This window comes from Celeribacter neptunius, from assembly GCF_900113955.1.
GTDB lineage: Bacteria > Pseudomonadota > Alphaproteobacteria > Rhodobacterales > Rhodobacteraceae > Celeribacter > Celeribacter neptunius.
Map to the genome: position 1 here is coordinate 1,190,610 of NZ_FORH01000001.1, position 57,671 is coordinate 1,248,280.

Genomic DNA, 57,671 nt, shown 5'->3' on the forward strand with positions numbered 1-57,671 from the left:
CAACACCGCCTTTGACGCCTACAAGGAAGAAACCCTGCGTCGCCTCGAAGAGGAACAGGACCAGTTCGAGAGCTTCCTCGAGCGTCTGCGCGCCGCCAAGGACAAGGCCGAATTCGACCAGTTCATGGACGACCGCGCCAAACGCGCCGCCGAGGCCCGCAACGAAGACAGCGGTGAAGACGCGGACGACGCCGACAAGGCCGAAAAAGAAGAGGCCTGAGGTCCGGCCCGATACCGCCCTGAAAACGAGGCAAGCCCGACATGGGCTTGCCCTGCCCCCTTGGAGAGATGACAATGCATAGCATGATGTATGATGATGACCGCCATTGGGGCCTTCCGGACCCCGAGCGCCAACCCGAATTCTACGACTCGGTGCCCACGAAACGTGCGCTGGCCTTTCTGGTCGACCTGATCGTGAGCGTGGTGATTGCCGCGCTGATCGTGCCGTTCACCGCCTTCACCGGGATCTTCTTTTTCCCCTTCCTCGTGGCCGTGGTGAGTTTCGCCTATCGGGTGATCACCATCGCCAATGGTTCCGCCACCTGGGGCATGCGGCTGATGGGGATCGAGTTCCGCGACCGCAAGGGGCAGCGTTTCGATCTCGGCATGGCGCTGTTGCACACCACGCTGTTCACCGTCTGGTGCTCGATGGGCCTGCCGCAGGTGGTCTCGGTCGTGCTGATGGCCACAACCGCGCGCGCTCAGGGGCTCTCCGACATGATCCTCGGCTCGGCCGCGATCAACCGACCCTCGACATTCTGAGCCCGCAAAACAGCCTCGGAAAACTGCAATCAGGGCGCCGCGCGGCGCCCCTTTTTCGCGTTCCGCAGAATTCGGAACCCCAAGGGCTTGGCGAATGCCGCAGAAGTTGCTAGATTTTTCACAACTCCTGAACCTGCTCTTTACGTTTTCGGTCTAAGCCGCCCCTATGCGTCATTCCCTCCCTCTCGCGCCGCAATTCTACGTGACGGCACCGCAACCCTGCCCCTATCTCGAGGGGAAGATGGAGCGGAAGCTTTTCACCTCCCTGCAGGGCGAGAATGCCGATCAGCTCAACGACAGCCTGTCACGACAGGGCTTCCGGCGCTCGCAGAATGTGCTCTACCGGCCGACCTGTGCCGATTGCAACGCCTGCCTGTCGGCGCGCATCCGGGTGGCGGATTTCAAAGCCTCGAAATCGCAACGCCGGGCGCTGAACAAGAACAAATACCTGAAACGCGCCGCCACCAGCCCCTGGGCCACCGAGGCGCAATACGAGCTGTTCCGCGAATATCTCGAGACCCGGCATTCCGATGGCGGCATGGCCGATATGGACGTGTTCGAATTCGCCGCGATGATCGAGGAAACTCCGATCCGCACCCGCGTCATCGAATATTACATCCCGGGCGAGAATGGCCAGCCGCGCGAGCTGGCCGCGACCTGCCTGACGGACCTGTTGGATGACGGGTTGTCGATGGTCTACAGCTTCTACAAGCCGGACCTGATCAAGGATTCCCTGGGCACCTATATCATTCTCGATCATATCGAGATCGCCCGCGAGGCCGGCCTGCCCTATGTCTACCTAGGCTATTGGGTGCCGGGATCTCCGAAAATGGGCTATAAGGCGCGGTTTTCGGCGCTCGAGGTCTATCAGGGCGGGCAATGGCTCGAGCTCGAGAACCCGGATGATTTCCTGCCGGACAGTCACCCGCTGGAAGCCGAGCCGATCGCCCAGCAAGTGGCCAAGATCGACCTGCCCGACACGCATCAGGTGCCAAAACCGACGGCGCCCCCCAAGCCAGAGTTTTGAGCGCGGCGGATTGGGGTCTCTCTCCCAAATACAGCCGATGGCGGTTTAGTCAGACGGAGCGAACGTTCGTCTCAATCCCGATCCTAGCCGCGACAAGCCTGCCCGTGGGATGGCGCCATGACAGTGGCGGTCTGCGCTTTATCCCGACCAAATCCGTGAAAGCTCAATCTCTTGCACGGGGATGACAATGCGCCAGCCCGCCGGGACGGGCAGGCGCAGGCGCGGCGGCTTCGCCTCGTCCCGCGCCTGAAGTTCCAATGCCCACGTCGGGCTCATAGCCCCGCATCAATGCACCTGCCCCGTCGCCATCATCGCCCGTGGATCGGTGCGCAGGGTGGCATCGATCAACAGGCCCAATTGTTCGGCGAGAGACACGGCCAGAGGCGCGACATCGGCACGGATCAGCAGCATGGCCATGAGACAGGCATCCTCGCGCTGTCCCTTGGCGGCGAGGCGCACGAATTGCGCCAGCACCGCCTCATCGGCTCCGAGACAGTCGCAGGACATGGCATGGGGGCAAAGCGGCCGACGGGCATGGCGGTCGAAAACCATGATCATCTGGGCGAAGATCTTGCCCATGTCGCTGCCCCGGCGCAGCGCATCGGAGCCGCGAAACAGGGTGACGACCATGCGCCCCTGTTCCCCGAGCTGCGCCAGCTGGCCCACGGGATAGGCCCCTTCGCGGGCCTCCTCGGCATTCAGGTCGTCGATGGCGCGGGCAGACTGAAAAGACATGGTCGGTTCCTCATGGGGGGTGCGTCAGGAAATGGATGTCGGGCCCCAACGATAGGGTGATGCTAATACTTGATTATTTTTATAAGACTTTTGTGGGAAAGCAAGAGATTCCTCCGGACAAAGAAAAACCCCGCCGACTTGGGCGGGGTTTTCTTGCTTTCGCTGGCGCGGGATCACTTCGCCAGAAGGTTCGGCACGATGGTGACGATTTCCGGGAAGGTCCAAAGGATACCAAGCCCGATCACCTGAATGAGCACGAAGGGAATGATGCCCTTGTAGATGTGCCCTGTGGTCACCGAGGGCGGCGCCACGCCGCGCAGGTAGAACAGCGCAAAGCCGAAGGGCGGGGTCAGGAACGAGGTCTGAAGGTTGACCGCGATCATGATTGTCACCCATTTCGGGTCCATCGTGCCGCCGTAGATCACCGGGCCGACAATCGGCACCACGATGTAGATGATCTCCAGGAAGTCGAGGACAAAGCCCAGCACGAAGAGCACCAGCATGACCAGCAGGAAGACGGTGAACTCATTGTCGAAACTGCGCAGGAAGCTCTGGATGTAATGTTCACCGCCAAAGGAGATCACCACCAGGTTCAGAAGCTGCGAACCGATCAGGATGGTGAAGACCATCGAGGTCACTTTTGCGGTCTCGCGCACCACGATGCCCAGCGTCCCGTCGGAGAACAGCACCCAGCAGGCGTAGAGAATGCCGAACATGGCGTAGTAATAGGCACCGAGCGAGACCAGATAGGCCACCCAATCCTCGAACGGCACATTGCCCCGGCCCAGACGCAGGTCGAAATTCGACCCGATCAGGATCATCACGACCACGGCGAACGCCGCGCCGAGGATGATCTTGCCGGATTTATGATGATCCGCCAGTTTGCGATAGGCGGCCAGCAGCAGCGCACCACCGGCGCCGAGACCGGCGGCCGGCGTCGGGTTGGTCACACCGCCCAGGATGGAGCCCAACACGGCGACGATCAGCACCAGCGGCGGGAAGACCACGCGGAACAGCTCGTTCTTGGCCAGACGTCCGGCAGCGGCTTTGAGCCCGTAGCCAAGCGCCAGGAAGGGGATCAGATAGATCACGAAGGCGGTGCCGGAGCTGGTCAGCGGGCCGACGAACAGCGCGTCCAATGCCAGAACGCCGACAAGCCCGGCCACGCCGATCAGCAGCGGACGCGGATCGGCCGAGGGGGAGACGCCGCGCCCGAAGGCCAGCACCAGCGACAACAGCACCATGATGGACAAGAGCCCGCCACCGAGTTTCGGCGCATTGATCACGGCCTCTTTGGTCAGGGCTTCGATCTCTTCCGGGGTGCGCTGCACGCTTTGCTGCGCGCCGCCCGAAGCCTCGATCGCGGCCTGCTCGGAGACGGCCTGATCCCAGGCCCCCTGCCCGTGCAGCTCGATCATCGCCACCTGACATTGCTCGGACACATTGGTGCGCAAAGAGGCCTGTGCGCCGGATTCGGTATATTCGGACACGAGGATGGTCTGCGACCCGGAGATCCCGACCTGACCGGACAGGATCGCCCCGCCGATCAGCAGCACCGGCACGGCGAGGAACCACAAAAGACCTTCGCGACGGGTGATGCTCTCGTGGCTGGTGTGCTCGAGATGCACCGGCGGTGCCTTGTGCGGGTTGAACATGGCAAAGCCGAAGGCGTAGAGCGCATAGAGCCCGGCGAGGAAGATCCCCGGCACCATGGCCGCCTGGAACAGCGTGCCGACCGAGACCACGGCGGGCTCGCCGAGATAGGTCAGCGCATCGGTACAGCCAACGGCCTGCGCCCGGGCTTCCTGTGCCGCGGAATAGAGATCGCCCGCGAGCGTGCCCAGAAGCACGATGACGATCGACGGCGGGATGATCTGCCCCAGCGTACCGGAGGCGGCGATGACACCGGTGGCGAGCTGCGGCGAATAGCCATGCCGCAGCATGGTCGGCAGGGACAGCAGGCCCATGGTGACCACGGTGGCGCCCACGATGCCGGTGGAGGCGGCGAGGAAGGCGCCGACGATGACCACGGAGACCGCCAGACCGCCGGGCAGCGGCCCGAAGACCCGCGCCATGGTGGTCAGAAGGTCATTGGCGATCTTCGAACGCTCGAGCACGATCCCCATCATCACGAACATCAGAACCGCCAGGAGCGTCTCGATCGAGGCGCCGGCAAAGACGCGTTCGTTCATCCGGTTGACGATGAAGGACAGGTTGCGATCGACCGCCTGTTCCCAACCGCCCGGGAACAGGGACTCGGTATAGGTTGGCAGATCCGGATATCTGAAATGCGAGATCGTCACCGGATTGATGCCGTTGCTGACGAGGTCGCGATAGGCCTGCGAGCCGGTATCGATCGCCTCATGGACAAGAATCCCTGCGCCGTCCAGAGCGGCGATGATCCCAAAGGACATGAGCCCGGCCCCGCCGATGGCGAAGGCCACCGGAAAGCCGGTGAGAATTCCGCTGAACAGGCAGAGGAATACGATGATGAGGCCGATTTCTACGCCATCAAGTCCGAATAACATCTCTATCTGCCCTTATCTTAATGTGTGCCTTCGAAGGCTTCTTCGCCTTCACCGAGCGTATCCTTGTCGAGATATTTCCCGGCGCTCTCCTCGCCCTCGAGGAATTCGAGATAGGAGCGGTAGAAGAAGCCCAGGGCCTGCAGGATCACCAGGGTGAGGAAGCAGAGCATCAGGATCTTGAACAGGAAATAACCGTTGAAACCGTTGGCCGAGAAAGACACGGTCTCGACGTTCCATTTGACGATGCGCGATTTCATCAGCATGCGCTCGAGCGCATCCGAGGCCGAGACTTTCGGCGTGATCAGGTGCCGCCAGAGAAAGAACCAGGCGTACATCCAAGTCAGAAGCGCCACCGGCAGCATGAAGAACAGCGACCCGAACATGTCGATGGCGCGTTTGGTGCGGTGTTTGACCCCGGCATAGATCAGATCGACGCGGACATGGCTGCCCTGCACGAAAGCGTAGGAGACACAGAGCGCCACGACCAGCGCATTCTCGAACTTGAGGCTTTCGGAGAACCAGCCCACCGACTGGGTGAAACCGCCGCCGAAGGGCGACACCGTGATCTCGCCCTGACGGAAGATCGACTGCAGGAACACCACCATGATCTGTTGCAACACCATCAGAAGACCGGCCCAGGCGGCGAAGCGGCCGGTGGTGTTGGAGATTTTTTCGATCCCGCGCACCACGGCCCAGAGAAACGGACGATGCAGAAACCCGATGATCGAGATCACGATCACCAGGTCGAGAAACACGAACAACAGCTCTTTCGAGCCGCCGTAATACACGAAGCGCAACAGGCTTTCCTTGTTCGACCAGTCGAGCCAGAGGCCCGGATGCAGGATCGCCTGAATGATATGCCAAAACCCGAGCCCGAGATTGACGACGAGGCTCACCACCGCGTCCGCCACCAGGCCCAGAAAAGACGTGCCGGCTTGTTCTTCCATGTCGTCTGCCCCCTTCCCGAACCGCAAACGCGGAACGTTCGAACGTTCTTTTGCTGTGTCTTTACGTGAATTTTATGCTGTCGCGCTGCCTTACGCCTCTCGACCGGGGAGGACAACGCGAAAAGGGCGAAAATGCGCGCGAGACCCGCGCGCATTTCGCGTTTTTTACCGATCTTTCAAAAGATCACTCCGCCTGAGCCGCCATCACACGGTCACGTTGCGGGGTGTAGTTGCCGTCGGAGCGGCCGATCCAGGCCGAGGTCTGCGCCATGGAGGCCTCGTAATGGGTACGGATTTCCGCGAAGATCTCGTCATCCATATAGCCGTCGAGCACTTCTTTCGCGGCGTTGCCGAAGGCGGTCCAGATGTCGTCGGAGAATTCCTTGAGCTGGGTGCCGCCCTGGATCAGGCGCTGCAAGGCCGGGCCGTTGTTCGAGACGAACAGCGCGTAATTGTGCTGGTGGCACTCGTTCGAGGCGATCTCGATGGCCTTCTGCTGCATCGGGCTCAGGCTCTCGAACACTTCGAGGTTCGAGGTCACGCAGAGCGCCGCGCCCGGCTCGTGGAAACCGGCCGGATAGTAGAAGTCACAGACTTCCTGCAGGCCGAGTTTCTCATCCGACCACGGGCCGATCCATTCGGTGCCGTCGAGCGCGCCGGAGGACAGGGCCTGATAGATCTCGCCGCCCGGCAGAACCTGCACGGAAGCACCGAGTTTCGACACGGTTTCACCGCCGAGGCCCGGCATGCGGAATTTGAGACCCTGGAAGTCGGAGGGAGAGGTGATTTCCTTGCGGAACCAGCCGCCACCCTGCCCCCCGGTCTGACCGGCGATGAAGCCTTTGAGACCGAAGATCTCGCCGAGCTTGTGGTGCAGTTCCATACCGCCCATGGAATAGTACCAGACCATCATCTCGGGCGCGGTCATGCCGAAGGGCACGGTGGTGAAATAGGCGAGTGCCGGGTGCTGGCCGGTGAAGTAATATTCACAGCCATGATACATGTCGGCCTGACCGGCGGTCACGGCATCGAACACCTCGAGCCCGCCGACGAGTTCGCCCGCGGCCTTGGCATCGATGGTGAGCTGACCATCGGTGAGCGCGTCAACATTGGCAGCGAAACGCTCGACCGAGTCCCAGACGCCGGCGAGGCCGCGCGGCCAGGTGGTGACCATGGTCAGGGTGCGTTTGCCCTGCGCATACATCGGGGCTGCCAGTGTCGAGGCAGCAGCGGCAGACGCGCCGCCCAGAGCGGACGTTTTCAGAAAAGAACGACGATCCATAGATGGTTTCCTCCCAAGATTGTCTATGGCGATTTTTGGCTCCTCCAGCCCTGCCCCCGCCGATCCGATCCTGTCCGGGAATTTCCGCGCTCTCGGGATACCTCCGGCAAAACCGGCCCCTTCCCCGAAATCTTTCCCCTCGGACATGGCATCGCACCGGCCAAAGCCGGACCAAATTCGTGTGTTAACGTTATCGGCAGGCGGGCGCAGATCAAATACCCAACATTACGCAGAGCGAGGTATTTTATGACGCAGGGGGTGCGAAAATGGCAATATTCATGCCAGGACACCCCACATTCGCGCACGATTGACGGGTTGGCCGGGGACGCTATTCTACGATTCGTCTGAGTTTCCGCCCCGAAACGCGTCCGGAACGCGCCTTTGGCCGTGGTGTTCGGGTGCCCTCCAAGGCCCTGCGGGGTCATGTCGACCTTCGAGTAAATCCCTTGCGAGCCCCCGGACCCGGATGACACGCCTGCTGCCCAGCTTCATCAGTGACATGACCTATGCGCGCAAGCTCTTCGTCTTGGCGACACTGCCGCTCGTGCTCTCGGTCCTGGCGATCGCCGTCGTCGTGGCGCATCAGTCGAAAGCCATGGCCGAACGCGAGATCGCCGATCTCGAAGCCCAGCTGATCACCGCCAAGAAACAGGAACTGCAGAACTATCTGCAGCTGGCCCGCGCCTCGATCACAGCCGAATACAACCCGGCCCCGCCCGACGACGAAGAGGCCAAGACCAAGGTGACACAGATCCTCGCAGCGATGACCTATGGCAGCGAAGGCTATTTCTTCGTCTATACCTATGACGGGGTGAATCTCGTGGCGCCGCGCCAGACCCGGCTCATCACCCACAACTGGTCAGGTCTGAGCGACAGCCAGGGCACGCCCGTGGTCGATGAGCTGATCCGGCAGGCGCGGCGCGGCGGCGGCTTCCACAGCTATCTCTGGCCCAAGCCCTCGACCGGCGAGGAGGCACAGATGATGACCTATGTGATCGGCTTGCAGGACTGGCAATGGGCGATCGGCACCGGCGTGTTCATCGACGATGTGCTGACCTCGGTGGCGGCGGCCCGGGCCGAGGTCAAGGCACGGGTGCGCCGCACCTTCGGCTATATCGGTGCGATCACCATGGCCGCGGTGCTTCTGGTCTTCATGTCTGGGGTGACGATCACCATTCACGAACGCCGTCTGGCCGATGCCAAGCTCAAGGAACTGACCCAGCGCATCTTTGACACCCAGGAAGAGGAACGCGGCCGGGTGGCGCGCGAGTTGCATGACGGGATCAGCCAGATCCTCGTCGGCGTGCGCTATGCGCTGGAACTGGCGCGACGGCAGCTCAAGAGCGGTGATCCCAAGGGCCCCGCCAGTCTCGACCGCAGTTTCGACATGCTCGGCGGCGCGATTTCCGAAGTGCGGCGGATCTCGCGCGATTTGCGGCCCGGCGTGCTGGACGATCTCGGCCTCGGCCCGGCGCTCAAGGCGCTGGCGGAAGAGTTCGAGAAACGCACCGGCATCCGGACCGAGCTCGAGACTGTGGTGTTCCGCAACCGGCTCGACGAAGAGGCGCGGATCGCGCTGTTTCGCATCGCCCAGGAGGCGTTGACCAATATCGAACGCCATGCCGGCGCCACCGAGGTCTCGATCAAGCTCGCCGGGCATCGCACCGGCGCGACGCTGCTGATCTGCGACAACGGCCGCGGTTTCACCCCGAGCGAGACCAACGGTCACGGCATCGGGCTCAGAAACATGGCGGAACGGATGGAACAGCTCGACGGCCACCTGACGATCACGCCCCGTCACCCCGGCACCTCCATTGACGCAACCGTGCCGTTGAAGCATATCCTTCCGCCCGCGACCTCCGGTCGTCCCCCTGCCCCGATAGGAAGCGCCAGATGAGTGAGCAATCGATCCCTGTCCAGCCAACCCGTGTCCTCATTGTCGACGACCACCCGATGGTGGCTGAAGGCATCCGCGCATTGCTCGAGACCTTCGAGGATATCGAGGTCGTCGGCACGCTGTGCAACGGGCGCGAGGCTGTCGATCGGGTCGAGGCGCTCACCCCCGATGTGGTGCTCATGGATCTGAACATGCCGCAGATGGGCGGGCTGACCGCAACGGAGCTCCTGCTCGAACGCCTCCCGGACACCCGCATCCTGATCCTGTCGATGCATGACAGCCCGGAATATATCGGCGCGGCGCTGTCGCATGGCGCCATGGGCTATGTGCTCAAGGATGTGCCGACCGAAGACGTCAAGGATGCGATCGACGCGGTGATGCGTGGCGAGCAATATCTTTGCGATGGCGCACAGGCCGCCATGAAACCGGCAAAGATCCGCGACGGGCGTGAACCTCTGACCGACCGGGAGACAACGATCCTACTGGAGCTCGCCCAGGGCAAGTCGAACAAGGAAGTCGCCTGTGCCCTGGAGATTTCCGTGCGCACGGTGGAGACCCATCGCAAGAACCTCAAACGCAAGCTGGGGATTTCCTCGACAGCAGGTCTGACCCGCTACGCCATGGAACACGGGGTGTTGCAGGGCACGGGCCGGTTCTAGGCACTCGCGGACCCGGCTCAGGCCGGGCTGGCCGGCATCTCAGGGCCCGGCGAAAAAGCCGGCTGTGGCGACGGCAATCCCGCAGCGTTTTTCCGGAACAGCGCGAACACCTCACGGCGCGGCACCACCGGCCTCGCGCGCGACCCCAGAACCGAGGCGACGGGCGCATGGCGCAGCGCCGGCAGGACCGCAAACAGACTGTCGCGCAATTCCGGCGCCAGCATGATCAGCGCCTGCGGCCCCGGGTAGAAGCTCTCACTGGCGACACCATTGGCAAAAAGCACCTCGTGGCGGGCACAGAGCAGATGGATATAGGTGACCTCGCGGCGCCCCTGGGCCACCCGCGCCAGCGGCGTCTCGGCCAGATGGCGGGCGCGGAGAAAGCGTTCTTTCCCGTCATTGTCCCGGCGCATCACGCAATGCTGCGGCGAGACCAGAAGCGGGCGATCCGCCCCCAGCGCCCCGGCGCGGATCAGCACCGGGCGGAGTTTCGGCCGGGCCAAAAGTGCCGCGCGATCAAGATGTGACGCGCCAATCCACAGCACCGGCTGGGCGCCATGATCGGCGGTGATCACCATATCCCCGGGGCGCAGCGTCTCCACCGGGCGTTCGCCCTCCGGCGTCAGGATGCCGGTGCCCTCGGTGAAACAGGTCACGCCGGTGTTCTCGGTGGTGAAGAACGCGCTGTTGGCCGAGGCGCCTGAGAAGGTGAGCGAGCCGGTGCCGAACTGCAGATTGTCGGAATAATCGACATCGCCGACCCCGTCATTCGACTGGTTCAGAATGCCGTCGTCGGCCTGGTCGGCATAGAGCTCCCAGATGTCGTCGTAGAAGCCCGACAGGTCGATGAAATCATTGTTCGTGCTGTCGCCATCCGCGAGCGTGCCGGTGTTGCCGCTGTTGAAATCGGTGATGATGTCGGAGCCGTCGCCGACATTGTAGATGAACGTGTCATTGCCGAGCCCGCCGGTCAGCGTGTCATTGCCGGTGCCGCCGACGATGGTGTCGTCGCCCGAGCCCGCGGTGATGTCGTCATTGCCGGCGCCACCGTCGAGATAGAGCCCGGAATTGTCGGCCGAAGCATCGATCGTGTCGCCGCCGCTGCCGGTGATGATCGCCTCGATATTGTCGAAGGTGACGGTGTTGGTACCGTCGCTGACCGTGCCGTCCTCCGGCGCGGTGAAGGTGACGGTGAGCGGCGCCGAGACGGCGGAGAAATCGAGCGTATCCGTGCCGGTGCCAGTGCCGTCCCAGTCATCGCCATAGACGATGTCATTGCCCCAACCGTCGTCGAAATAGAAGGTGTCGTCGCCCTCGCCGCCGGCGATCTCATCATTGCCGCCACCACCAGTGATTGAATCATTCCCGGCATCCCCGAAAATGTAATCATCCCCACTGGTGATCTGATCCCCCTCGGCATCGGTATAGCCGACCCCCATCGTGTCATCGCCAGCCGTGCCGTCGACCACAGACGCATATTGAGCCGTATAGCGATCCGCTGTGAGCACATTGTTCGAAGAACTGACACTGTCGAAGGTCAGGGACTGGATCGGCTTGGCTTCGAGGGCAGCATCGTAGGCGCCGTAGCTCGACGAGGGCGCGAGATAGAGATTGCCAGCCGTATCCTGAAACACGATGGCCTGCACACCGGCAGTGGTCCCGTCCACATAGGTGATGGTCGCATTGTAGATGACGACCGTATCCATGGTGTGATCCGGTCCGCCATTGATGCGGAACGTATCGTTGGAGGAGAAGTTGTCGGTGTCATAGGCCCAGTTGCGCGCGCCGCCGGAATAGCCGGTGGACCCGGGCGAGAAGCTCTCGACATTGTCGTAAAGCGGGGTGCCGCTGCTGCCGACTGTGGTGCCGACGAGCGCGGCGGCGTTTTCCGCACTCTCGTTGCCCTCGGTCGGATCGAGCGCCGGCCCGGTGCCGAGATAGAGAACGTCGAATGTCGTCGACATCAGCGCGCCCCCTCGATGTCAGATCGGAGAGCCGCAACATCAGCGGCGACGTCGATCAGCGCGACATGAAACACACCCCCATCCCCCGGTACAGCACAGGCTGTACCGACCGGCCCGCCGCCACACCAAACGGGGCTGCCAATGAGAACCCTTGTCGTCATCCTTTCACCCGAGGTCAGGGACACGCCCCTCACTGCTATCCAGTTATCTTTGACGAGCGGTTAAGCTTAACGGCGCACCGCCGATTTTTTACCGCGGGCATGTCCTTGGGCACCGCCGACTTCGGTTCGGTGTGGGCTCGGTCTGGCCTCGGTCTGGCCTCGGTGTGGCCGCCCCTCCCGTGCCAGGTTCTCGCAAACCCGCCCCGGGGGGGCATAATCCGATTGCATATGGCTGCAGACCTGTTACTGCCGCGCCTCCCACGTTTATTGCCTTATTGCCTCCCCCAAGCTCCGCATGTCGCCCGGCATGCCTCCGCACGGGTGTCTTTGAAGAAGGATTTTGAGCATGCACAGGATGAGTTCACCGGAAGGGTTTCGGCGCCGTGCCACTCTTTTCGCGCTGATGATCGCCTTTCTGGACAGTATCGGCGTCGGCCTCATCATTCCCGTCGTCCCCCGGCTGATCGAAGAGATCGGGCATATCGGCCTCGGCGATGCGGCGCGGATCGGCGGCCTGCTCTTTGCGCTTTACAGCATCGTGCTGTTCCTCTCCGCACCGCTGCTCGGTGCCCTGTCCGACCGTGTCGGACGCCGCCCGCTGTTGCTGATCGCGGTGGGCGGGCTGGCCATCGATTACCTGCTCCAGGCCTGGGCGCCGACCCTTGCCTGGCTGTTTCTCGGCCGATTGATCGCCGGGCTGTGCGGCGCCTCCATCGTCGTGGCCAATGCCTGTCTCGCGGATGTCAGCACGGCAGAGACCCGGGCGCGATCCTTCGGCTATATGAGCGCCGCCTTCGGCCTCGGATTCGTGCTCGGGCCCGCCATCGGCGGCATCCTCGGCGATCTCGGCACACGGGTGCCGTTCTGGGCCGCAGCCGGTCTCGCCGGGGTCAATTTTCTCTTCGCTCTGGCGTTTCTGCCCGAGCCCCTGCCCGTCGCGGCCCGGCGCCGCTTTCAATGGCGCGAGGCCAATCCTTTCGGGGTCTTTCGCATCTTCCTGCGCAGCCCCGGTGTGCTGCCCCTTGCCGGCATCTTGGCGCTCTATTTTCTGGGCTCATCGGTCTATGTCGGCATCTGGGCCTTTTGGGGCTTTGCCAAGTTCGACTGGTCCGGCACCCAGGTCGGGCTGAGCCTGGCGATGGCGGGTTTGACCATGGCACTGCTTCAGGGCCTTGGCACCGGCCCCGCCGTGGCGCGCTGGGGCGAACGCCGTCTGGCGCTCGCCGGTCTCGCCGTCGCCGCGCTGTCCTGCCTCGCCTTCGGGCTGGTCACCTCGACCGCGCTGGTTTTCGTGCTTCTGTGCCTCCATGCGATAGAGGGCTTTGTTCATCCCAGCATCGCCGCCCTGATGTCAAAAGATCTGCCGGCAGATTCTCAGGGCAGCCTGCAGGGCGGGATCGCGGCCATCCAAAGCCTCTCGGCGCTCATCGGCACACTCGTGTTCACACAGGTTTTCAGCGCCTTCATGGCGCCCGGCGCCCGCATTCAGAGCCCGGATGTCGCGTTCTTTCTGGCGGGCGGGGTCCTGGCATTGGCGTTCCTCGGATTGGCGCTGCAACGCAAACGCCGCCCCGGATCATCCTGACCGGATCGACCGCACCACCGGGACAGAGAAAACGCGCGGGATCTCTCCCGCGCGTTTCTGTTTCTTCCCGATTGTCAGAGGCTTGTGCCCCCGCCCGGATCAGTCTCCCTGCATCGCCAAGACGCGGTTGCGCTGGCTGGTGTAGAAATTGTCGGACTGGCCCATCCAGGCGGAGGTGGCTTTCATTGCGTCTTCGACCGATTTGCGGACCTCGACGAAGAGCTCGTCGTCCATGTACTGATCGAGAACCTCTTTCGAGGCGCGGCCGAAAGCCTCCCAGACATCGTCGGGGAATTGCTTGATCTGGGTGCCACCATTGATCAGACGCTGCAGCGCCGGACCGTTGTTGGCGAGGAACAGCGCGTAGTCGAACTGGTTCGACTCGGCGGCGGCATTGTCGATGATGCGCTGTTGCGCCGGGGTCAGCCCCTCGAAAACCTCGAGATTGGTGTTGACCGAGAGCGCGGAGCCCGGCTCGTGGAACCCTGCCGGGTAGAAATACGGGCAGACTTCCTGAAGACCGAGACGCTCGTCCGACCAGGGACCGACCCATTCGGTGCCATCCAGAGCCCCCGAGGAAAGCGCCTGATAGATATCGCCCGCCGGCATCACCTGCACCGAGGCGCCGAGCTTGCCGACAACCTCGCCGCCAAGACCCGGCATGCGCAGTTTCAGACCCTGGAAATCATTGACCGAGGTGATCTCATTGCGATACCAGCCGCCACCCTGGGCGCCGGTCTGACCGCCGATATTGGTGTGCAGGCCAAAGATCTCGCCGAGGTTGCGGTGCAGTTGCTGCCCGCCCATGCCATAGTACCAGACCATCATCTCCGGCGCGGTCATGCCCATCGGCGAGGTGGTGAAGAACGCCATCGCCGGGTGCTGACCCATGAAATAATATTCCGCCGAGTGGTAGATGTCGGCCTGACCGGAGGTCACGGCGTCGAACACTTCGAGCCCGCCGACGAGCTCGCCCGCGGCTTTCGCCTCAATGGTGAGCTGGCCGTCGGACATGGTGTTGACGCTGTCGACGAAACGCTCGACCGCGTCCCAGACACCGGCGAGACCGCGCGGCCAGGAACAGACCATGGTCAGGGTGCGTTTGCCCTGGGCGTACATCGGCGCGGCCAGCGTCGAGGCGGCAGCGGCAGAGGCGCCACCGAGGGCGGATGTTTTCAGAAAAGAGCGGCGATCCATCGAGATATCCTCCAATAGGCGCGCGAGGGGGAGCCCCGCGCCAAATCGCGCGCACCATAGAGAGGCCTCCGGCGAGATTGAAGAGGCCCAGGCGCGACATTTCGCGCGAAAATTGCGCGCAGATGCAGAGGGCACGCAACATTTATGCTCAGCACGGGGCGCTTTCGACAGAAACACAAACCTCCTGAGAGAACCTGCGGAAAATATGAGACCACTCTGCGCAAGATCGCACAGATGGCGGTAACGGATTGGTAGGACGGTTTTGAAATTTATCGGCCACACGTCAACCAATCAGGCCTGCGCCGCGGCGCGCCGAAAGCAAGAAAAGCAATATAATGAGCTTCTTAAGCCGAATAAGTTCACATACGAGTAAATCTGTCCAAGCAAATGACAGTGTTGACGAAGCCCCCCCACAGCCCGACGCAAGCGTTTTCAACTTCATCAGCAATCCGGTGATGGTGGCCGACAAGGACTATACCATCACCTTTGCCAATGACGCCGCGATCCGGATGCTCCGGACCGTGGAAACCGAGATGCGAAAAAACGTCCCGGGATTTCGCGCCGATGAAATCGTCGGCAAGAATATCGACACGTTCCACCAGCACCCCGGCCATCAGCGCCGCATCCTGGACAATCTGAAGACGCCTTATCATGGCAAGATCCGGCTCGGCCGGCATCATCTGCAATTTCTGGCCTCGCCGAAATTCGACGCGGACGGTGCGCTCGAGAGGATCTATGTCGAATGGTCCGATGTCACCGAACTGCGCCACAGCCAGGACCAGATCGCCATGCTGATGCAGCGCGCCAGCGCCATGGCACGCGCGCATGGCGACGGATTCATCAACGAGGTGATCGACGAGGCCGGACTCGAGGGTGAATACCGGGATCTCGGCCGCGCCATCAACGCCATGGTGGCAGGCCATATTGCGACGACAAAGAAGATCCTCACCTGTGCAGAGGCCTATTCGAACGGTGATTTCGGCTATCGGCTCGAACATTTCTCCGGCGACCGCAGCGTCCTGAATGAGGCGATGGACGGTATTCGCGACAGTTTCAACTTTGTGATCACCGAGATCGATGACATGGCGAATTCGGTCATCGCCGGCAAGCTCAACCGCGCGGTGGCGCTCGACGCTTTCCCGGGCGATTTCCGCAAGATCGCCGAGAGTTTCGATCATACGTTCAGCTATCTGCGCAGCACCGTCACCACGATCATGCGGCAGGTCTCGGAAATGGACGCGGCGATCAATATGATCTCCGACGATGCCTCGGCCATGGCCGACCGGCGCACCCGCGAAACCGCGATGGTCGAAGAGATCTCGGCGGCAACCACCACGGCGTCCTCCTCCACCCGGATCAGCCGCGACTCGGCGGCGACGCTGGTGGCCTCGACACAAACCGCACGGAGGTCCGGACGAGAGGGCTCCGAAGTGGCCAATTACCTGCTGGAAGCGGCCTCACAGATGATCCGCACCGCCAATCAGACCAATTCGGTGATCGAGGAGATTCAGGACATCGCCACGAAAACCCGTCTTCTGGCGTTGAACGCCTCGGTCGAGGCGGCCCGCGCCGGGGATCATGGCCGCGGCTTTGCCGTGGTCGCCGAAGAGGTACGTGCGCTCGCCAACCAGTCCGAGGAAGCCGCCAAACGCACCAACGATCTGATTGCCGAGACCAAGGTGACGATGGACAAGACCACGGAGAAATCCAGAGAGAGCTTCGACGCTTTCGCGACGATCTCCGAGATTATCGACGCCATCGCGCTTGAATCCGATAGCGTCAGCACGGCCTCGAGCGAACAGGCGATGAATATCGGCGCGATCGAAGAGGGCATGCGCCAGATCTCCAGCATGAGCATGGAGGCGGCGGCGATGTCCGATAATCTGGCCAGCGCCACGGAAGAGCTGCGCGCAGCGACCGCGAGCGTCTACAGCCAGCTGCAGAAATTCGAGATCTGAGGGAGCATCCCCGATCTCGGCTTGCACCGGGGCGCAGTACCTCTGCGCCCCGGGTTTTGTTTTGGCTTTCGCTCTGGCTTGGGCTTTGCCAGGGCAGGAAGACGAGATGAATAAAGGGGCGCGGTTGCCCGCCCCCCTTCGCCTGATAAAAAGCTCTGCTGAAAAGCCTTAGCCGATCAGCGCACCGTCTTCGCGCCACACGGCGATCACCGAAGACCGCGGCTTGCCGGCGCCGTCCGGCCAGGAGCCGCCCGGATGCTGGATGCCGACGAAGGCCACTTTCTTGTCCGCCGACCAGCACAGGCCGGTGACCTCGGACTTGTTCGGCGCCGTGAGGAAACGGGCGATCTCGCCGGTGTCCGTATTGCCGATCAGCATCTGGTTGTTGCCGTGGCCTTCGAACTCGCCTTCGTTGCTGTAATCGCCGTCGGTCTGGATCCAGAGATAGCCATCCGAAGAGAAAGCCATGCCATCGGGCGAGTTGAACATATTGCCTTCGTTGACATTCTCGGAACCGGCATAGGCATTGTCATAGACCGTCGGGTTGCCGGCCATGACGTAGAGATCCCAGGCAAACTCGGTCGCCCCGTGATCCTCGCCTGCGGGTTTCCAGCGCACGATCTGACCGTAGTTGTTGGTCTCGCGCGGGTTCGGCCCCGTCGCCGGGGTGGCGTCGCCACCGGCGTTCGGCTTGACGCCGCGGTTCTTGTTGTTGGTCAGGGCACAATAGGCTTCGCATTTGAGCGGGTTGGCCGCGATCCATTCCGGACGATCCATGGTGGTCGCGCCCACTTTCGAGCCGGCCATACGGGAGAAGACCAGCAGCTCTTCCATCGACATGCCGGTGCTCTCCGGCGTCAACGGCAGCCACTCGCCGGTCATGTCGTCATTGAACTTGGCGACATAGAGCGTGCCGTCGGACAAGAGACCCTCGGTGGAACCACCTTCGGTGTACACACCGTTGGAGACGAATTTATACATGAATTCGCCGCGCTCATCGTCGCCCATGTAGACCACGACACGACCGTCCTTGGCCTGCACCATCTCGGCGTTCTCGTGCTTGAACCGGCCCAGAGCGGTGTGTTTCACCGGGGTGCTGCTCGGATCGAGCGGGTTGATCTCGGTGACCCAGCCGTGACGATGCGGCTCGTTCGGCTCTTTCGAGAGATCGTAGCGCGGATCGAATTTTTCGTAGGCGTAGCGGCCTTCGCCGCCGATGCCGTAGCGCTTGAGACCATCGGTGGCCTCGTATTCGCCGGTGGCGCCGAAATAGCCGTTGAAGTTCTCTTCGCAGGTCAGATAGGTGCCCCAGAGCGTCTTGCCGGAGCCACAGTTGTTCATCGTGCCCTTAGGCGACATGCCTTCCGGGTCGGCATTGGTCTTCACCAGATCGGCCCCGGCGGCCGGGCCGTCCATGGTCATCTGGGTCTCATGGGTGATGCGGCGGTTGTAGGGGCTGTCGACGACAACCTCGTAGCCGTTGCCCTTGTCCGCGACTTCCATCACGGTCACACCCTGCATGTTTTTCAGAAGCGTCACTTCGTCGGCCGTCTGCGGCATGCCTTCGGAGGCTTCGGGCAGGTTGATCTTCGGGTTCACATATTCGGAGTTCACCGTGATGATCTGTTTGTCACCATCGGTGAACAGCTCCATGCCGTCGGTGTTCTCGCCGAAGACGCGGTCGGATTTGGCCACATCGACGCCGGCCACCGGCGAATAGGCCGAAGCGGCATCGGAGAACAGCGGATCACCCCAGCGCACCAGCACTTTCCACTGGTAGCCTTCCGGCACATGGATGTCGAAATCGGTGGCGATGCCGATCGGTTTGAAGGCAAAGCCAGAGGTCTCGGCACGGGCCGCGGTGGTCGAGGACATCAGACCGGCCGCACCGGCGCCCATGGCCAGAGCGCCGGAGCCAAAGGCCAGCGCGCCACCAAGAAAACCACGGCGCGAGATCGCGCGTTCGACAACCGCGTCGAACCCGTTGGCATCCGGGCGCGGGTCGCGCAACTCGTCAAAATCGTCCCAAGACAGATCGGTGATATCCTGATCTTTCATCATTAGCTCCATCGCTATGTGCGTTTCTGAATTCCGGAAGAAGCACACCCGCATGCGGGGCGCCGTCTTTCGCGGCAGAAGTGCCAAGGTCAGGCAACAATTCCATGACTGGAATATGACAGAATGGTAAAACCGCCCCCGATCCGCCGGTTTCCGCGCAGGCGCCTGTGCACCCATGTCGAGCTTCCCCGAGGGCAGCCCGGGCGGCTTAGCCGTTCATGCACATCTTGCGTCATCCGAGCGTCGTCACCGCCCCCTTGCCCCCCCTGCACAGCCGCTGCACAGCCCAGCCCCCCTTCCCCCGGGCAACGGGACGACACAGTGTTTGCCTTTCTCGGGATTTCCCCTTGCCCCGGGTCCCCGCCCCGGCCCAAAGTGCCCCCGGAAACACGCGCCCCATATGGCCAGCCCTTTTGGGCCAGAAAGGATACGACCCGATGAAATTCTCACTGCTGCAGTCTTTGATGCTCTCCGCAACGCTCTCCACCGGCCTCGGCCTTGCCGCCCTGCCCGCCTCCGCCGGCACCGAGATCGTCACCTTTGACGATCTGGAGACCTTCGAAGAGCTGCTCGGCGGCTTTGGCTCGGTCGAATTCGACACCGATGGCGAGGGCGACCCGATGTTTCGTGGCCGGATGAGCGGCATCCGCTATGCGCTGTATTTCTACGGCTGCGAGGATCACGCCAATTGCAACAACGGCACGTTCGTCGCCTATTTCGATGGCGAGGATTATTCGACCGATGCGGATGTGATCAACGAGTACAACAACACCTATCGCTTCGGCAAAGCCTCGGTCGATCAGGACGGAGATCTCGAAATCAATTTCTCCTTCGCCTTCAAGGGCGGCGTAAGCCGTGAGGCGCTCGACGACACGTTCGACTGGTGGCAGGTGATCATGGAACAGGCCGAGGCGCATTTCGAGTAAGCTGCGCCACGCGCCGGAATGCAGCCCTGAGCGGGCCTGGCGACAAATGCTCGCTCTAAAATCCCTTCCCCTATCGGCGCTTTCCGCGTCTAATACCGCTGTTTGAGGCCAAGGGGGACGGGATGAGTTTGCTGACGCTGGAAACCCCGGTCTTTCGGGCTTACGCCATCGCTGCCGCGCTGATGGTGCTAAAAATCATGTTGCAGGGCTGGATGACGGTGTACCGGATGCTGAAAAGCAAGTCCGGGCTGGCCTCGCCCGAGGATGTGCAAAAAGGCCTGATCAACAAGGCGCCCGATCCGGCACAGCTCGAGATCAACGATTACGTCGATCGCGCACGCCGGATGCATCGCAACGATCTCGAGAACATCCCCGCCTTTCTCGCTGCGGGCCTGGTGTTCGTGACCACCGCCCCGTCGCTTTTGCTGGCGCAACTGCTTTTCTATGGTTTCGTCGCCGCACGGGCCTGTCACTTTCTGGCCTATGCCAGCAAACAGAGCCACGAGGTCCGCGCGACCTTCTACACCATCGGCTCGCTGATCGTGATCTACATGGCGCTGCATGTGCTCTGGCACATGATCAGCGGCTGAGCAGAACGCGGTGGCGCGGGCCGGAAAGCCTGAAAGTAAGCCATAAAGAACGTAAAAGACCGGGCGCCGCAGCACGGCCTCCCGGTCTTGCCCGTCAGACCAGGCGATAGGGGCGAGCCAGCCGGTCGAAACGGGCCGCTCTCGGAGGACAAGCGCGAAAACGCCGGGCTCAGTCCTGCGTCGCGATGACGAAGCCTTCTGCCTCCAGAGCCGCACGAGCGGTGTCGCCATCGAGATAGGTCATGAAGGCCCTGGCCGCCTCCGTGTCATGCTCCGCCAGCATCGCGACCGGATAGACGATGGGCGGATGGCTCTCTTCGGGGAAGGTCGCCACCACGCTTACCCGCTCTTCGGCGGCGGCATCCGTGGCGTAGACGATGCCGAACGGCGCCTCGCCCAGAGCCACGAGCGCCAGCGCGGCACGCACATTGTCGGCCTGGGCGACATGCGGCGCGAGACTGTCCCAAAGGCCGAGGCTCTCGAGCGAGGCCTTGCCATAGATGCCCGCGGGGACGGCATCGACCAGCGCCATGGCGAGACGGTCCTCGCCCAGAGCCTCGGGCAGACTGTCGATCTCCATCGGTGCCGCCTCCTGACCATGTTGGACCAGTACGATGGCATTGGTCACCAGATCGCGACGTGTGGCTTCGGCCAAAAGCCCCTCCTCTTCGAGCGTGTCCATCCAACCGGGATTGGCGGAGATGAAGACATCGGCCGGGGCGCCCTGTTGGATCTGACGGGCAAGCGCCGAAGAGCCCGCCAGCGAGATCGCCAGATCATGACCGGTCTCGGCCTCGAACCCCGCTTCGATCGCGGCCAGCGCATTGGTCATGCTGGCGGCGGCAAAGACCGTGACCTGATCGGCGTGAAGGGCGGCGGGAAGAGCAAACGTGGCGACGAGTGTGGCGGCAAGGTGCAGCGGGGCGACGCAGCGGGTCGCAAGGGGGGGCATCAAGCAAGACAGCATGAGATCTCCATTCGATATGTTTCGAAAAACATATTGCAAGGCAAAGCCATTCAGGCAAGCGTTATTTTCCCTCGGAAATATCGAAAACCCGCAGCGCGGGCTTATGGCGCCAGCAGAGCCTCGATGGCCGCGATCTCGTCCTGACCGGTTTGCAGGGTGATCGCTTCGAGCCGGCGATAATGCGCCAGGACCGCCTCGCCCGTCTCGGTCAGGGACGCCCCGCCGCCGTGCGCGCCACCCCGGCTGGAGTGCACCAAAGGCAGGCGAAACGCCGTGTTCATCTCTTCGACCAGAGACCAGGCGCGTTTGTAACTCATCGACATGCCCCGCCCGGCGGCAGCGATGGAGCCGGTGTCGCGGATGCCCTCCAGCAGATCGGCCTTGCCGGGCCCGAGCATCAAAAGATCGCCAAAATGCAGCCGCAGACGCATACGGATCGGTACGGCGTTTCCGGGCGTGTCTTGAGACGTCGCATCGGGCGTCTTTTGGGCGGGCGGGTTTTGGTTATCCTGCATAGGCGAACTCTGCCCCGCCGCGACGTCTTGCACAAGCGGGATGATCGCAGCGGGCATCACAGACCGGCCTCTCGCCATGCGCAAAACCCTGCTTAGCCCAGCGGCCCTAAGATTGACGTCCGCACCACGCCCCCCTAGGGTTCGCGCGATTTTCATAGCCTAACGCAATGCTTGGAAACATTTTTTTCATTTCACGAACAAACTCGTCAAGGACCACCATGTTAAAGCCCCTCTCTCTCACCATCTCCTTTTGCCTCTGCCTTGCCCAGCCCGTTTTAGCGCAAGATGACATCAAAGGCGCCCAGGACCACCCGTTGATTTCGCGTATGCCCGGCACCGATATTGTCGGCTACCACACGTCTGAGTATCAGGAATTCATGATCGCCACCGGGCCGCTCACCCCGGGGGAAGACCTCCCGCCGGTCGAGCGGTTCGAGGGGACATCGACCACCCTGACCTATCGTGCACAAGAGAAGTCTCTCTCTGCGCTCGCGATCTACCGCAATTTCGAGAAAGCCTTTGAGCAAGCCGGGTTCGAACCGGAGTTCACCTGCAAATCCGACGCAGAATGTGGCGACCGCTTCGTACGCCAACTCTACTGGTATGGCGATCCGCAACGTCACGGACAAAATCCCTATCTGGGTGCACCGAACCGGCATGGTGACGACGAAACCTATTTCTACTGGTCCGGCACCGGCGAGGCCGAGGACGGCACCTATATCATCTCGCTTTTGGTGGCGCAGCACACGGCGATGAATTTCCCGGCCAGCATCGTGCTCGACATCAGCCAGACCGAGGCGTTGAATGACAAACGGATCAGCATCAACCTCGAAGGCCTGACCGACGATATGGAAAAAGACGGGCATGTGGTGCTCGACGGGCTGTTTTTCGACTTCGACAAATCGACCCTGACCGAAGCCTCCGCGCCTGCACTTGAGGTCATCGCCGAATATCTCGGCAACCATACCGACAAGAGCTTTTACGTCGTGGGCCACACGGATAGCCAAGGCGCTCTGGCCTACAATCGCGATCTGAGCGAGGCGCGCGCCGAGGCGGTCAGCGCCGCCCTCTCTGGCCAATATGGCATCGACAGTGCCCGCCTGACGCCCTACGGCGCGGGGCCCGTGGCGCCGGTGACCAGCAACGCGACCGACGCCGGACGCGCCAAGAACCGGCGGGTGGAGCTTGTGCTTCAGGAGTGACCGGGGCGCGGCGTTGGAGCTTTGAAGGGCTGGCCGATAAAAAGGTCAGCCCTTTTAACATTATTTCGCGAGCCTGCCTGCCCGCGACATTTTATTCACGCGTTCGGGCGTTTTGCGGTTGACGCTTTCTGCGGGCGCACATAATGTCGCCGCACCAACAAAGGATCTAACGCCATGATGGGCATTCTTGTACTTGTAGGGACGACGCGCATGGGCCGGTGACGGTTGACCATAATGGATCCCATGCGCCCCCGATTAAACACCGGGGGCTTTTTTGTAGCCAAAGCTCAAGAGCCGAAGCGCCCCCGAAGACAAGACCCGACAGGCAGATCCCGAGATGCCACGGCCCATAATGGCCACAACGAATTGACGCGTGAGACGGAGAGTAAAATGACACGTCAGATGACCGGAGCAAAAATGGTGGTCCAGGCCCTGAAAGATCAGGGTGTGGACACGGTATTTGGCTACCCGGGGGGCGCTGTCCTTCCGATTTATGACGAGATTTTCCAGCAAAATGACATCCGTCATATTCTGGTCCGTCACGAACAGGCCGCGCTCCATGCCGCCGAGGGCTATGCCCGCTCCACCGGCAAGCCGGGCGTGGCGCTGGTGACCTCGGGTCCCGGCGCGACCAATGCGGTCACCGGTCTCACGGATGCTCTGCTCGACTCGATCCCGCTGGTGGTCTTCTCCGGTCAGGTTCCGACCTTCATGATCGGCACCGACGGGTTCCAGGAGGCCGACACCGTCGGCATCACCCGGCCCTGCACCAAGCACAACTGGCTGGTCAAGGACACCGATCAGCTGGCGGATACGATCCATCAGGCCTTTCATGTCGCCACCTCCGGCCGTCCCGGCCCGGTGCTGATCGACCTGCCGAAGGACGTGCAATTCGCCGATGGCGAATACACCCCGCCGGCCAAGGCCAAGATCAGCCATTACCAGCCGAAGGTGAAAGCCTCGATCGAAGAGATCACCGATATCGTGGCTCTGATCGAGAAGGCCGAGCGCCCGGTGTTCTACACCGGTGGCGGCGTGATCAACTCCGGCCCCGGTGCCGCGATGCTGTTGCGCGAACTGGTCGATGCCACAGGCTTCCCGATCACCTCGACCCTGATGGGTCTGGGCGCCTATCCGGCCTCGGGCAAACAGTGGCTCGGCATGCTCGGCATGCATGGTCTCTACGAGGCCAACATGGCGATGCATGGCTGCGACCTGATGATCAACATCGGCGCCCGCTTCGATGACCGGATCACCGGGCGGATTCAGGATTTCTCTCCGAATTCCAAGAAGATCCACATCGATATCGACCCGTCTTCGATCAACAAGATCATCCGCGTCGACCTGCCGGTGATCGGCGATGTCGGCCATGTGCTCGAAGACATTCTCAAGGTCTGGAAATCCCGCGGCCGCAAGACCGCCGATGTTTCCGCCTGGCAAAAACAGATCGACGAGTGGCGCGCGGTGCGTTGCCTGACCTACAAGAATTCCGGCAGCGTGATCAAACCGCAATATGCGTTGCAGCGCTTCGAGGAACTGACCAAGGGCATGGATCGCTACATTACCACGGAAGTGGGCCAGCACCAGATGTGGGCGGCGCAATTTCTGGGCTTCGAAGATCCGAACCGCTGGATGACCTCCGGCGGCCTGGGCACCATGGGCTATGGTTTCCCCGCCTCGATCGGCGTGCAGCTGGCGCATCCGGAAAGCCTCGTGGTGAACATCGCCGGTGAGGCCTCCTGGCTGATGAATATGCAGGAAATGGGCACCGCGATTCAATATCGCCTGCCGGTGAAACAGTTCATCCTGAACAACGAACGTTTGGGCATGGTGCGCCAGTGGCAACAGCTCCTGCACGGTGAGCGGTATAGCTCGTCCTGGTCCGAGGCGCTGCCTGACTTTGTCAAATTGGCCGAAGCTTTCGGCGCGAAAGGCATCCAGTGTTCCGATCCGAAGGATTTGGATGACGCCATCATGGAGATGATCAACTATGACGGTCCGGTGATCTTCGATTGCCTCGTCGAGAAACATGAGAACTGTTTCCCGATGATCCCCTCGGGCAAGCCGCACAATGAGATGCTCTTGGGCGACGCCTCGACCGACGGCGCGATCAAATCCGACGGCGCGGTGCTGGTCTGATGAAACGCATCGGGAAATTCATCCGCCGGGCTCTGGCCGCGCTCGTCGCGACCTGGGGTCTGGCCGGGTGAGCCCAGAAAATACTGAGATATTCGCCACGCCGAGCGTGGAATAAGGGAGAAAAACATGTCCGCCCTACGTATCGAACAAGGCTCCACGAGCCATTCCGCCTATGACCTTCGCGACTACCATGCCGAAGTGATCGAGAAACACACGCTGGCCGTTCTGGTCGACAACGAGGCCGGTGTTCTGGCCCGGGTGATCGGGCTGTTTTCCGGCCGCGGTTTCAATATCGAAAGCCTGACGGTGGCCGAGGTGAACCATGAGAACCACCTGTCGCGGATCACTATCGTCACCACCGGCACCCGCGACGTGATCGAACAGATCAAGGCGCAGGTCGGCCGCATCGTTCCCGTGCATGATGTGCATGACCTGACCGTCGAGGGCCCGTCGATCGAGCGCGAACTGGCGCTATTCAAGGTCGAAGGCACCGGCAACAACCGCATCGAGGCGCTGCGTCTGGCCGAGATCTTCCGCGCCAATGTGGTCGACTCGACCCTGGAGAGCTTCGTCTTCGAGATGACCGGCACCTCGGAAAAGATCGACGCTTTCGCCGATCTGATGCGGCCTCTGGGGCTGGTCGAAACCGCGCGCACCGGCGTCGCGGCGCTGGCCCGCGGCAGTGCGATCTGATCACAGCCCCCTGCCCGAGACCCAATCACAGCCCTCGCGTGAACATCGCGGGGGCTTTTTTTGTACGCTCCGTTCCTTTGCGCCCCACTCCTTTGCGGTTCGTTCCGGCGTGCCTCGGCGCGTTCCCCGGTCAGCTCAGCGGCGCATATCGGTCGAAATAGCCCCGCAGAAGCGGCGACAGCTCCGCACGCTCATGCATTCCGAGCGCGCACCGCGCCGCCATCACCGCCGCGCAATCGGGCTCCAGCCGCTCCAGCAGGATCGGCGATGGGATCAACACATCCTGGGTCGACAGGGAGGTCCCGAAATAGAATTTCGGATTGCCGAGATACCTGGATTCGAACCCGCCCAGGACCATGATCGAGGTTTGCTCCATCGAGATCACGAAGGAAAAGCCGAGCAATTGCCGGAACACCAGGCCGCGGAAACGGCGCTTTCCGGGTTTGCGCCCGAGACCGATGCGGGTGCTGGCATCGACCGGCGTATAGCCGCGGATGCGGGCGACATCGAGCTCATCCCGGCTCAGCGCGAACATCGAACAATGGATCGCCCCGGGATTGAAAGAGGACACCCGCCGATACAGATAGACCCCGCTGGGCAAGATGTCCTCGGGCACCTCCAATGCCCCGACCCCCGACAGGAGCGACGTCAGTTCGCGCAGCGCGCCGGTCTGTCGGCAGGGCTCGCGCAATGCGTCGAGCGGCTCGAGCAGGATACGGGCATCCACATCGAAATAGCTGCAAATCCGGTCGAGCACATCGGGGCGCGGAAAGGCCTCGGCATGAAGATATCTGTTGAATTGGGTGCGATTGACCCCCAGCTCTCGACAGAGCTGCGAGACAGATTGCGCATCCGCCGCGAGACGGCGCAAATTTTCGCCAAACACCTGGCGCAGCTGCGCAGGAGATAATTCTCCCCGTTGCACGTTCTCCTCCCCCTGGAAACATGTCACTCAACATTCACCGACAATACACCTCGGTTGACCTCTCGCATCGTCACCGCCAAGGCGGCTGCCCTTCCCAGATGTCTTCACGGCGGGACCGGCCCAGCCGCCAGAGCAAAGGGGAGCGCGCCATCTGACATGCGCTTCGAATATGCGAGGTTCTGCCGATTATGTGCGAAGACCGCCACCTTTGATACAGTTTTATGTCACACCCGCCAAAGAGGGACGCAATTGACGCCAGATAGCGTCATCTCCTCCTCCCGCTGACACATAAGCGAGAATTCCCCAACCTGCTGGCCTGTGCTATCTTTAGTCGCTCTTTGTGAGCCGTTCCTGTGAGTTTTGATGATGGATGGTATTGTTCTCTGGGTAGATGCCGAGTCTGACAAAGCCATGATCTGGTGCAGCGACCATGGCGATCTGGCCTATGTGTCCAGTGCGGAGGCCCTTGTCGGCACCACCACCATGCCCGAGGTTGGTACGATGGTTTCGATCAAGACCCGTATCGTGAACGGCATTCGCTTCTGCTATCAACTCACCCCGCTGCAACGCAATGCCGCCCCGGAGCTGGCCCAGGCTCTGCGCAATATCGCGGCCGCCTGAACATTTTGCCCGGACAGGTCCGCGACCGGCACAGAACCCTATGGGGGCTGCCCTATGGGGACATTGACCTATTGGAAGACTGTTTCTGCGGACATTCGGCCGATGGCGGGACCAAGACCCGCACACGCGCGTGTGCGAGCTCAATCCACAAGACAAAGCAGCGATAAGACAAAGCAGCGACGAAGGGCCCCTGAGGTTCGCGGATCAACCTGTAGTCCGCAGGACTGTCACGCCCGTCCCCACCCGCACCACACAGGCGGCAGGGGATTTCGAATGAAATCTCCCGAGAGCCGGAGAGCCTCAACCCCTCGCTGCCACAAGAAAAAAGGGGCCCCGAAGGGCCCCTGAGGTTCGCTGATCGGGCTCCTATTGATACCGCCCGGTAGATTTTATGCCTGCGGCCCGATCCGCGTCGGGAGCGAACGCATCCGCTCCTGAAAGGTGTCCGTAGACCCCCTGTTCAGGACCTTCCGGGTCGAATGGAAGGTCCTCACCCCGTTTCGCCGGTCAGGCGGCGAAACGTATTCCTTTAGTGCAGCACCCGTCCCGCAGAGCTCATCACCGCGAGCGTCGCCTTGCACCCCTGCGTGCCTTCGGCGCGATAGTCCTGCACCGAATAGCTCACGCTCAGCGACGGAACGCCCAGGATCGATACCGCCTGGCTGCGGTCGAAGGCGTCCGCGAGGGCACCGACCACATTATGGCCGAACTCCACCTCGAGCACATTGCCCCGCATGGTCACCCGATCTGCGGCGCAGAGCCGTCCGGCGATATCGAAAACCAGTTCCATTTCAGTCTCCTTACACCCGGCTCACGAACACCCGGAGGTGCCGCCGCAGGTGTTGCATTTCATGCAGGTGCCGTTGCGCACCAGCGTGTAGTTGCCGCATTCGCCACAAGGATCGCCCTCGTAGCCCTGCATCTTTGCCTTGTCCCGCGCGGTCATCGACACGGTGCCAGTGGAGATCGCGGTCTCGGTCACCGTGGTCACAGAAGCCTTGGTCTCCGGCACCAGCGTCTGCAGCGCCACTTCCGGGTCCATCGCCCCACCGAGCGCCACCGCCCCGGTATGCATCCCGCCTTGCAGGACAACGAGCTCCTGCGGCAGACGTTTGCGCAGATAGCCGGTCGAGGAGATCTGTTTCAGCACTTCGATCGACTTGGCAGAGGCGCTCTCCGAGGGGGTCTTGACGTTGGAGAGACCTTCGGCCGCATCCTTGTCGAGATCGTCAAAGGCGGCGCCCTGCGGTTTCACATGCGCAAGATCGGTGCGATCGAGATAGGAGACCGCCAGTTCGCGGAAGATATAGTCGAGGATCGAGGTGGCATTCTTGATCGAGTCATTGCCCTGCACCATGCCTGCCGGCTCGAATTTGGTGAAGGTAAAGGCATCGACGAATTCCTCGAGCGGCACACCGTACTGAAGCCCGACCGAGACCGCGATGGCGAAATTGTTCATCATCGCCCGGAAACCGGCGCCTTCCTTGTGCATGTCGATGAAGATCTCGCCGAGGCTGCCGTCCTCGTATTCGCCGGTGCGCAGATAGACCTTGTGGCCGCCGACATTGGCTTTCTGAGTGTAGCCCTTGCGACGATCGGGCATCTTCTCGCGGCCACGGGCAACCTCTTTGACGATGACCTTCTCGACGATTTTCTCGGCCAGAACCTGGGCCTTCTCCTGGATCGAACCAGTGGCGAGGATTTCCTCGGCCTCTTCGTCATCCTCGATCAAAGCGGCGGCGAGCGGCTGGCTCAGTTTCGAGCCGTCGCGGTAGAGCGCATTGGCCTTTGTGCCCAAGGACCAGGACAGCTCATAGGCCGCGAGGCAATCTTCAATCGTGGCGTCATTCGGCATGTTGATCGTCTTGGAGATCGCGCCGGAGATGAAGGACTGGGCGGCGGCCATCATGGTGATGTGGCTGTCGACCGAGAGATAGCGCTTGCCCTTCTTGCCGCAGGCATTGGCGCAATCGAAGACGTTGTAATGCTCTTCCTTGAGGAAGGGCGCACCTTCGAGCGTCATCGTCCCGCAAACATGGTCATTGGCAGCGTCGATATCGGCCTTGGAAAAGCCCAGGGAGCGCAGCAAGTCAAAGGACGGATCGTTGAGTTTTTCGGCCGGGATGCCCAGCGTGCCGGTGCAGAATTCCTCGCCCAGGGTCCACTGGTTGAAGACGAAGCGGATGTCGAAAGCCGAGGGCAGCGCCGCTTCGATCTTGTCGATCTGCGCCTGACCGAAGCCGTGCCCGATGAGCGCGGTGTGGTTGATGCCCGGGGCATTGCCGATGGTGCCGTGACCAACGGCATAGGACACGATTTCCTCGATCTGGCTCGAGGTATAACCAAGTTTTTCAAGCGCGCCCGGCACGGAACGGTTGATGATCTTGAAATACCCGCCACCGGCGAGTTTCTTGAATTTCACCAGTGCGAAATCGGGCTCGATCCCGGTGGTGTCGCAATCCATCACCAGACCGATGGTGCCGGTGGGGGCAATCACAGACACTTGCGCGTTGCGGTAGCCGTGTTTCTCACCCAAGGCCAGCGCCTCATCCCAGGCGGATTTTGCCAGCTCAATGAGATGCGCATCCGGGCAGTTGCCGTGATCGAGTGCAACCGGTTTGACCTCGAGCCCTTCGTAGCCCGTGGTCTTGCCATAGGCGGCGGTGCGGTGGTTGCGAATGACGCGGAGCATGTGCTCGCGGTTCTTCTCGAACTTGTCAAAGGCGCCCAGTTCCCCGGCAACCTCGGCGGAAGTGGCGTAGGACACACCGGTCATGATCGCGGTCAGAGCCCCGGCCAGCGCCCGGCCCGCATCCGAGTCATAGCCCAGACCCATGTTCATCAACAGACCGCCGATATTGGCATAGCCGAGACCCAGGGTGCGGAAGTCGTAAGAGCGCTGCGCGATTTCCTTCGACGGGAATTGCGCCATCATCACCGAGATCTCGAGGGTCAGGGTCCAGATGCGGGTGGCATGCATGTAGCGTTCCGCGTCGAACATGCCGTCTTTCAGGAAGGTCAGCAGGTTCATCGAGGCGAGGTTACAGGCAGTATCGTCCAGGAACATGTATTCCGAGCACGGGTTGGAGCCGCGAATATCGCCATCCGCCGGACAGGTGTGCCAGGCATTGATCGTGTCGTGGAACTGGATGCCCGGATCGGCACAGGCCCAGGCGGCATGACCGACCTGCTCCCAGAGATCGCGGGCCTTGACGGTCTTGGCCACCTTGCCATCGGTGCGGCGCAGAAGCTCCCATTCGGCATCGTCTTTCACGGCTTTGAGGAAAGCATCGGTGACGCGCACGGAGTTGTTGGAGTTCTGACCAGAGACCGACGCATAGGCTTCCGAGTCCCAATCGGTGTCATAGGTAGGGAATTCGATCGAGCTATAGCCCTGTTTCGCGTAATCGAGCACGCGTTTTACATAGGTTTCCGGGATCGCGACCTGCTTCGCGGATTTCACCGCGGCTTTCAGCGCCGGGTTCTTCTTCGGATCGAAAGCATCGGCTTCGGCGCCGTCCCAAGTGCCGATCGCGTCGAAAATCTCGTTGAGCTGGCGCTCGTGCATCTTGGAGCCGGCGACGATCGAGGCCACCTTCTGCTCTTCGATCACCTTCCAGTTGATGAATTCCTCGATATCCGGGTGATCCATGTCGCAGATCACCATTTTCGCGGCGCGGCGCGTGGTGCCGCCGGATTTGATTGCGCCGGCAGCGCGGTCACCGATTTTCAAAAAGCCCATCAGGCCGGAGGACTTGCCACCACCCGACAGCGCCTCATTAGCGGCGCGCAGGGACGAGAAGTTGGTGCCGGTGCCGGAGCCGTATTTGAACAGGCGTGCCTCACGCACCCAGAGATCCATGATGCCACCGTCGGACACGAGATCATCGGCCACGGATTGGATAAAGCACGCATGCGGCTGCGGATGCTCATAGGCCGAGGCCGAGCGGGTCAGCTCACCGGATTTGTAATCGACATAGTAATGCCCCTGGCCCGGACCATCGATGCCATAGGCCCAATGCAGGCCGGTGTTGAACCATTGCGGGCTGTTCGGCGCGCCCATTTGCGAGGCAAGCGTGAAGCGCATTTCGTCGTAATAGGCCTTGGCATCCTCTTCGGAGGTGAAATACCCACCTTTCCAGCCCCAATAGGCCCAGGCACCGGCCAGACGGTCGAACACTTGCTTGGCCGAGGTTTCGCCTGCAAAGCGCTGATCTTCCGGCAGTTTTGCCAGTTGATCCTCATCGGGAACCGAGCGCCAGAGGAAAGAGGGCACGCCCTTTTCGCGGACTTTCTTCAGTGCTGCCGGAACCCCCGCCTTGCGGAAATATTTCTGGGCGATGACGTCGGAGGCCACCTGCGACCACTTGGCCGGGATCTCGCAATCGTCGAGTTTGAAAACAATCGTGCCATCCGGGTTGCGGATTTCGGAAGTGGTCTTGGTGAATTCCAAGCTCTCGTAAGCGTCTTTGCCTGCCGTCGTGAATTTACGTTCGATCTTCATGATGTCCCGACCAAATCTTTCTCTATGGCTCCGACCCGGGCGCTCCGCCCCTGCCGATCCTGCTGCATATGCCCCCCAGGGCTTCTTGAGCCCGGTGTGAGAGACCTCTCGACCCGCATGAGCAAAGCGCTGCCTCCGGCTTTACCACCTCATGCCACCGGCTTGGCTTTCGCTACATATTGTAGGTCGCTCAGGTGAGAAACAGCCCCGGACATCGCACAAAGCTCCTTCGTCCCGCAGCCCGGAAACGGCGCGGCCCGACGTGAGATTCGTCTTCGATAGTCAGTGTGGTCGTTGGTGGCCTATCCGTGGTTTTTTAACCGCCCGCTTAACGATTTCCCGGCAAAACTGCCCGGAACCGATGCGATCCTCATTCGGATATGTCCCCCGAGACCCTTGTCCCTCACCGTGCGAAACCGACTAAATGTAGTGTGTGTCTCGTCCGGCCCACACAATGTGCAGCGTCTCGCCCCCTATGGTCAACGCAAAATTTAGGGTTTGCTTCACCAAAAAACCGTTGACGAAATTTGCCCACAGAGCCGCGCGATTCGACTTTGAAGACGTTAATAGTTTTTCCTTTGTTTTCCATGGGTTTCCAAAATCCCGTTAAGATTTTGCACAAGCATATGTGGATAACTCGCCTTGCGGTCGCAGGTGGTGTTTTTGCCACAGGAACCGGCGTTTCACGGCAGAGCGCCCAATTCCTCACCACACTAGATGTAGTAGGTCAAAATTGCTTCGCTGACGCAGAAATATGCGATTTTTTCAATGAATCCGCAGGCAAAAGACAACCCACAGGCGAGTTTGGCCGATCGAGGCCCATCAAATAGCGATTCGTTCGCACAGCCGGGCAGGCGACCGCGAGATCGAATCAAATTTGTAACACGGCGCGGTGATCGGCGGCGAAGCGCCGCCCGAACGCGCCACAGGCAGACCAGGCTAGGCGAAACAGGTCACGCGAAACAGGCCGAGCGAAACAGAGCAGGCGCAACATCCGTCCCTTGCAGAGCTGTCATTTGAAAGAGGGGAGGAGAAAGTGGTCGGGGCGGCGAGATTCGAACTCACGACCCCCTGTACCCAAAACAGGTGCGCTACCAGACTGCGCCACGCCCCGACCGTGCGCCTCTCCTACCGTGCCGCAGCGCGGTTGAAAAGGGCTTAATTGCCGTGATCTTACGAACCGCCCTACTCGGCACAGGGATCGGCCGCCGCCGCGCCGAAGGCCGGATGGCGCAGCACGTCGCCGGGCATGATCCCCATCGCCTCGGCCAGCCCGCCATTGATTTCCAAAACGGCAAAGACCGCGTCGCCGCCCGGGATCGGCGTGCGATCGAGCGGCACGGCCTCGGAATGCACCCGCGTCACCACACCGTGCTGATCGGTGAAAATCATGTCGAGCGGAATGAGCGTATTGGCCATCCAGAAAGACACGGGCTGCGGCTTTTCATAGACAAACAACATGCCATGCGAGCGCGCCATCTCGGGCCGGTTCATCAAGCCCAGAGCCCGTTCGCCGGCATCATCGGCAATCTCTACGGAAAACCGGGCCTGATGCCCTGTGCCCGTACCGCCTTGCGCGCCAGCAGCTGTCCCACCGGTGATGATCACCTCATCGGCCCGGCAGGCCGACTGCGCCGCGGCGCCCTCCCCGACAAGACCGGCGGCCAGAAGGGCAAGGCCGCCCCAAAGGGCGGCCGGCACGGCGGCCCGCAACCGGACCGCCAAGAGCTCAGGCATCGACCGCGACTTCACGTTCGGCCTCACGCAGGGCCACGTCCCAGGCGGTGACATGGGCGGCCATGCGCCCACGACGGCCCTCGATGACCCGCAGGCCCACGGCCTCGCCGGGCATCAGATCGGCCAGACCGGAGCGGCGCAGCACTTCGATATGAATGAACACATCCTCGGGACGACCAAAGACATTGGCAAAACCGAAGCCCTTGCCCTTGTCGAACCATTTCACACGCGCGGGCTCCAATGGCAGATCGAGATTTTCCTCGCCCACCTCTTCGAGATCCTCGAGCACCGCACCGGCACCGGGTGCCGGCGGCTCGATCTCAAGCACCTCCACCGCCTGCACCCCACGTTCCGTGGATTGCACGATCAGGCGGATCGCGGCGGCATCGGCCACCGAACTCTGTCCAAAGTTACGCAATACGTTTGCATGCAGAAGGATATCGGGGCCACCATCATCGGCGACCACGAATCCGAAACCGCGAGTCGGATCGAACCATTTGACGTGGCCCGAGACGACTTTACCGAAGTCTGTATCGTTCATTCTCTTTTTCTCATCAGGGCCAATGCCGAAGCAACGGCCCAAACCATGGGGTTTACCCCCCTCATCCCGTCAGGACCCTGAGACAATCGCACCGAAGGTTCAAGCCCCCTGCGCACTATCTTTTTGATCAGGTATTCACCTTCCGTCGCGTCAAGCCCCACAATTGATCACGGATTCAGCCGTTGGATATCCCACGGCTGATCCGGTGCCGAGCGCCGCCAGCGAAACCTGTCATGCAGACGAAATTCGCCATCGGCCCAAAACTCGATCTCCAGAGGGGAAATCCGGTACCCCCCCCAGAAGGGAGGACGTTTCGGATTGGGGCCGTGTTTCAGCCCCTCCCTCGCGACTGTTTCCAGCAATGCGGATTTCGAGCTCAGAGGCCGCGATTGTTGACTGGCCCAGGCCCCGATGCGGGACCCGAGGGCCCGGGATTTGTAATAGGCGTCGGACGCCTCTTCACTTTCCCGTGACACCAGCCCGCGCACCCGCACCTGCCGGCGCAGGCTTTTCCAGTGCATCACGAAGGCCGCCTTGCCGGCGCTTTCGATCTCCTGGCCCTTGGCACTCTCGTAATTGGTGAAGAAGACAAAGGCGTCATCGGCGATCTCTTTGAGCAGCACCATGCGCACATTGGGCAGACCCTCGGGATCGACCGTGGCGATGGCAATGGCATTGGGGTCGTTGACCTCTTTGGCCTCCGCCTCTTTCAACCATGACCGGGTGATTTCGAACGGGTCATCGCCTGCGAATATGCCTTTGCGTGGAACCATGACCGCCTCCTTTTCCTCTCCTTCTCGATAGCCGCAAGCGCGCGGTTCAACAAGAGCAAGGAAGCAAAAGAAAAGCCGCACAGGCGGTTTGCAGATCCCATCCGCCCGCGTTGTGACCCCACGTCACGAATTTGGCCCGCGTTAGCCTTGATCGCCCTGCGCAAAACCAATAAAGCACCTTGCAACAGCAATAATGAGCGGAAAACGAACGCCATGACCAAATTGATGGACAGCAAGCGCGGGCTGATCATGGGCCTTGCCAATGACAAATCGATCGCCTGGGGCATTGCCAAAGCGCTCTCTGAACACGGTGCGGAGCTGTGTTTCTCCTATCAGGGAGAACAGCTCAAGAAACGCGTCGACCCGCTGGCCGAACGTCTCGGCTCCGATTTCGTGGTCGAATGCGACGTCTCGGACGAGGCCTCGATCGACGCGCTGTTCGACGCGATCAAGGAAAAATGGGGCAAGATCGACTTCATCGTTCATGCCATCGGCTTTTCCGACAAGGCCGAGCTGCGCGGCCGCTATGTCGACACCACGCGCTCGAATTTCAACCTGACCATGGATATCTCGGTCTTCTCCTTCACCGCGGTGGCACAACGCGCGGCGAAGCTGATGCCCGAGGGCGGCTCGATGTTGACCATGACCTATTATGGCGCCGAGCGCGTCATGCCGCATTACAATGTGATGGGCGTGGCCAAGGCGGCGCTCGAGGCCTCCGTGCGCTACCTCGCCGAGGATCTGGGCAAGGACGGCATCCGCGTCAACTCGATCTCCGCCGGTCCGATCAAGACGCTTGCCGCTTCCGGCATCGGGGACTTCCGCTACATCATGAAGTGGAACGAATATAACTCGCCGCTGCGCCGCAATGTGACCATCGACGATGTCGGCGGCTCCGCGCTCTACCTGCTGTCCGACCTGTCGGCCGGTGTCTCCGGCGAGACCCACCATGTGGACGCGGGCTATCATGTCGTCGGCATGAAGGCGGTCGACGCTCCGGATATGTCGAAAGAGTAAGCCCTCTTTCAACAGACCACATGAAACGGGGGCCTTGGGCTCCCGTTTTCTATTTCGCCTCTTCTACTGCCCCTGTCGTCTTTGGGAGGAGATGATGACACTCACCCTGTTCCTGTCGATCCTGAGCATTCACCTGATCGCCGCCATGTCCCCCGGCCCGTCCTTTGTGGTCTCGGTGCGCACCGCCGCCTCCGAAGGGTTTCGTCCGGCCTTTGGTCTCGCCGTCGCTTTCGGCCTCGGTGCCGTGATCTGGGCGCTTGCTGCCATGTCCGGCCTGTCGGTGCTGTTCGAAATCTTTCCCCGCACCTATCTGGCCTTCAAACTCGCGGGTGGGCTGTTCCTGATCTGGATCGGCATCAAGACCCTGCGCCATGCCCGGGATCCGCTGCCCGCCTCGGATGCGGCCGACGCTCTGGCGGCCAGCCCACGCTCACTGATCAACGCCTTTCGCCTCGGGCTCATCACCCAGCTGTCGAACCCGAAACCGGCGGTGTTCTTCGGCGCGGTCTTTGCCGGGCTGATCCCGCCCGAGACCTCGCTCGCGCTCAAGGCAGGTTTACTGTTTTTCGTCTTTTTTGACGAAACCCTGTGGTATGTGATTGTCGCGCGCGTTTTTTCGCGGCAAAAAGCACGACAAGCCTATGGCCGGGCCAAGCTCTGGACCGATCGCCTCCTTGGCGGCATGATCGTCGCTTTCGGAGCGCGGATCGCGCTCAGATAGCACAAGAACACCGGCTCGCAAAAACGGCCCGCCACGCCACGTCGATGAAAGGAATTCGAGATGTCCGACCGCCTGCCCCATGAAAAAGGCTTTCATGTCAGCTGGGACCAGATCCACCGCGACAGCCGGGCGCTGGCGTGGCGGCTCGATGGCAAAGGCCCGGATGACGGCGCCTGGCGTGCCATCGTGGCGATCACTCGTGGCGGCATGGCGCCGGCGATGATCATCGCCCGCGAGCTGGACATCCGCACCGTCGACACGATTTCGGTGAAATCCTATGACCACCAGACCCAGTCCGAGGCCAAGGTGCTGAATTCGCCCGATCCGGAGATGATGGGCGACGGCACCGGCATTCTGGTGATCGACGATCTGGTGGACAGCGGTCGCACGCTCGAGCTGTGCCGCCAGCTCTACCCGAACGCGCATTTCGCCACCGTCTATGCCAAGCCCAAGGGCCGCGCCCAGGTCGACAGCTACATCACCGAAGTGTCGCAGGACACCTGGATCTTCTTCCCCTGGGACATGGCGATGCAATATGTGAAGCCGTACCGCGGACGCGACTGAGCATCCCGACATCGACGTTCAAAAGGGGCCGCAAGGCCCCTTTTTCTTTGGTGAATTCAACTTTCACTCAGGCCGCCCCGGCGCCGAGCGCCTCGATCTTGCGGGACCAGCGCGCCACCAGATCGGGCTTGGCATGCGAGGCGGGGGCAAGCTGGGTGACCCGCACCGGCTTGATGCCGACAAAGCCAAGGATATGCCCCTTGAGCATCGAGGCCACCGGATTGCGATGGGCCAGCCAGAGATACCATGTCGGCGAGTCCGAGGTGAGCACCACCCGGGCGCTGCGCCCTGTCAGCATCGGGGCCGGCACGCCGAACTTGTTCGGGTGGCGCGGATCGAAACTGTTGCCCGGCAGGAACGCCCGGTCGATCAGCCCCTTGAACTTTGCCGGCAGGCTGCCCCACCACATCGGTGTGAAAATCACCAGATGTTCGCACCACCGGATGTCATCCATGACCTGTTCGAGATCGGGTTCGAGCGGTTTCGGATCACCATAGCCGGCGCGTTCAAAATCCATGTCGAAGTCGAGCGCGTCGAGATGCGTCAGCCGAACCTCATGCCCCGCCCTTTCGGCGGCGCGGGCATAGAGATCGGCAAAGGATTTCGACAAGGACTTCGCCGCCGGATGACCGTTCAGGATGTAAATGCGCTTCTTGGGCATAGTGCCTCCGGGAAATAAAATTGACCACGGTCAGTTTCATAACTTCAAAAAGTGACCATGGTCAATTATAAATTTGACCGTGGTCAATAAATATGCAGACTGCAACTATGAACAAACCGATCCAGAAACGCGCCATCGCCACCCGTGAAAAGCTGCTCTCGACCGCCAGGGCCCTGATTGATCAGGAGGGCTTCGAGGCGCTGCGTGTCGAGGATCTGGTGCGCACCGCCGGCGTCGCCAAAGGGACGTTCTTTGCCCATTTCAAGGATAAGGACGCGCTGATGGAGCAGATCATCGGCGCGCGGCTTGCCGAGATCAGCGCCGAGGCAGACCAGGCCCCTGCCCCGCAAAACGTGGCCGAGATGGTCGCCACCCTGAACCCGCTGATCGCGTTCATGACCTCGGAACGCTATGTGTTCGATGTGATCCTGCGCTATTCCGGCGCCGCGGCAATCTCAGAGATCGGTCCGATTGCCGAGCAGTTCACGGTTCAGGGGGAGCTCTTCGCGCGCTGGGTGGCGCAAGGCCCGTTTCGCAAGGATATCCCTGCCGATCTGGCCGGGGACGGTATCGGCGCCTTTCTGATCCAGAGCATCGCCCTGACCTTTTGCGCGCTGCATTGCAGCTCGGCGATCGAGCCGCGGCTCGCCACCTATCTCGACGCCTGGCTGTTGCCCTCGGGCGCATAGGCACCCCGTCCGGCGTCTGGAAGCCCTCAGGCCGCCGAGGACGAGCCCATGGACCAGATCATGTTTTCGAGCTTTTCGATCTCATGTTCGGCAAAGGCGATGCTGCCCTCCCGATCGGTGGCGCGGATCACCGCGTCGATGGCGCCGCAGGCGGAGCGCACCAGATAGCCCGCCAGGCGTTGCGTCATCGCATAGGACATGTCGCGGATGCGGTCCGTCATTTCCTCTTCCAGGATCGCATCGCCGTCCCGCGCGACGACCAGCGCCGCCCGCAAGTCTTCGACAATGCCATAGTCCGCGTCCCTAAAGATCGCGTCTGGCGGGGCTTTCGTCTGAACTGCCATAGTAACCTCACATTTATCGTTGACCACAGGTTCCGCACCGTCGCGTGCAGCCTGAAAGTTGAGCTGCATTTGGGGCGCTTTGATGCCATTGTCATCCCGGGCTTTTGGCAAAAGTGTAAACGCCCCCTGAAAACGCGGATGAAAAACGATCACCCCCTTGTGAAAGTCTTTTTTTTCAGCGATTTGCGCGAGATTTCATCACAAACAATGCAGGCCTCACCATTTCGGGAGCGATTGCATCCGCCGAGGCCGCCTCCTACTGTGGTGCGCGCGCCCGCCGCAGACGCAGGCAGCCCCGCCCCAGACCCACGCAGACCTGCCGCAGATTTCAGGAGTTCCCCATGCCCGATCCGCTTTCCCTGCCCCTTTCTCCGGCCATGGCCCGCACCCAGGCCTCGCCGATCGTCGCCTCACGCGGCTGGCTCGAAGGGGTGACATTCTCCGCGGATCAGCCGCTGATCAATGTCTCGCAAGCCGCACCGATGGAGGCACCGCCGCTGCCGCTGCGCCAGGAGATCGCCCGGATCGCACTCGAAGACACCGCCGCGCATCTCTACGGCCCGGTCTTGGGCCTGCCCGAGCTGCGCGCGGAAATCGCCAGTCAATGGTCCTCGGCCTATCATGCCGAGATCGCGCCCCGTGAGGTGGCGATCACCTCAGGCTGCAATCAGGCCTTTACCGCGGTGATGTCCACGCTCGCTCAGGCGGGCGATGAGATCGCTCTGGCAACGCCTTGGTATTTCAACCATAAAATGTGGTGTGACATGTCGGGCGTCACCGCCGTGCCGCTGCCCACCGGTGAGGATCTCCTGCCGGATCTCGAGGATGCGGCCCGGCTGATCACGCCGCGCACCCGCGCCATCGTGCTGATTACGCCGAACAACCCCGGCGGGGTGGAATATCCGGCCGAGCTTCTGACGAAATTCTACGCGCTGGCGCGCGAACATCGGATCGCTCTGGTCCTCGACGAGACCTATCGCGATTTCGACAGCCGCTCGGAGGTGCCGCATTACCTGTTCCGCCAGCCCGACTGGCACGACACGCTGATCCAACTCTATTCCTTCTCCAAGGCGTTTCGCCTCACCGGGCACCGGGTGGGCGCGCTGATTGCCGCGCCGGAGCGGCTGACCCAGGTGGAGAAATATCTCGACACGGTCACCATCTGTCCCAATCAGATCGGCCAGCGCGCCGCGCTCTGGGGGCTCCAGAACCTGAGCCAATGGGTGGCCGGCGAACGCGCCGAGATCCTCGCCCGGCGTCAGGCCATTCTCGACGGTTTCCCGGCGCTTGCTGCGAAGGGCTGGAAGCTCTTGGGCTGTGGCGCGTTTTTCGCCTATGTCAGCCACCCGTTCGACATGCCCTCGTCGCAACTGGCGCCCTGGCTGGTGCGTGAGGCCGGCGTACTCCTGCTCCCGGGCACCGCCTTCATGCCCGAGAACGATCCGCGCGCCGAACATCAGCTCCGCATCGCTTTCGCCAATATCGACCGGGCCGGGATCACGGAGCTTTTCACACGATTGGCACGGATCGATCCCTGATCCGCCTTGCCCTCCGTTTCGCTTGCCCCTACACAGTTTTCCAACCTTTAAGGGAGACAAAGACATGGCGAGCGGCAAGGGTTCTGGCGGCAAAATGGTGATCTGGGGGCTGATGGGGCTTCTGATCGTCGGTCTCGGCGGCTTCGGCACGGCGAATTTCGGCGGCGGGGTCTCTCGTGTGGCCTCTGTCGGGGATGAAGACATCTCCGTCGATGCCTATGCCAATGCTCTGCAAAACCAGATGCGCGCAATCGAAGCTCAGACCGGCCAGACCTTCTCCGTCTCGCAGGCACAGGACTTCGGCCTCTCCCAGCAGGTGCTCGATCAATTGCTGTCGCAAGCCGCGCTCGATGGCGAGACCGCCAAGCTCGGCCTCTCCGTCGGCGACGAAGCCGTGCGCCGCGAATTGCTCCAGGTCGATGCGTTCAAAGGCATCGATGGCACATTCGACACCGCCACCTATAAGGAGCTTCTGGCCCGCAACAACCTGACCGACAAGAGCTTCGAAGCCGATCTGCGCAGAGAGGCCGCCCGGGCGATTCTTTCCGGTGCGCTGGCCAGCGGCGTGACCATGCCCGCCGCCTATGGTCAGGTGGTGGTCGACTGGCTCGGCGAGCGCCGCAGCATCTCTGTGGCCACACTCTCTGCCGACACGCTCGACACCGGCGCACCGATTGCCTCCGACACGGATATCCAGACCTGGTATGACGCCCATCCCGAAAGCTACACCGCGCCCGAAGCCCGCCGCATCACCTATGCCTGGCTGACGCCCGCGATGCTCGCCGATCAGGTCGAGCTGGATGAGGACGCGCTGCGAAAACTCTATCAGGACAATATCGACAGCTATGTGCAGCCCGAGCGCCGCCTGCTCGAGCGTCTGGTCTTCGGCTCCGAAGACGAGGCGCAGGCCGCAGCAGACCGGATCGTCTCCGGCGAGACCTCGTTTGACGATGAGGTCACCGCACGCGGGCTCGACCTGATGGATGCCGATATGGGCGATGTCTCCGAGGCCGATCTGCCCGCCGCCGTCGGCCCCGCCGTCTTCGCGCTCGAGGGCACCGGCACCGTCGGCCCGCTGATGTCCGATCTCGGCCCGGCGCTCTACCGGGTGAATGGCACGCTGGCCGGCTCCACGGTCAGCTATGAGGAGGCCCGCAGCGAGCTGACCGCCGAAATGGGCACCGATGCCGCCGCACGAATGATTTCCGATCAGATCGAGACGCTCGACAACGATCTCGCCGGGGGCTTCACGCTCGAAGAACTCGCGGCTGAGACCGATATGCAACTCGGCACGATGGACTGGACCTCGGCCAGCGAAGATGGCATCGCCGCCTATTCCGCCTTCAAGGATGCGGTCCAGACCGTCACGCTGGACGACTATCCCGAAATCATGCAGCTTTCCGACGGCGGCGTCTTTGCCCTGCGTCTCGATGCGATCGTGCCGCCGACCCTGCGCCCGCTCGACGCGGTGCGCGATCAGGTGGCCGCCGATTGGGAGGCCGATGCGCTCGCCAAGCAATTGCAGGCCCGCGCCGAGGCGCTCGAGACCGAGGTGGCCTCCGGCACTGCGATCAGCGAGCTCGGCCTGCCCTTCGAAACCTTCGAGACCATCACCCGTCAGGACCTGATCTCGACCATGCCCGTGGGCTTCATGGATGCGGTCTTTGCCCCGGGCCTCAAGGCCGGCGGCACCACGCTCATTCCCGGTGACGGGCGCGTCGTGATCGCCAAGATCGACGCGGTCGAACCGCCGGTCGCCTCCGAGGACAATGACGCGATCGCCGCGAGCTACATCACCTCCGCCGCCCAGGGCGCGGCCACCGATGTGATCGAGGCCTTCTCCAGCGCGCTGCGCGCCCGCGACGGGGTGACGGTCAATCAAACGGCAATCAACGCCGTCCACAGCCAGATGCAATAACGGAACCCGACCATGGCCACGCTGATCCCGAGCTTCTCCGATTTCGAGGCGGGTTTTGCCGCCGGCAAGAACCAGTTGGTCTATGCCAAGGTGGCTGCCGATCTCGACACGCCGGTGTCGATCATGCTCAAGCTCGCCGGCGCCCGCACCGACACGTTCATGCTCGAATCCGTCACCGGCGGCGAGGTGCGCGGGCGCTATTCGATCATCGGCATGAAACCGGATCTGATCTGGAAATGTCACGGCACGGAAGCCGCGATCAACCGCAACGCGCGGTTCGACGCCGACAGTTTCGTCACCGACGACAAGGACCCGCTGGCCTCGATCCGGGCGCTCATCGACGAGAGCAGGATCGACATCCCCGACGACCTGCCCGGCTCTGCCGCCGGTCTCTTTGGCTACTTGGGCTATGACATGATCCGTCTGGTGGAGCATCTGCCGAATGTGAACCCGGACCCGATCGGCCTGCCCGACGCGGTTCTGGTGCGCCCCTCCGTGATTGCGATCCTCGACGGGGTGAAGGGCGATGTGATCCTCTGCTCGCCGGCCTGGATCGAAAGTGGGCTCTCGGCCAAGGCCGCCTATGCGCAGGCCGCCGAACGGGTGATGGATGCGCTCCGGGATCTCGAACGCGCGCCCTCCGAGGCGAGCCACGATCTCGGCGAAAGCTACGAGGCCCCCGCGCCGGTGTCGAATTTCACCCATGAGGGCTACAAGGCCGCAGTGGAGAAGGCCAAGGAATACATCAAGGCCGGCGACATCTTTCAGGTCGTCCCGGCACAGCGTTGGACTCAGGAGTTCCCGCTGCCGCCGTTTTCGCTCTACCGGAGCCTGCGGCGCACCAACCCCTCGCCCTTCATGTTCTTCTTCAACTTCGGCGGCTTCCAGATCATCGGCGCCTCGCCCGAGATTCTCGTGCGCGTCTTCGATGGCGAAGTGACCATCCGACCCATCGCCGGCACCCGCAAACGTGGCGCGACACCGGCCGAGGACAAGGCGCTGGAAGAGGATCTTCTGTCGGATGAGAAGGAACTCGCCGAACATCTGATGCTCCTGGATCTCGGGCGCAACGACACCGGCAAGGTGTCAAAGATCGGCACCGTGCACCCGACGGAGGAATTCATCATCGAGCGCTATTCCCACGTCATGCATATCGTCTCCAACGTGGTGGGCGAGCTGCGCGAGGACGAGGATGCGCTTTCGGCACTTCTGGCCGGTCTGCCGGCGGGCACCGTCTCCGGCGCGCCCAAGGTGCGGGCGATGGAGATCATCGACGAGCTGGAGCCCGAGAAACGCGGCGTCTATGGCGGCGGCGTGGGCTATTTCTCGGCGGGTGGCGACATGGACATGTGCATCGCGCTCAGGACCGCTGTTCTGAAAGATGAGAAGCTCTATATCCAGGCCGGTGGCGGCGTGGTCTACGACAGTTCGCCCGAGGGCGAATATCAGGAAACCGTCAACAAATCCAATGCGCTCCGGAAAGCGGCCGAGGATGCGGGGCTGTTTACAAGGTCGGGAAACAGGTAACACTGAGCCGCGCATGGCTGACGCGGGCGGTGGCGATACCGCCCATTGTGCCTCTCAATTTATCCCAGTCAGATCCGCAAAAGTTCAACACTTTGCGAAAACCTGACAAGGCGAAAACCTGACAAGATCGCCGCCGCGCGGGACGCGGTCATGCCAAAGGCATGCTTCCAGCATGACGATGTGCGGCGGCCTGCGGCCTTGTTCCGCACAGGGGGCAGATCCTAGAGGGAGCTTACAGAGGTAGCTCCGTCGTCGACTTGATCTCTTCCATCGAAAGAAGCGCGGTGACGTTGTAGATCGACACTTCGCCGATCAGCGCCTGATAGAACTCGTCATAGGCCTTGGCGTTGCGCACCCGCACCTTGAGGATGTAATCGATCTCGCCCGCAAGCCGATGTGCCTCGAGCACTTCCGGGCGCTTTTGCAGCACTTGCAGGAATTTTTCCTGCCAGCCCGCCTCATGCGCATTGGTGCGCACCAGCACGAAGAAACAGGCCTCAAGCCCGAGGCTCTCCGGGTCGAGAATGACCGTCTGCTGACCGATCACGCCGCCCTCTTTCATCTTGCGGATGCGATTCCACACCGGCGTCTTCGAGGAGCCGACTTTGCGGGCAATCTCGTCGAGAGACTGGCTGGCGTCGCGTTGCAGCTCGCCCAGAATTTTCCGATCCATCGCATCGAGTTGGACTGGCATTTCGGTTTTCCTTTCGATCTTGGAATTGCGGCCTGCTCGCTTGCGCATACAGGAACAATCATCCTTATTCTCGCAACCCCATGGCCCAAACTTGGGACAATGTTCTAAATTAAGCGCAGAAAATCGCAAGTCCGAAACTCGGATCGGAACATTCGGAGGCCGCCATGTCGCGTGTATTCACACCCAAAGCCATCACCGCCAACGCCCTGTTGGAGGGCGATGTGATCTATCTCGATCATGCCGGCCAGTGGGTCCGCGATCTGCGCATGGCCCGGGCCTATACCGAAAAGGAGATGGCCGAGGCGGCACTCAATGAGGCGGCGCGGGATCTCACCGCCGTCGGCGCCTATCTCGCCGATGTGAAACTGGGCGAGCATGGCCCGGAGCCCACGCATTTCCGCGAGGATTTCCGCCGCACCGGCCCGTCGAACTATTTCCACGGCAAACAGGAAGCTCAGCGAGGGACCGACGCCCATGTATAAGTACAACGACTTCGACGAGGCTTTCGTCCGGTCCCGCGTGGCGCAATTCTCCGCCCAGGTGGCACGGCGCATCGACGGCTCGCTCACCGAAGAGGAATTCCGGCCACTGCGGCTAATGAACGGGCTCTATCTGCAGCTCCACGCCTATATGCTCCGCGTCGCCATCCCCTATGGCACGCTGAACTCCGGCCAGATGGAGCAGCTCGCCCATATCGCCGAGACTTATGATCGCGGCTATGGCCATTTCACCACGCGGCAGAACATCCAGTACAACTGGCCGAAACTGCCCGACGTGCCGGCGATCCTGACGGATCTCGCCGATGTGGAAATGCATGCGATCCAGACTTCGGGGAATACCATCCGCAATGTCACCGCCGATCATTTCGCGGGGGCTGCGGCCGATGAGGTGGCCGACCCGCGCCCCGTGGCGGAGCTGATCCGGCAATGGTCCACCGATCACCCGGAATTCCAGTTCCTGCCGCGCAAGTTCAAGGTGGCGGTCTCGGGCGCCGAGGCCGACCGCGCCGTGGTGAAAGCCCATGACATCGGCCTTTACCTGCGCGAAGAGAATGACGAGATCGGTGCGCAGATCATCGTTGGTGGCGGGCTTGGCCGCACGCCGATGGTCGGCAAGGTGCTGAAAGACTTCGTGTCGCTTTCGGACCTGCTGCCCTATCTCGAGGCCACGGTCTCGGTCTGGAACCTCCTCGGTCGTCGCGACAACAAATACAAGGCCCGGATCAAGATCACCGTGCACGAACACGGCATCGAGGACATCCGTGCCCTGGTCGAAACCCGCTTTCAACAGCTCAAACCCGCCTTTGGCGGCGTCGATATGGAGATGCTCGCCGAGATCAAGGCGGCCTTTGCCCCGCCCGCCTTCCGCGAGGCGGCAACCGAGCCCTATGAGGCGGCCTATGAGGCCGATCCGGTGTTCCGGTCCTGGGCCGACACCAACCTGAGCGCACACAAGGCGCCGGGCTATGCCATCGTGACCGTCTCGACCAAGACCCCGGGGCAAACCCCGGGAGACGTGAGCGCCGATCAGATGCGGGTTCTGGCGGGGCTCGCGCGCCGGTACGGCCATGACGAGTTGCGGATTTCCCATGAGCAGAATGTCATCCTGCCGCATATCCACAAAGCGGATCTGCCAGCGATCCACGCGGCGCTGAAAGAGGCCGGTCTGGCGACCGCCAATATCGGGCTGGTGAGCGACATCATCGCCTGCCCCGGCATGGATTACTGCACTCTGGCCACGGCGCGTTCCATCCCGGTCGCTCAAGGCATCGCCACGCGGTTCGAAGAGCTGAAACTCACCCACGAGATCGGCCCGCTGAAGATCAAGATCTCCGGTTGCATCAACGCCTGTGGTCATCACCATGTCGGTCATATCGGCATCCTCGGCCTCGACCGCGCCGGGGTGGAGAATTACCAGATCACATTGGGTGGCGATGGCACCGAGGATATGGTGATCGGCGACCGCACCGGGCCTGGTTTTGCCTATGACGAGATCGTGCCGGCGATCGAACGCATTCTCCTGAGCTATCTCGAGCTGCGCGAGGCGCCCGAGGAGACCTTCCTCGAGGCCTATCGTCGCCTCGGCATGGCGCCGTTCAAAGCCGCGCTCTACCCGGCGAAAGAGTCGGGAAAAGACGCCAAAGAGGCAAAGGAAAAAGCCCATGCCGCATGAGGCAACCCTGCTCAGGGAAGAGTTCGGCACGGTGCAGACCCGTGTCGACCGTCTGAACGCGCGCTATGCCAATCACTCCGCCACCTCGGTGCTGGACCTGGCGCTCCGGGATCGGGAGCTCGGGCGGATCTCGCTTGTCTCCTCCTTCGGGGCGGAAAGCGTCGTGCTGTTGCACATGATCTCGGTGATGAAGCCGGATACGCCGGTGATTTTCATCGACACCGAGATGCTGTTCGAGGAAACGCTGCAATATCAGCTCGAGCTGATCGACAGGCTCGACCTGCGCGATGTGCGCCGCGTCCGCCCGGCCCCCGCCAAGCTCGACGCCCATGATCCCGAGGGGTTGTTGCATCTCTCGGACAAAGATGCCTGCTGCGATCTGCGCAAGACCCAGCCGCTGCAAAACGCGCTTGGCAATTTCGACGCCTGGATCACCGGCCGCAAACGCTTTCAGGGCGCGACACGCTCCTCGCTCGATTTCTTCGAGAACGAGATGGGCACGCGGATCAAGATCAACCCGCTGGCCTATTGGGCGCCGTCGGATTTGCAGGACTATATCATCAACAACCGCCTGCCGCGGCATCCGCTGATCGCCAAGGGATACCCGTCGATCGGCTGTGCGCCCTGCACCAGCCCGGTGAAAGAGGGCGAGGACCCGCGCGCCGGGCGCTGGCGCGGCGAGGACAAGACGGAATGTGGCATTCATTTCGCGGGTGGCAAGATCGTCCGCGGCCCGCAAACCGCCGTAACGGCAGACAATTCGACCAAAGGAGATGCAGCATGAGCGTGATCGTACAGGACAGCGGCTTCGTCGCCGATGATTTCGATGAGACCGTCAATGGCGACTGGTGCGTGCTCACCGCCGAAACCGATGTCACGACATTGGAGCAATATCTCGGCGAACCGGCGATCCGGGTGGATTTCGTCTCCTTCTCCGATGGGCGCGGCTTCACCCTCGCCCGGCTGCTCAGGCTCGCGGGCTTTGCCGGGCGTTTGCGCGCCTGCGGGCCGGTGATCGCCGATCAATACGCCATGGCGCGCCGCGCGGGCTTTGACGAGGTGGAGATCCCCGACGATCTCGCCGCGCGTCAGCCCGAAGCACAATGGTTGGCCCGTGCCGATTGGCGGGCGCATGACTATCAGACGCGGTTGCGCAAAACCGCCTAACCCCTGTGCCCGCAAAATGAAGGGCGCCAAGCCTTGCGAAAAAAGGCCCGAAAGGCCACAAAGGGCGCGACGATACGCGCCTTGATCCCCCATGTGCCTGTCTGATGTAGATCAAAGGCACATGGGATATATCCATTTAAATGGCGCGAGACATAGATATGACCGAGCTGAACACCGTGACCGAAGCAAAAGCCAAACCCGTCCCCACCCTGCCCGATGCCGCCAAGGTTCTCGAGGTGAAACACTGGAACGACCGGTTGTTTTCCTTCAAGGTCGAACGCCCCGCGAGCCTGCGCTTCCGGTCCGGCGAATTCGTGATGATCGGCCTGATGGGCGATGAAAACCCGAAAACCGGCAAGGCCAAGCCGCTTCTGCGCGCCTATTCGATCGCCTCGCCAAGCTGGGAAGAGCATCTCGAGTTCTATTCGATCAAGGTGCAGGACGGCCCGCTGACGTCGCGTCTTCAGCATATTCAGCCCGGCGACGAGATCATCCTGCGCCCGAAACCGGTGGGCACGCTGGTGGTCGATGCGCTTCTGCCCGGCAAGCGGCTCTGGTTCTTTGCCACCGGCACCGGCATCGCGCCCTTTGCCTCGCTGATGCGTGAGCCGGAGGTCTATGAGAAATATGACGAGGTGATCCTGATGCACACCTGCCGTCAGGTCTCCGAACTGGAATACGGCCGGCAATTGGTCGAGCACATCAAGTCCGACGAGATCCTCTCGGAGATCGAAGACGGCAAGCTGCGCTATTACCCGACCACCACCCGCGAGGAGTTTCACCACATGGGCCGGGTCACCGACAATCTGGCCTCCGGCAAGGTGTTCGAGGATCTGGGCATCCCGCCAATGAACCCCGAAACCGACCGTGGCATGGTCTGCGGCAACCTGGCGTTCAACAAGGACATCATGAAAATTCTCGACGGGTTCGGGTTGCGCGAGGGCGCCAATTCCGAACCGAAGGAATATGTGGTGGAAAAAGCCTTCGTCGACTGAACGACGCCTTTCCGCGAGATTGAAAAGCCCCGCCACCGGCGGGGTTTTCTATGCCCCGGGCTAAACCGCTTTATCTAGAAGCGAGAAAGAGCCCGATGTGGACGTGCAGAACTTCGCGCATCCGCCCGGAACAGCCACGAAGTGGCCCGGGCGTGCGCCGGACCGTCCCGGCGGTCAGGCGCATTTGTCATCCCCGTGCAGTGGATTGATCTTTATCGGATTTGGCTGAAATAAAGCGCCGACCACCGAGAGAAGATGCGCCAGCCCACGGTCCGGCGCACGCCCTCATGTCAGACAAATCGCCAATGTCCGCTTCGTCCGCAAAACTACCTTGGATACGCGTCTCTAAAGACACAGAAAAGCCGCGCGGGGCATACCTCGCGCGGCTCAATTTCCGAAAACTGCTCGCTCGATACTCAGCGATGAATCACAGACCGATCAGGGTCCGGGCTTTCTCGAGGATGGAGCCGAGGATTTCCGGATTGTTCGCGGCCTGGGTCATGCCGGTGACGATGGTGGTTTTCGCGGTCTCGGAGAGCGGCGAAGCGTTGATCACCTCGGTGGCTTTCTCGAGATCGAACCCGTCGACCGTCAACACTTCGGCAGCGGTGGCGAGATCGAAAGACGGCGCGGCATCGGCGGCGGCATCCGTTGCCGTCTCAGCGGTCTCGGCAGCCATGTCCGTCGCGGCCTCGGTGGCCTCGGTGGCGGTGTCGGCTGCGGTCTCGGCGGCGTCGGTGGCGGCTTCGACAGCATCGCCCGCGGCCTCGGCGGCCACGTCGGTCGCGGCCTCGGCAGTTTCAGAGGCGGTCTCCGTCGCAGCTTCAACGGCGTCGGAGGCCATGTCTGCAGCCGCGTCGGTGGCCGCTTGCGCAGCTTCGGTCGCAGCGTCGGCGGCATCGGTGGCCGCTTCAACGGCGGCTTCGGCCGCATCGGACGCGGCTTCGACAGCGCCTTCACCGGCGGCAGCGGCGGCATCAGTGGCGGCCTCAACCGCATCGGAAGCGGCGTCTGCGGCGGCCTCGGCAGCTTCCGTGGCGGTCTCGACAGCACTGTCCGCCATGTCGCTCGCCGCTTCGGCGGCCTCGGAGGCGGTTTCGCTTACGGCCTCTTTCGCGGCATCCATGGCGCCGGTGGCAGCATCCGTTGCCTGCTCCACCACGGAGCCGGTGGACTCGGTCGTGGTCTCTGCGGCTTTTTCCTCTTCCTTACAGGCGGCCAGAGAAAGCGCCAGGCTGGTCATCAGAGCGCCGGTCAAAAAACGTTTGGTCATTTTGTAGTCCTCACCAGATACTTAGGAAGTCTCAGCTTCCCGATGTCGCGCATATGACACGGGTCATACAGGAAGAAAAGGGGCCGTCGGAGCGGTTTTTCCCCATCCGCTCCTCCTGTGCGGGATGTCGCCGAAACCGGCTTGAAAACCGGGGCGTTTCGCCCTATTTTCCCGCAACACAAATGCAACCACAGACAGGAGCTTCCCATAGCCCGCAGACCGCATAACGCCCCGCCGACTCGTGACACCGGACCGCGCACCAACGAACGTATTCGCGCCCCCGAGATCCGACTGATCGGCGCAGAGGGCGAAAACGTAGGTGTCGTGACACCCTCCCGTGCCCTTGATATGGCGATTGAAGCCGGGCTCGATCTGGTCGAGATTTCCCCGAATGCCACGCCGCCGGTCTGCAAGATCATGGATTATGGCAAGTTCAAATACGAACAGCAAAAGCGTGAATCCGAAGCCCGCAAGAAACAGAAGATCATCGAGATCAAGGAAGTCAAATTCCGCCCCGGCACCGATGTGCACGATTATCAGGTCAAGATGCGCAATGTCGTCAAATTCCTCGAGAATGGCGACAAGGTGAAAGTGACCCTGCGCTTCCGCGGTCGCGAAATGGCGCACCAGGATCTGGGCCGTCAGCTTCTCGAACGCGTGGCCGAGGACACCAAGGAGATCGGCAAGGTCGAGAACATGCCGAAGATGGAAGGCCGTCAGATGATCATGATGATCGGGCCGCTGCCCTCGAAAGGCTGATTGGCGCAAGGCCAGAACAGATTTTGAACCCCGGATGCCCGCATCCGGGGTTTTGTTTTGTCCTGCGGACGAAACGATGAGCCCATTGGGGACATTCGAGCGATGAGCGCCTGCGCGGGCCCGCGGGTGAGCGCCGAGCCTTCAGAGGTCATCACTTTATACTTTCCAAATCCGTGAAACTTCAATGCGTTGTGCGCGGTTGGCAATGCGCTCGCCCGCTGGGACGGGCCAGCGCAGGCGCGGCGGCTTCGCCTCGTCCCGCGCCAGATGCACTTCGTTCGGACGCCCGCTAAGTCCCGCAAAACTGACCTTGCCTCGCCCTACCCGGCCGCACCTGCCGCCAGCAGGAGCACCAGCACCTGCGGCGCGAGGATGCGCAGGAACATCACCAGCGGGTAGACCGAGACATAGGCCATCGACGCTGCACCCGTCTTGCTCATCGACACGGCGAAGGCCAGCGCCGGCGGATCGGTCATCGAGCCCGCGAGCACGCCACAGAGGCTCAGGTAGTTGAACCTGCCAAAGACCCGCGCCAGCGCGCCGACGACGACAAGCGGCAAGAGCGTGATCAGGATGCCGTAGCCCATCCAGCTCAACCCGTCGCCGTCGAGCAGCGTCTCGAAAAACCGGTCGCCGGCGACGATGCCCACCACGGCCAGGAACAGCACGATACCGAACTCGCGCAGCGCATGGTTGGCCGTCGGCGGCATGTACCAGGTGAACGGTCCCCAATGGCCGATGCGACCGAGAATGATCGCCGCCATCAGCGGCCCGCCCGCCAGCCCGAGTTTCAAGGGCGCCGGCAGGCCCGGCACGGCCAGCGGGATCGAGCCCAAAAGGACACCGAGCGCTATGCCGAAGAACAGCGCCGGGAATTGCACCTCCTGCAGGCGCGCATTCTCATTGCCCAGCTGCCCGGCCACGGTGGCGATATCCTCCTTGGCCCCCACCACGGTGACGATATCGCCGAAGGCCAGCGTCGAGCCGGCCTGGGCCGGCAATTCCACCCCGGCGCGGTTGATCCGCGACACGGTCACCCCGTGGCCTTCGAGAATGGCCAGTTCGCGCAGGCTCTTGCCCAGCACCTTCTCCTTGGTCACCACGAGGCGTTGCCAGGTCAGTTTGGTGCCCTTGGTCGAGATCGGCGCGTCGATCTCCTTGCCGAGGATCAGCTTCATCGCGTGCAGCTTCTCCTTCGGCCCGACCAGATGCAGGCAATCGCCGACATGCAGCACGACGTCGCGCGACGGCACCACCAGCTCCTCGCCGGTTTTCATCCGCGAGGCGACCACCCCCTGATCGAAGAGATCGGGCACCTCGCCCAAGGTGATCCCGTCGAGATTGGTGTTGGTCACCATCACATCCATCACCGGCAGCGCGCCCTCGCCGCTGCGGGTCTCGGCCTCATAGGCCGCTTCTTCGCGCTCGACCACGATGCCGAAGAGAAAGCGGATGAGGAACATCGAGGCCAGAATGCCGAGAATGCCGAACGGATAGGCCATGGCGTAGCCCATGCCGGAAATCGCCACCTCAGACCCCGGATAGCCCGCATCGCCCAACACCTGTTGCGCCGCGCCGAGGCCCGGCGTGTTGGTCACGGCCCCCGACATCACGCCGACCAGCACCGGCAGGGGCAGATCCGCCACCGCATAGATCCCCAGCGTCACCGCCACCCCGCCGAGCACGATGCCGATGGCGGCGATATTGAACCGGAGCCCGGATTTGGCAAAGGAGGCAAAAAAGCTCGGCCCGACCTGAATCCCGATCGTGTAGACAAAGAGGATCAGCCCGAGCTCGCGCACGAAATGCATCACCTCACCGTCGAATTCGATGCCGAGGCGCGCGGCGATATGGCCGACCAGAATGCCGGAGAACAGAACCCCGCCAATGCCCAGCCCGATTTTTCTGATTTGCAGTTTGCCGAGCAAAAGACCGAAGGCACCGGCAAGCGTCAGCGCTAATGTGGTGACAGCGATATCGGAAAGCGGGAGGGAGACAGTCATGATGGTCACTTTCTGTGCGGAAGGGCCCCGGAAACCGGTCGGGATTTCAATGGAAGGCGCGCGGCGACACTGCGCCCGACCGGGGCAACTGTAAGTGATATGTGTCAAATTTCTGCGAATGCATATCAGCCTTGCAAGGGGAAAGATCTAGTCCCGCTCCGATTTTCCGCTCAACAACCCGCCGACACCGAGATCGGCCAGATCGTCATCGGAAATGCTCACACCGCAGAACAGCCGCTCCAGCACCCAATCCGTGCCGTTGCCCTCCGGTTCGGCGGCGCATTTCGGCAGACCGAGAACCGGCACCGCGCCAAGCCCGCCTGCGAACATGCGTGCCCCGGGATCGACCGGGAGGCCGAACCGGGTGATCACCCCGCCGGCGCGTTTGAGCGCGGCGGGCGCGACATCGCCCCGATCGACCGTCTCCCGCGCCGTCAGGATCAGCACCGCCTCGCCGCTGGCCGACAGAAGCGCCTCGGCCAGCGCGCCTTCGCGATGCGCCACGACAAGGCTTTCGGTGAGGCGGATCCCCATCCGCGCCAGACGCGCCCGGATCACCGGTTCACCATGAACCTGAGACGTGTCGCCTCCCTCGACGGTCTGGATCAGGGTCACGCGCTCGGCGATCACCGGACGCAGCCGCATCATGTCCTCGCCCTCCTCGATCACCTGCGAGATCGCATAGCGGCGCACCGCCAGCGGCACGATCCGCAGGCTCGCCACCAGATCGCCGGCCCGAACAAAGTGAAACTGTGGCAGGGTGATGATGGCGATCCCCTCATCCACGCGGTTCATTCGCGTCACCCCGTAAGTGTCGATGCCGAGCACACCGGCACAGACCGCCCGGAAATCGATCCGCCCGCCGGCCGCGCCGCTGATCCGGAGATTGGCATCGCTTGCATGCGGGACCAGCACCTCGGCAATGCGTTTGGCGGCCTCGTTGGCGACAACATCGTGCAGATCGAGCGCGACCACATCGAGCTCGCGCAGCCCGGCCATGGTCAGCGCCGCGATCTCGGACGGACCGATCGGCCGGCCGGCAGAGAACCGCACGCCCGTCTTGAGCGTGATGTCGCGCGCCAGAACTGTGCCTTTCGCCGCGTGCAGCGGTCTGGTCTCGAAAATCATCCGGGCCTCACGTCCGAAAGCTCCCCCACAGGAGGAGTGTAACGCCGCTGCCCCCGCTGTCTACGATATGTTGCTGGCATTTCTCACGCATTTCCGGCCTTGACCGCCGCGCGTCTTCCCCGCAACAGGATCGCGATCCGCACGCGTCAGGGTGTGTCAGGGTGTGTCAGGGTGTGCCAGGAAACGCCAAGGTGAACCTGTGAGCGCCGGGGCCGGATGGGCAAAAAAAGGCGTCGTAGGAGAAACGCAAACCCTACGACGCCAGTATGGTATTCTGCCCACGCACAAAAGGCAGGATACGTCGCGGACGATCGGAAGGAGAGTCCGCGGGAGGAATGCAATGCCCCAAGTCTGACTGCTGACTGGCGGAGCACTGCGCTCGAGATAGGGATAGGTCAGCGAGTCGGTAAAAACCTTGATCTCGATCAACCGGGTATTTCGCTCGGATATTGACCACGCCTCAGGCCCGGAAAAGCGCCGTATTTCCGGCATGGAATCGGCAGAATTCACGCTGAAAACACTCCGAATTCCACGGAAATTTCAAAATTAACCCTCAGAGAAGGTTCAATTTTTCGAAATTATCGCCATTTTTGAAAAACTCGCGCCAGATTGTCGCAGGCTCCCAAATGTCCGGCGCCGCGGGGGCAAAAGATTTCAGACGATTTTCGGCCCGCAAAATCCCCATCCGGTCGGCGGCCTGCATCGGCCCGCCGTGAAAGCGCGGGAACCCTTTCGCCAGCATCATCACCACGTCGATCTCGTCCGGGCGTTCGACGATCCCGGCTTGCAGCAACCGCGCCCCGGCATTGGCCTCTGCGAGGATGATCCGGTCGACAATGTCCTGATCGCTGACCGTGATGGCAGCGACGCCGCCTTGCTGGCGCAGATCAGCCAGGATCGCTTCGGCCGCTTCATCGCTGCCCTGTGTCTCATCGACGTAGTCGTAGAACCCCTGCCCCGCGGCCTTGCCGCGCCGGCCCTCGCCGGCCAGGAACTGCGCCACCGCGCCGGTCATATTGTCGAGACCGAGCGCATCCATGACCTCGCAGGGGCCGACCGGAAAGCCATAGTCGCGCATCACCCGATCGATCCGCGCCGGCCGCGCGCCCATCAGCAAAAGCACGTCAACCGCCGACCAGGCGGCCTCCTGTACCACATTGGCAACCAGACCGTCGCGGGCGCGCACCACCACCGGGATCTTGCCGAGTTCCCGCACAAAACCATGCGCCGTCGCGACGGCCTCGGGCGTCACCCCGGAAGGCCGCGCCAGTTCGATCACCCGGATCGCCTGCGATGGCATGAAGACATGCAGACCCAGGAAACGCTCCGGATGGGCCAGCGCCTGCGCCAGCCCGGCAAAGCCACGATCGGCGACGGTGGCCAGAACCGCATCCTGCGCCATGAACTCCTCGACCCGGGCGAGCATCCGCCCCCGCGCCTCGACGGTGCCACCGGTGGCATCGAGCACAAGCTGCACATCCGTGAGCACGCCGAGCTTCTGCCCGGCGGAAAAGGCCGCGAGACGCGCGGCGCGGATCTCCTCGGTCATCTGGCCTTGCTGCACGGCGCGGGTATAGGCATTGGCGATACGCTGTTCCGCATGGACGAGTTGATCCGGGTCGGCCCCGATCATCCGCACCTCAATGCCGTGATCCAGAGCCGAGAGCGCCACACCCAGCGCCAGCGAGCCGGCACCAATGAGGCCGATCGCCTCGATCTCTTGCGGTTCGGCGCCCTCGCCATGGCGCAGACGCGCAACGCGCTCCTCGGCCAGAAAAGCATGGCGCAGCGCCTGCGCGTCCTCGGTTGCGAAACTGTCCTCTCTCGCAATGTCTTCGCGTTGCACGCCGGCCTCGAAAGGCAGCATCAGGGCGGCCTCGACACAGTCGATGATCCGCCCGGGCGCCGCGATGCGCACGTTGCGGATCGCCTCGCGACGGCTGTTGATCTCCTGCAGGAACCCCGCGCCGTCGGCAATGCCGGTCATGACATCGCGGCTCGGACGCGGCCCACGGCCCTCCGTGACACAGCGATGGGCAAAGGCGATGGCCGCCTCGCCGGCGCGATTGGCGGCCAAGGTATCGACCAGCCCGAGCTTTTCCGCCTGTGGCCCGGCCAAGGTCCGGCCGGAGAGCAGGATCTCGAGCGCCGGTCGCGCCCCGATCAGCCGCGGCAGCCGCTGGGTCACGCCACCGGTCGGCACCAGGCCGAAGGTGACCTCTGGTGCGCCCAGATGCGCGCTGCGCCCCATGACGCGATAATGCGCGGCAAGTGCGAGCGCCAGACCGGCCTCGAGCGTGATGCCGTGCAGCGAGGCGACCACCGGTTTGCTGCAGCGTTCGATCCGGTCGCAGAGCATGTTGAGAGACGGGTCTTTTTCAACCCCGACAAGGGCTTGCGGCGCAAAACCGGTACAAAACGAAGGCCCGTCCCCCATCAGAACGATGGCCTTGATCTCCTCGGAACTGTCGGCATGCTCGATCGCCTCGAGCAATGCGCGACGCATCTCCAGACCGAGCTGATTGCCGGGGCGATGCGACAGGCGCAACAGGGCGACCTCGCCATCGCGACCGATCACGACCTGTGGCGCCCCGGCCCGTGCCCCGGCGCCATTTTGCCCCTGTTCCGTCCCGCTGTTGCTCTGCTCACGCATCTTCCGTTCAAGCATCCTCTGCTCGCGCCCACGCGCCCATATGCCCTCTGGCGCCCCTGCGGCTCCCCCGCTTCGTCACCTCGGCCCCACGCCCGGACAGCTTCACCGCAAAGGTCGCGTTACCCACAGGTTATCCAGAGGTTTTCCACATAATGGAGGAGAGGCTAGCCCTCTGGCAAGACAGGATTTTCCGCGAAGGCGCATCTTTCCATGGCAAAACATCGCCACACCCGGCGCGCAGGCCTGCTTTCAACTCAGATGAAGGGGCTTGACGGCACGGGGGTGGCACGGGGGGCACGGGCAGCACGGGCGACGCCCCGCTCCCTGCCCGCCTTACGGCTTGCCCGGATAGAGCTCATCGGCGGTGCCTTGTTCCAGCTCGGCTTCCAGCTTCACGAGATCTTCCGGCAAGGGCAGACCCAGCGCCGAAAGCTCCGAGAGCTTCTCGCGCAGGCTCTCCTGCAGCACATGACGATCATCGGGCCGTGCCGCGATCTCATCGAGGATCATATACACCTGTGCTTTCAGCGCTTCGAATGCCATGGCGCCGTTCCTTCCTGTCTGCAATGGGAAGTCCGCGTCTCAGAGGATCTCAGACCGGCATATTGTCCCACATGTCATCCGCATCATCGTCGTCACCGGCCTCCGGACGCACATATTTCGCCTCCGCCGTCTCCAGCTTCTGATGCAGCTTGTCTTTCAAGGCATTGGCGGTGTCTTCATCCGCCACGATCTCATCGACGATCTTGTCGATTTCCTGATCCGTCTTGGTCGATTTGCTCATGGTCTTCCTCCCAGGATGTCTGCCCTTGCCGCCACACGCCGTTGCAATACAGGCGGCGGGCAGGGCCGATAGCCGATCATGGATGATCAATGTGACTTGCCGGTGCGCGCCGCACAATCGCGACACATCGGGGTGTAGGGTAGCACATCGAGCCGTTCCGCGCTGATTTCT

The 57,671-nt window shown here is 62.2% G+C and carries 51 protein-coding genes and 1 tRNA gene (2 of these 52 cut by a window edge); 26 read left to right on the forward strand and 26 right to left on the reverse strand.

Features of this window, described 5'->3' with window-relative positions; all coding sequences use genetic code 11:
- The 3 genes from BM151_RS05835 to BM151_RS05845 form a co-directional block, all read left to right on the forward strand.
- On the forward strand, nt 1-220 hold the final stretch of the coding sequence (locus BM151_RS05835) for a DUF2852 domain-containing protein (protein ID WP_090058838.1). 269 nt of this gene lie to the left of the window's left edge; 220 of the gene's 489 nt are visible here — the last part of the coding sequence; its start codon lies off the left edge, out of view; its stop codon occupies nt 218-220.
- Between the two features lie 74 nt (nt 221-294).
- Nucleotides 295-762, forward strand: a complete 468-nt coding sequence (locus tag BM151_RS05840; protein WP_425429529.1) for an RDD family protein — start codon at nt 295-297, stop codon at nt 760-762.
- 166 nt (nt 763-928) lie between these two features.
- A complete protein-coding gene (locus BM151_RS05845) occupies nt 929-1,789 on the forward strand; it encodes an arginyltransferase (RefSeq protein ID WP_090058840.1) in 861 nt (286 codons plus the stop codon).
- A gap of 285 nt (nt 1,790-2,074) precedes the next feature.
- Here the strand turns inward: BM151_RS05845 and BM151_RS05850 are convergent, their stop codons facing one another.
- From BM151_RS05850 to BM151_RS05865, 4 genes are all read right to left on the reverse strand, one after another.
- On the reverse strand, nt 2,075-2,524 hold the full coding sequence (locus tag BM151_RS05850; RefSeq protein ID WP_090058843.1) for a hypothetical protein: 450 nt from the start codon (nt 2,522-2,524) through the stop codon (nt 2,075-2,077).
- 173 nt (nt 2,525-2,697) lie between these two features.
- Nucleotides 2,698-5,052, reverse strand: a complete 2,355-nt coding sequence (locus BM151_RS05855) for a TRAP transporter large permease (RefSeq protein ID WP_090058846.1) — start codon at nt 5,050-5,052, stop codon at nt 2,698-2,700.
- Nucleotides 5,053-5,069: 17 nt separating this feature from the next.
- Complete coding sequence (locus BM151_RS05860) at nt 5,070-5,999, reverse strand: TRAP transporter small permease subunit (RefSeq protein ID WP_090058848.1); 930 nt, start codon at nt 5,997-5,999, stop codon at nt 5,070-5,072.
- A gap of 184 nt (nt 6,000-6,183) precedes the next feature.
- Nucleotides 6,184-7,281 (reverse strand): TRAP transporter substrate-binding protein, encoded by a 1,098-nt coding sequence (locus tag BM151_RS05865; protein WP_090058851.1) that lies wholly within the window; start codon nt 7,279-7,281, stop codon nt 6,184-6,186.
- Nucleotides 7,282-7,747: 466 nt separating this feature from the next.
- Between BM151_RS05865 and BM151_RS05870 the strand changes: the two genes are divergently transcribed.
- Both BM151_RS05870 and BM151_RS05875 read left to right on the forward strand, forming a co-directional pair.
- Complete coding sequence (locus tag BM151_RS05870) at nt 7,748-9,178, forward strand: cache domain-containing protein (RefSeq protein ID WP_090058854.1); 1,431 nt, start codon at nt 7,748-7,750, stop codon at nt 9,176-9,178.
- On the forward strand, nt 9,175-9,837 hold the full coding sequence (locus tag BM151_RS05875) for a response regulator transcription factor (protein ID WP_090058856.1): 663 nt from the start codon (nt 9,175-9,177) through the stop codon (nt 9,835-9,837). The genes BM151_RS05870 and BM151_RS05875 overlap by 4 nt, the downstream gene beginning before the upstream one ends.
- A gap of 17 nt (nt 9,838-9,854) precedes the next feature.
- On the opposite strand, the gene BM151_RS05880 is transcribed toward BM151_RS05875, so the two are convergent.
- Complete coding sequence (locus BM151_RS05880; protein ID WP_090058859.1) at nt 9,855-11,801, reverse strand: Hint domain-containing protein; 1,947 nt, start codon at nt 11,799-11,801, stop codon at nt 9,855-9,857.
- A 507-nt stretch (nt 11,802-12,308) separates the two neighbouring features.
- Here BM151_RS05880 and BM151_RS05885 point away from each other — a divergent pair.
- Nucleotides 12,309-13,547 carry a TCR/Tet family MFS transporter gene (locus BM151_RS05885; protein WP_245781108.1) on the forward strand — a complete coding sequence of 413 codons (1,239 nt, stop codon included), beginning with the start codon at nt 12,309-12,311 and terminating at the stop codon, nt 13,545-13,547.
- 99 nt (nt 13,548-13,646) lie between these two features.
- On the opposite strand, the gene BM151_RS05890 is transcribed toward BM151_RS05885, so the two are convergent.
- Nucleotides 13,647-14,744, reverse strand: coding sequence for a TRAP transporter substrate-binding protein (locus BM151_RS05890; protein WP_090058864.1), 1,098 nt, complete (start codon nt 14,742-14,744; stop codon nt 13,647-13,649).
- Between the two features lie 335 nt (nt 14,745-15,079).
- On the opposite strand from BM151_RS05890, the gene BM151_RS21765 reads away from it, so the two are divergent.
- The gene (locus BM151_RS21765) at nt 15,080-16,702 is read left to right on the forward strand and encodes a methyl-accepting chemotaxis protein (RefSeq protein ID WP_090058868.1); all 1,623 of its coding nucleotides are present in this window, start codon (nt 15,080-15,082) and stop codon (nt 16,700-16,702) included.
- Between the two features lie 168 nt (nt 16,703-16,870).
- Here the strand turns inward: BM151_RS21765 and BM151_RS05900 are convergent, their stop codons facing one another.
- Nucleotides 16,871-18,760 (reverse strand): PhoX family protein, encoded by a 1,890-nt coding sequence (locus BM151_RS05900; protein WP_090059223.1) that lies wholly within the window; start codon nt 18,758-18,760, stop codon nt 16,871-16,873.
- Nucleotides 18,761-19,197: 437 nt separating this feature from the next.
- Here BM151_RS05900 and BM151_RS05905 point away from each other — a divergent pair, with 437 nt between their 5' ends.
- Nucleotides 19,198-19,686, forward strand: coding sequence for a YbjN domain-containing protein (locus BM151_RS05905; RefSeq protein ID WP_177213033.1), 489 nt, complete (start codon nt 19,198-19,200; stop codon nt 19,684-19,686).
- A gap of 122 nt (nt 19,687-19,808) precedes the next feature.
- The gene (locus BM151_RS05910) at nt 19,809-20,276 is read left to right on the forward strand and encodes an MAPEG family protein (protein ID WP_090058874.1); all 468 of its coding nucleotides are present in this window, start codon (nt 19,809-19,811) and stop codon (nt 20,274-20,276) included.
- 169 nt (nt 20,277-20,445) lie between these two features.
- Here BM151_RS05910 and modA read toward each other — a convergent pair whose 3' ends face one another.
- Complete coding sequence (gene modA / locus BM151_RS05915) at nt 20,446-21,243, reverse strand: molybdate ABC transporter substrate-binding protein (RefSeq protein WP_090058876.1); 798 nt, start codon at nt 21,241-21,243, stop codon at nt 20,446-20,448.
- Nucleotides 21,244-21,344: 101 nt separating this feature from the next.
- A complete protein-coding gene (locus BM151_RS05920) occupies nt 21,345-21,758 on the reverse strand; it encodes a winged helix-turn-helix domain-containing protein (protein WP_425429530.1) in 414 nt (137 codons plus the stop codon).
- 314 nt (nt 21,759-22,072) lie between these two features.
- Here BM151_RS05920 and BM151_RS05925 point away from each other — a divergent pair, with 314 nt between their 5' ends.
- From BM151_RS05925 to ilvN, 3 genes are all read left to right on the forward strand, one after another.
- The gene (locus BM151_RS05925; protein WP_177213034.1) at nt 22,073-22,960 is read left to right on the forward strand and encodes an OmpA family protein; all 888 of its coding nucleotides are present in this window, start codon (nt 22,073-22,075) and stop codon (nt 22,958-22,960) included.
- Nucleotides 22,961-23,350: 390 nt separating this feature from the next.
- Nucleotides 23,351-25,099: an acetolactate synthase 3 large subunit gene (locus BM151_RS05930; protein WP_090058882.1), complete on the forward strand. Its 1,749-nt coding sequence runs from the start codon at nt 23,351-23,353 to the stop codon at nt 25,097-25,099.
- Nucleotides 25,100-25,225: 126 nt separating this feature from the next.
- On the forward strand, nt 25,226-25,792 hold the full coding sequence (gene ilvN, locus BM151_RS05935) for an acetolactate synthase small subunit (protein WP_090058884.1): 567 nt from the start codon (nt 25,226-25,228) through the stop codon (nt 25,790-25,792).
- A gap of 130 nt (nt 25,793-25,922) precedes the next feature.
- Here the strand turns inward: ilvN and BM151_RS05940 are convergent, their stop codons facing one another.
- Nucleotides 25,923-26,678, reverse strand: coding sequence for a helix-turn-helix domain-containing protein (locus BM151_RS05940; protein ID WP_177213035.1), 756 nt, complete (start codon nt 26,676-26,678; stop codon nt 25,923-25,925).
- A gap of 405 nt (nt 26,679-27,083) precedes the next feature.
- Here BM151_RS05940 and BM151_RS05945 point away from each other — a divergent pair, with 405 nt between their 5' ends.
- Entirely contained in the window at nt 27,084-27,338 is a 255-nt protein-coding gene (locus BM151_RS05945) for a hypothetical protein (protein WP_143093049.1), read from the forward strand.
- A gap of 529 nt (nt 27,339-27,867) precedes the next feature.
- Here the strand turns inward: BM151_RS05945 and BM151_RS05950 are convergent.
- The 6 genes from BM151_RS05950 to pdxH all read right to left on the reverse strand — a co-directional run bounded on the left by BM151_RS05950 (nt 27,868) and on the right by pdxH (nt 34,893).
- Complete coding sequence (locus BM151_RS05950) at nt 27,868-28,128, reverse strand: hypothetical protein (RefSeq protein ID WP_090058893.1); 261 nt, start codon at nt 28,126-28,128, stop codon at nt 27,868-27,870.
- 21 nt (nt 28,129-28,149) lie between these two features.
- Nucleotides 28,150-31,842, reverse strand: a complete 3,693-nt coding sequence (locus BM151_RS05955; RefSeq protein ID WP_090058896.1) for a vitamin B12-dependent ribonucleotide reductase — start codon at nt 31,840-31,842, stop codon at nt 28,150-28,152.
- A gap of 1,037 nt (nt 31,843-32,879) precedes the next feature.
- Nucleotides 32,880-32,956 (reverse strand) — tRNA-Pro (locus BM151_RS05960).
- Nucleotides 32,957-33,027: 71 nt separating this feature from the next.
- Entirely contained in the window at nt 33,028-33,579 is a 552-nt protein-coding gene (locus BM151_RS05965) for a DUF192 domain-containing protein (protein WP_090058898.1), read from the reverse strand.
- On the reverse strand, nt 33,572-34,120 hold the full coding sequence (locus BM151_RS05970) for a cold-shock protein (protein ID WP_090058901.1): 549 nt from the start codon (nt 34,118-34,120) through the stop codon (nt 33,572-33,574). The genes BM151_RS05965 and BM151_RS05970 overlap by 8 nt, the downstream gene beginning before the upstream one ends.
- Nucleotides 34,121-34,287: 167 nt before the next feature.
- Complete coding sequence (pdxH, locus tag BM151_RS05975) at nt 34,288-34,893, reverse strand: pyridoxamine 5'-phosphate oxidase (RefSeq protein WP_090058903.1); 606 nt, start codon at nt 34,891-34,893, stop codon at nt 34,288-34,290.
- Nucleotides 34,894-35,106: 213 nt separating this feature from the next.
- Here pdxH and fabI point away from each other — a divergent pair, with 213 nt between their 5' ends.
- The 3 genes from fabI to gpt all read left to right on the forward strand — a co-directional run bounded on the left by fabI (nt 35,107) and on the right by gpt (nt 37,195).
- Entirely contained in the window at nt 35,107-35,910 is an 804-nt protein-coding gene (gene fabI, locus BM151_RS05980) for an enoyl-ACP reductase FabI (RefSeq protein WP_090058906.1), read from the forward strand.
- A 94-nt stretch (nt 35,911-36,004) separates the two neighbouring features.
- A complete protein-coding gene (locus BM151_RS05985; RefSeq protein WP_090058908.1) occupies nt 36,005-36,631 on the forward strand; it encodes a LysE family translocator in 627 nt (208 codons plus the stop codon).
- A 60-nt stretch (nt 36,632-36,691) separates the two neighbouring features.
- Nucleotides 36,692-37,195, forward strand: coding sequence for a xanthine phosphoribosyltransferase (gene gpt, locus BM151_RS05990; protein WP_090058911.1), 504 nt, complete (start codon nt 36,692-36,694; stop codon nt 37,193-37,195).
- 67 nt (nt 37,196-37,262) lie between these two features.
- On the opposite strand, the gene BM151_RS05995 is transcribed toward gpt, so the two are convergent.
- Nucleotides 37,263-37,856 carry an NAD(P)H-dependent oxidoreductase gene (locus tag BM151_RS05995; protein WP_090058914.1) on the reverse strand — a complete coding sequence of 198 codons (594 nt, stop codon included), beginning with the start codon at nt 37,854-37,856 and terminating at the stop codon, nt 37,263-37,265.
- Between the two features lie 107 nt (nt 37,857-37,963).
- On the opposite strand from BM151_RS05995, the gene BM151_RS06000 reads away from it, so the two are divergent.
- A complete protein-coding gene (locus tag BM151_RS06000; protein ID WP_090058917.1) occupies nt 37,964-38,545 on the forward strand; it encodes a TetR/AcrR family transcriptional regulator in 582 nt (193 codons plus the stop codon).
- A gap of 26 nt (nt 38,546-38,571) precedes the next feature.
- On the opposite strand, the gene BM151_RS06005 is transcribed toward BM151_RS06000, so the two are convergent.
- Entirely contained in the window at nt 38,572-38,889 is a 318-nt protein-coding gene (locus tag BM151_RS06005) for a hypothetical protein (RefSeq protein ID WP_143093050.1), read from the reverse strand.
- Nucleotides 38,890-39,230: 341 nt separating this feature from the next.
- Here BM151_RS06005 and BM151_RS06010 point away from each other — a divergent pair, with 341 nt between their 5' ends.
- From BM151_RS06010 to trpE, 3 genes are all read left to right on the forward strand, one after another.
- Nucleotides 39,231-40,427, forward strand: a complete 1,197-nt coding sequence (locus BM151_RS06010) for an aminotransferase (protein WP_090058922.1) — start codon at nt 39,231-39,233, stop codon at nt 40,425-40,427.
- Nucleotides 40,428-40,491: 64 nt separating this feature from the next.
- Nucleotides 40,492-42,345 carry a SurA N-terminal domain-containing protein gene (locus BM151_RS06015; RefSeq protein WP_090058925.1) on the forward strand — a complete coding sequence of 618 codons (1,854 nt, stop codon included), beginning with the start codon at nt 40,492-40,494 and terminating at the stop codon, nt 42,343-42,345.
- Between the two features lie 12 nt (nt 42,346-42,357).
- Nucleotides 42,358-43,872 carry an anthranilate synthase component I gene (gene trpE, locus BM151_RS06020; RefSeq protein ID WP_090058927.1) on the forward strand — a complete coding sequence of 505 codons (1,515 nt, stop codon included), beginning with the start codon at nt 42,358-42,360 and terminating at the stop codon, nt 43,870-43,872.
- A gap of 232 nt (nt 43,873-44,104) precedes the next feature.
- Here trpE and BM151_RS06025 read toward each other — a convergent pair whose 3' ends face one another.
- Entirely contained in the window at nt 44,105-44,566 is a 462-nt protein-coding gene (locus tag BM151_RS06025) for an Lrp/AsnC family transcriptional regulator (RefSeq protein ID WP_090058930.1), read from the reverse strand.
- A 164-nt stretch (nt 44,567-44,730) separates the two neighbouring features.
- On the opposite strand from BM151_RS06025, the gene BM151_RS06030 reads away from it, so the two are divergent.
- From BM151_RS06030 to BM151_RS06050, 5 genes are all read left to right on the forward strand, one after another.
- Nucleotides 44,731-45,048: a DUF2849 domain-containing protein gene (locus BM151_RS06030; protein WP_090058931.1), complete on the forward strand. Its 318-nt coding sequence runs from the start codon at nt 44,731-44,733 to the stop codon at nt 45,046-45,048.
- Nucleotides 45,041-46,738, forward strand: coding sequence for a nitrite/sulfite reductase (locus BM151_RS06035; protein WP_090058934.1), 1,698 nt, complete (start codon nt 45,041-45,043; stop codon nt 46,736-46,738). The genes BM151_RS06030 and BM151_RS06035 overlap by 8 nt, the downstream gene beginning before the upstream one ends.
- Nucleotides 46,728-47,522, forward strand: coding sequence for a phosphoadenylyl-sulfate reductase (locus BM151_RS06040; RefSeq protein WP_090058936.1), 795 nt, complete (start codon nt 46,728-46,730; stop codon nt 47,520-47,522). Before BM151_RS06035 ends, BM151_RS06040 begins: the two co-directional genes overlap by 11 nt.
- Complete coding sequence (locus BM151_RS06045) at nt 47,519-47,905, forward strand: DUF934 domain-containing protein (protein ID WP_090058939.1); 387 nt, start codon at nt 47,519-47,521, stop codon at nt 47,903-47,905. The genes BM151_RS06040 and BM151_RS06045 overlap by 4 nt, the downstream gene beginning before the upstream one ends.
- A 158-nt stretch (nt 47,906-48,063) precedes the next feature.
- Entirely contained in the window at nt 48,064-48,900 is an 837-nt protein-coding gene (locus BM151_RS06050; RefSeq protein WP_090058942.1) for a ferredoxin--NADP reductase, read from the forward strand.
- A 427-nt stretch (nt 48,901-49,327) separates the two neighbouring features.
- Here the strand turns inward: BM151_RS06050 and BM151_RS06055 are convergent, their stop codons facing one another.
- Complete coding sequence (locus tag BM151_RS06055) at nt 49,328-50,173, reverse strand: hypothetical protein (RefSeq protein WP_090058945.1); 846 nt, start codon at nt 50,171-50,173, stop codon at nt 49,328-49,330.
- Between the two features lie 117 nt (nt 50,174-50,290).
- Between BM151_RS06055 and infC the strand changes: the two genes are divergently transcribed.
- Entirely contained in the window at nt 50,291-50,932 is a 642-nt protein-coding gene (gene infC / locus BM151_RS06060; RefSeq protein ID WP_425429531.1) for a translation initiation factor IF-3, read from the forward strand.
- Nucleotides 50,933-51,252: 320 nt separating this feature from the next.
- Here the strand turns inward: infC and BM151_RS06065 are convergent, their stop codons facing one another.
- The 6 genes from BM151_RS06065 to BM151_RS06090 form a co-directional block, all read right to left on the reverse strand.
- Nucleotides 51,253-52,935 (reverse strand): putative transporter, encoded by a 1,683-nt coding sequence (locus BM151_RS06065; RefSeq protein ID WP_090058947.1) that lies wholly within the window; start codon nt 52,933-52,935, stop codon nt 51,253-51,255.
- 147 nt (nt 52,936-53,082) lie between these two features.
- On the reverse strand, nt 53,083-54,063 hold the full coding sequence (locus BM151_RS06070; RefSeq protein ID WP_090058951.1) for a molybdopterin-binding domain-containing protein: 981 nt from the start codon (nt 54,061-54,063) through the stop codon (nt 53,083-53,085).
- Between the two features lie 553 nt (nt 54,064-54,616).
- On the reverse strand, nt 54,617-56,731 hold the full coding sequence (locus tag BM151_RS06075; RefSeq protein ID WP_090058954.1) for a 3-hydroxyacyl-CoA dehydrogenase NAD-binding domain-containing protein: 2,115 nt from the start codon (nt 56,729-56,731) through the stop codon (nt 54,617-54,619).
- 318 nt (nt 56,732-57,049) lie between these two features.
- Nucleotides 57,050-57,259 carry a hypothetical protein gene (locus BM151_RS06080; RefSeq protein ID WP_090058956.1) on the reverse strand — a complete coding sequence of 70 codons (210 nt, stop codon included), beginning with the start codon at nt 57,257-57,259 and terminating at the stop codon, nt 57,050-57,052.
- 49 nt (nt 57,260-57,308) lie between these two features.
- Nucleotides 57,309-57,500, reverse strand: a complete 192-nt coding sequence (locus BM151_RS06085; RefSeq protein ID WP_090058959.1) for a hypothetical protein — start codon at nt 57,498-57,500, stop codon at nt 57,309-57,311.
- 86 nt (nt 57,501-57,586) lie between these two features.
- Nucleotides 57,587-57,671, reverse strand: partial view of a TraR/DksA family transcriptional regulator gene (locus BM151_RS06090; protein WP_090058962.1) — the final stretch only. Its footprint extends 251 nt past the window's final position; the window shows 85 of its 336 coding nt (coding positions 252-336); its start codon lies off the right edge, out of view; it ends in the stop codon at nt 57,587-57,589.

Coding starts and splice junctions, on each gene's coding strand:
- BM151_RS06085 (WP_090058959.1), bottom strand. CDS start 57,500: ATGAGCAAATCGACCAAGACGGATCAGGAAATCGACAAGATCGTCGAT.
- BM151_RS05850 (WP_090058843.1), bottom strand. CDS start 2,524: ATGTCTTTTCAGTCTGCCCGCGCCATCGACGACCTGAATGCCGAGGAG.
- BM151_RS05870 (WP_090058854.1), top strand. CDS start 7,748: ATGACACGCCTGCTGCCCAGCTTCATCAGTGACATGACCTATGCGCGC.
- BM151_RS06055 (WP_090058945.1), bottom strand. CDS start 50,173: ATGACCAAACGTTTTTTGACCGGCGCTCTGATGACCAGCCTGGCGCTT.
- BM151_RS06040 (WP_090058936.1), top strand. CDS start 46,728: ATGCCGCATGAGGCAACCCTGCTCAGGGAAGAGTTCGGCACGGTGCAG.
- BM151_RS06000 (WP_090058917.1), top strand. CDS start 37,964: ATGAACAAACCGATCCAGAAACGCGCCATCGCCACCCGTGAAAAGCTG.
- BM151_RS06070 (WP_090058951.1), bottom strand. CDS start 54,063: ATGATTTTCGAGACCAGACCGCTGCACGCGGCGAAAGGCACAGTTCTG.
- BM151_RS05905 (WP_177213033.1), top strand. CDS start 19,198: ATGAAATTCTCACTGCTGCAGTCTTTGATGCTCTCCGCAACGCTCTCC.
- BM151_RS05970 (WP_090058901.1), bottom strand. CDS start 34,120: ATGAACGATACAGACTTCGGTAAAGTCGTCTCGGGCCACGTCAAATGG.
- BM151_RS05865 (WP_090058851.1), bottom strand. CDS start 7,281: ATGGATCGTCGTTCTTTTCTGAAAACGTCCGCTCTGGGCGGCGCGTCT.
- modA (WP_090058876.1), bottom strand. CDS start 21,243: ATGCTGTCTTGCTTGATGCCCCCCCTTGCGACCCGCTGCGTCGCCCCG.
- gpt (WP_090058911.1), top strand. CDS start 36,692: ATGTCCGACCGCCTGCCCCATGAAAAAGGCTTTCATGTCAGCTGGGAC.
- BM151_RS05995 (WP_090058914.1), bottom strand. CDS start 37,856: ATGCCCAAGAAGCGCATTTACATCCTGAACGGTCATCCGGCGGCGAAG.
- BM151_RS05860 (WP_090058848.1), bottom strand. CDS start 5,999: ATGGAAGAACAAGCCGGCACGTCTTTTCTGGGCCTGGTGGCGGACGCG.
- BM151_RS05950 (WP_090058893.1), bottom strand. CDS start 28,128: ATGGAACTGGTTTTCGATATCGCCGGACGGCTCTGCGCCGCAGATCGG.
- BM151_RS06015 (WP_090058925.1), top strand. CDS start 40,492: ATGGCGAGCGGCAAGGGTTCTGGCGGCAAAATGGTGATCTGGGGGCTG.
- BM151_RS05840 (WP_425429529.1), top strand. CDS start 295: ATGCATAGCATGATGTATGATGATGACCGCCATTGGGGCCTTCCGGAC.
- BM151_RS05930 (WP_090058882.1), top strand. CDS start 23,351: ATGACACGTCAGATGACCGGAGCAAAAATGGTGGTCCAGGCCCTGAAA.
- BM151_RS05885 (WP_245781108.1), top strand. CDS start 12,309: ATGCACAGGATGAGTTCACCGGAAGGGTTTCGGCGCCGTGCCACTCTT.
- BM151_RS06045 (WP_090058939.1), top strand. CDS start 47,519: ATGAGCGTGATCGTACAGGACAGCGGCTTCGTCGCCGATGATTTCGAT.
- trpE (WP_090058927.1), top strand. CDS start 42,358: ATGGCCACGCTGATCCCGAGCTTCTCCGATTTCGAGGCGGGTTTTGCC.
- BM151_RS05855 (WP_090058846.1), bottom strand. CDS start 5,052: ATGTTATTCGGACTTGATGGCGTAGAAATCGGCCTCATCATCGTATTC.
- fabI (WP_090058906.1), top strand. CDS start 35,107: ATGACCAAATTGATGGACAGCAAGCGCGGGCTGATCATGGGCCTTGCC.
- BM151_RS06075 (WP_090058954.1), bottom strand. CDS start 56,731: ATGCTTGAACGGAAGATGCGTGAGCAGAGCAACAGCGGGACGGAACAG.
- BM151_RS21765 (WP_090058868.1), top strand. CDS start 15,080: ATGAGCTTCTTAAGCCGAATAAGTTCACATACGAGTAAATCTGTCCAA.
- BM151_RS06030 (WP_090058931.1), top strand. CDS start 44,731: ATGTCGCGTGTATTCACACCCAAAGCCATCACCGCCAACGCCCTGTTG.
- BM151_RS05955 (WP_090058896.1), bottom strand. CDS start 31,842: ATGAAGATCGAACGTAAATTCACGACGGCAGGCAAAGACGCTTACGAG.
- BM151_RS06035 (WP_090058934.1), top strand. CDS start 45,041: ATGTATAAGTACAACGACTTCGACGAGGCTTTCGTCCGGTCCCGCGTG.
- BM151_RS05890 (WP_090058864.1), bottom strand. CDS start 14,744: ATGGATCGCCGCTCTTTTCTGAAAACATCCGCCCTCGGTGGCGCCTCT.
- BM151_RS06050 (WP_090058942.1), top strand. CDS start 48,064: ATGACCGAGCTGAACACCGTGACCGAAGCAAAAGCCAAACCCGTCCCC.
- BM151_RS05985 (WP_090058908.1), top strand. CDS start 36,005: ATGACACTCACCCTGTTCCTGTCGATCCTGAGCATTCACCTGATCGCC.
- ilvN (WP_090058884.1), top strand. CDS start 25,226: ATGTCCGCCCTACGTATCGAACAAGGCTCCACGAGCCATTCCGCCTAT.
- BM151_RS05880 (WP_090058859.1), bottom strand. CDS start 11,801: ATGTCGACGACATTCGACGTTCTCTATCTCGGCACCGGGCCGGCGCTC.
- pdxH (WP_090058903.1), bottom strand. CDS start 34,893: ATGGTTCCACGCAAAGGCATATTCGCAGGCGATGACCCGTTCGAAATC.
- BM151_RS06010 (WP_090058922.1), top strand. CDS start 39,231: ATGCCCGATCCGCTTTCCCTGCCCCTTTCTCCGGCCATGGCCCGCACC.
- BM151_RS06005 (WP_143093050.1), bottom strand. CDS start 38,889: ATGGCAGTTCAGACGAAAGCCCCGCCAGACGCGATCTTTAGGGACGCG.
- BM151_RS05945 (WP_143093049.1), top strand. CDS start 27,084: ATGGATGGTATTGTTCTCTGGGTAGATGCCGAGTCTGACAAAGCCATG.
- BM151_RS05875 (WP_090058856.1), top strand. CDS start 9,175: ATGAGTGAGCAATCGATCCCTGTCCAGCCAACCCGTGTCCTCATTGTC.
- BM151_RS05910 (WP_090058874.1), top strand. CDS start 19,809: ATGAGTTTGCTGACGCTGGAAACCCCGGTCTTTCGGGCTTACGCCATC.
- BM151_RS05965 (WP_090058898.1), bottom strand. CDS start 33,579: ATGCCTGAGCTCTTGGCGGTCCGGTTGCGGGCCGCCGTGCCGGCCGCC.
- BM151_RS05900 (WP_090059223.1), bottom strand. CDS start 18,760: ATGAAAGATCAGGATATCACCGATCTGTCTTGGGACGATTTTGACGAG.
- BM151_RS05845 (WP_090058840.1), top strand. CDS start 929: ATGCGTCATTCCCTCCCTCTCGCGCCGCAATTCTACGTGACGGCACCG.
- BM151_RS05920 (WP_425429530.1), bottom strand. CDS start 21,758: ATGCAGGATAACCAAAACCCGCCCGCCCAAAAGACGCCCGATGCGACG.
- BM151_RS06025 (WP_090058930.1), bottom strand. CDS start 44,566: ATGCCAGTCCAACTCGATGCGATGGATCGGAAAATTCTGGGCGAGCTG.
- BM151_RS06080 (WP_090058956.1), bottom strand. CDS start 57,259: ATGGCATTCGAAGCGCTGAAAGCACAGGTGTATATGATCCTCGATGAG.
- BM151_RS06065 (WP_090058947.1), bottom strand. CDS start 52,935: ATGACTGTCTCCCTCCCGCTTTCCGATATCGCTGTCACCACATTAGCG.